Source organism: Methanobacterium sp., from assembly GCA_016222945.1.
Taxonomy (GTDB): domain Archaea; phylum Methanobacteriota; class Methanobacteria; order Methanobacteriales; family Methanobacteriaceae; genus Methanobacterium_D.
On sequence record JACRPY010000004.1, the window covers coordinates 1 to 57,671 of the forward strand.

Annotated in this window: 58 protein-coding genes and 2 tRNA genes (1 of these 60 running past the window's edge); 20 read left to right on the forward strand and 40 right to left on the reverse strand. The window is 31.4% G+C overall.

Annotated features, from left to right (window positions below):
* The 3 genes from HZC47_05920 to HZC47_05930 all read right to left on the reverse strand — a co-directional run.
* Positions 1–575 (reverse strand): right-handed parallel beta-helix repeat-containing protein (locus tag HZC47_05920; GenBank protein MBI5680409.1); only part of this gene is annotated, 575 nt, incomplete at its 3' end.
* A gap of 250 nt (positions 576–825) precedes the next feature.
* Positions 826–1,443: a DUF447 family protein gene (locus tag HZC47_05925; GenBank protein MBI5680410.1), complete on the reverse strand. Its 618-nt coding sequence runs from the start codon at positions 1,441–1,443 to the stop codon at positions 826–828.
* A 10-nt stretch (positions 1,444–1,453) separates the two neighbouring features.
* On the reverse strand, positions 1,454–1,912 hold the full coding sequence (locus HZC47_05930; GenBank protein MBI5680411.1) for a DUF2124 domain-containing protein: 459 nt from the start codon (positions 1,910–1,912) through the stop codon (positions 1,454–1,456).
* Positions 1,913–2,292: 380 nt separating this feature from the next.
* Here HZC47_05930 and HZC47_05935 point away from each other — a divergent pair, with 380 nt between their 5' ends.
* A complete protein-coding gene (locus HZC47_05935; GenBank protein MBI5680412.1) occupies positions 2,293–2,862 on the forward strand; it encodes a GMP synthase subunit A in 570 nt (189 codons plus the stop codon).
* A gap of 26 nt (positions 2,863–2,888) precedes the next feature.
* Here the strand turns inward: HZC47_05935 and HZC47_05940 are convergent, their stop codons facing one another.
* The 4 genes from HZC47_05940 to HZC47_05955 form a co-directional block, all read right to left on the reverse strand.
* Complete coding sequence (locus HZC47_05940) at positions 2,889–4,556, reverse strand: hypothetical protein (protein MBI5680413.1); 1,668 nt, start codon at positions 4,554–4,556, stop codon at positions 2,889–2,891.
* A 35-nt stretch (positions 4,557–4,591) separates the two neighbouring features.
* Complete coding sequence (locus HZC47_05945) at positions 4,592–6,199, reverse strand: NAD(P)/FAD-dependent oxidoreductase (GenBank protein ID MBI5680414.1); 1,608 nt, start codon at positions 6,197–6,199, stop codon at positions 4,592–4,594.
* Between the two features lie 105 nt (positions 6,200–6,304).
* Positions 6,305–6,736 (reverse strand): GtrA family protein, encoded by a 432-nt coding sequence (locus HZC47_05950; GenBank protein MBI5680415.1) that lies wholly within the window; start codon positions 6,734–6,736, stop codon positions 6,305–6,307.
* A 214-nt stretch (positions 6,737–6,950) separates the two neighbouring features.
* Positions 6,951–8,354: a DUF2142 domain-containing protein gene (locus HZC47_05955; protein MBI5680416.1), complete on the reverse strand. Its 1,404-nt coding sequence runs from the start codon at positions 8,352–8,354 to the stop codon at positions 6,951–6,953.
* A gap of 176 nt (positions 8,355–8,530) precedes the next feature.
* Between HZC47_05955 and guaA the strand changes: the two genes are divergently transcribed.
* Complete coding sequence (gene guaA, locus HZC47_05960) at positions 8,531–9,457, forward strand: glutamine-hydrolyzing GMP synthase subunit GuaA (protein MBI5680417.1); 927 nt, start codon at positions 8,531–8,533, stop codon at positions 9,455–9,457.
* A gap of 60 nt (positions 9,458–9,517) precedes the next feature.
* Here guaA and HZC47_05965 read toward each other — a convergent pair whose 3' ends face one another.
* The gene (locus tag HZC47_05965; GenBank protein ID MBI5680418.1) at positions 9,518–10,219 is read right to left on the reverse strand and encodes a PAS domain S-box protein; all 702 of its coding nucleotides are present in this window, start codon (positions 10,217–10,219) and stop codon (positions 9,518–9,520) included.
* Positions 10,220–10,391: 172 nt separating this feature from the next.
* Between HZC47_05965 and HZC47_05970 the strand changes: the two genes are divergently transcribed.
* Together HZC47_05970 and HZC47_05975 are read left to right on the forward strand one after the other, a co-directional pair.
* Entirely contained in the window at positions 10,392–10,871 is a 480-nt protein-coding gene (locus tag HZC47_05970) for a MarR family transcriptional regulator (GenBank protein ID MBI5680419.1), read from the forward strand.
* Positions 10,872–10,931: 60 nt separating this feature from the next.
* On the forward strand, positions 10,932–11,495 hold the full coding sequence (locus HZC47_05975) for a GNAT family N-acetyltransferase (protein MBI5680420.1): 564 nt from the start codon (positions 10,932–10,934) through the stop codon (positions 11,493–11,495).
* Positions 11,496–11,506: 11 nt separating this feature from the next.
* On the opposite strand, the gene HZC47_05980 is transcribed toward HZC47_05975, so the two are convergent.
* Together HZC47_05980 and HZC47_05985 are read right to left on the reverse strand one after the other, a co-directional pair.
* Complete coding sequence (locus HZC47_05980; GenBank protein MBI5680421.1) at positions 11,507–12,358, reverse strand: MBL fold metallo-hydrolase; 852 nt, start codon at positions 12,356–12,358, stop codon at positions 11,507–11,509.
* A 143-nt stretch (positions 12,359–12,501) separates the two neighbouring features.
* Complete coding sequence (locus tag HZC47_05985) at positions 12,502–13,068, reverse strand: cysteine hydrolase (GenBank protein ID MBI5680422.1); 567 nt, start codon at positions 13,066–13,068, stop codon at positions 12,502–12,504.
* Between the two features lie 147 nt (positions 13,069–13,215).
* Here HZC47_05985 and HZC47_05990 point away from each other — a divergent pair, with 147 nt between their 5' ends.
* From HZC47_05990 to HZC47_06005, 4 genes are read left to right on the forward strand one after another with little or no spacing between them, the layout of a single operon-like run.
* A complete protein-coding gene (locus HZC47_05990; GenBank protein ID MBI5680423.1) occupies positions 13,216–13,785 on the forward strand; it encodes a PadR family transcriptional regulator in 570 nt (189 codons plus the stop codon).
* Between the two features lie 4 nt (positions 13,786–13,789).
* On the forward strand, positions 13,790–14,596 hold the full coding sequence (locus HZC47_05995; GenBank protein MBI5680424.1) for a 4Fe-4S dicluster domain-containing protein: 807 nt from the start codon (positions 13,790–13,792) through the stop codon (positions 14,594–14,596).
* A gap of 14 nt (positions 14,597–14,610) precedes the next feature.
* Complete coding sequence (locus HZC47_06000; protein MBI5680425.1) at positions 14,611–15,267, forward strand: MBL fold metallo-hydrolase; 657 nt, start codon at positions 14,611–14,613, stop codon at positions 15,265–15,267.
* The gene (locus HZC47_06005; GenBank protein ID MBI5680426.1) at positions 15,254–15,958 is read left to right on the forward strand and encodes a class I SAM-dependent methyltransferase; all 705 of its coding nucleotides are present in this window, start codon (positions 15,254–15,256) and stop codon (positions 15,956–15,958) included. Before HZC47_06000 ends, HZC47_06005 begins: the two co-directional genes overlap by 14 nt.
* Before the next feature lie 13 nt (positions 15,959–15,971).
* Here the strand turns inward: HZC47_06005 and HZC47_06010 are convergent, their stop codons facing one another.
* From HZC47_06010 to HZC47_06020, 3 genes are all read right to left on the reverse strand, one after another.
* The gene (locus tag HZC47_06010) at positions 15,972–16,793 is read right to left on the reverse strand and encodes a HEAT repeat domain-containing protein (GenBank protein MBI5680427.1); all 822 of its coding nucleotides are present in this window, start codon (positions 16,791–16,793) and stop codon (positions 15,972–15,974) included.
* Between the two features lie 213 nt (positions 16,794–17,006).
* Positions 17,007–17,573, reverse strand: a complete 567-nt coding sequence (locus tag HZC47_06015) for a GrpB family protein (protein ID MBI5680428.1) — start codon at positions 17,571–17,573, stop codon at positions 17,007–17,009.
* A gap of 172 nt (positions 17,574–17,745) precedes the next feature.
* Positions 17,746–18,633: an alpha/beta hydrolase gene (locus HZC47_06020; protein ID MBI5680429.1), complete on the reverse strand. Its 888-nt coding sequence runs from the start codon at positions 18,631–18,633 to the stop codon at positions 17,746–17,748.
* A gap of 144 nt (positions 18,634–18,777) precedes the next feature.
* Between HZC47_06020 and HZC47_06025 the strand changes: the two genes are divergently transcribed.
* Together HZC47_06025 and HZC47_06030 are read left to right on the forward strand one after the other, a co-directional pair.
* Complete coding sequence (locus HZC47_06025) at positions 18,778–19,947, forward strand: hypothetical protein (protein MBI5680430.1); 1,170 nt, start codon at positions 18,778–18,780, stop codon at positions 19,945–19,947.
* Positions 19,948–20,189: 242 nt separating this feature from the next.
* Entirely contained in the window at positions 20,190–21,518 is a 1,329-nt protein-coding gene (locus HZC47_06030) for an NAD(P)/FAD-dependent oxidoreductase (protein MBI5680431.1), read from the forward strand.
* Positions 21,519–21,583: 65 nt separating this feature from the next.
* Here HZC47_06030 and HZC47_06035 read toward each other — a convergent pair whose 3' ends face one another.
* The 6 genes from HZC47_06035 to tsaA all read right to left on the reverse strand — a co-directional run bounded on the left by HZC47_06035 (position 21,584) and on the right by tsaA (position 25,194).
* Positions 21,584–22,075 carry a hypothetical protein gene (locus HZC47_06035; protein ID MBI5680432.1) on the reverse strand — a complete coding sequence of 164 codons (492 nt, stop codon included), beginning with the start codon at positions 22,073–22,075 and terminating at the stop codon, positions 21,584–21,586.
* Positions 22,076–22,143: 68 nt separating this feature from the next.
* Positions 22,144–22,569 carry an MBL fold metallo-hydrolase gene (locus HZC47_06040; GenBank protein MBI5680433.1) on the reverse strand — a complete coding sequence of 142 codons (426 nt, stop codon included), beginning with the start codon at positions 22,567–22,569 and terminating at the stop codon, positions 22,144–22,146.
* Positions 22,548–22,769, reverse strand: coding sequence for an MBL fold metallo-hydrolase (locus HZC47_06045; GenBank protein MBI5680434.1), 222 nt, complete (start codon positions 22,767–22,769; stop codon positions 22,548–22,550). The genes HZC47_06040 and HZC47_06045 overlap by 22 nt, the downstream gene beginning before the upstream one ends.
* Before the next feature lie 60 nt (positions 22,770–22,829).
* Complete coding sequence (locus tag HZC47_06050) at positions 22,830–23,606, reverse strand: YoaP domain-containing protein (protein ID MBI5680435.1); 777 nt, start codon at positions 23,604–23,606, stop codon at positions 22,830–22,832.
* Between the two features lies 1 nt (position 23,607).
* Positions 23,608–24,153: a GyrI-like domain-containing protein gene (locus HZC47_06055; GenBank protein MBI5680436.1), complete on the reverse strand. Its 546-nt coding sequence runs from the start codon at positions 24,151–24,153 to the stop codon at positions 23,608–23,610.
* Between the two features lie 81 nt (positions 24,154–24,234).
* The gene (gene tsaA, locus HZC47_06060) at positions 24,235–25,194 is read right to left on the reverse strand and encodes a tRNA (N6-threonylcarbamoyladenosine(37)-N6)-methyltransferase TrmO (GenBank protein MBI5680437.1); all 960 of its coding nucleotides are present in this window, start codon (positions 25,192–25,194) and stop codon (positions 24,235–24,237) included.
* A gap of 163 nt (positions 25,195–25,357) precedes the next feature.
* Between tsaA and HZC47_06065 the strand changes: the two genes are divergently transcribed.
* Together HZC47_06065 and HZC47_06070 are read left to right on the forward strand one after the other, a co-directional pair.
* Positions 25,358–25,738: a winged helix-turn-helix transcriptional regulator gene (locus HZC47_06065; GenBank protein MBI5680438.1), complete on the forward strand. Its 381-nt coding sequence runs from the start codon at positions 25,358–25,360 to the stop codon at positions 25,736–25,738.
* Positions 25,739–25,769: 31 nt separating this feature from the next.
* Entirely contained in the window at positions 25,770–26,756 is a 987-nt protein-coding gene (locus tag HZC47_06070) for a DegT/DnrJ/EryC1/StrS family aminotransferase (protein MBI5680439.1), read from the forward strand.
* 34 nt (positions 26,757–26,790) lie between these two features.
* Here the strand turns inward: HZC47_06070 and HZC47_06075 are convergent, their stop codons facing one another.
* From HZC47_06075 to HZC47_06105, 7 genes are all read right to left on the reverse strand, one after another.
* Positions 26,791–27,294, reverse strand: a complete 504-nt coding sequence (locus HZC47_06075) for a hypothetical protein (protein ID MBI5680440.1) — start codon at positions 27,292–27,294, stop codon at positions 26,791–26,793.
* A 20-nt stretch (positions 27,295–27,314) separates the two neighbouring features.
* Positions 27,315–27,881, reverse strand: coding sequence for a hypothetical protein (locus tag HZC47_06080; protein ID MBI5680441.1), 567 nt, complete (start codon positions 27,879–27,881; stop codon positions 27,315–27,317).
* 70 nt (positions 27,882–27,951) lie between these two features.
* Positions 27,952–29,454: a 2-isopropylmalate synthase gene (locus HZC47_06085; protein MBI5680442.1), complete on the reverse strand. Its 1,503-nt coding sequence runs from the start codon at positions 29,452–29,454 to the stop codon at positions 27,952–27,954.
* 57 nt (positions 29,455–29,511) lie between these two features.
* Positions 29,512–30,546, reverse strand: a complete 1,035-nt coding sequence (locus HZC47_06090; GenBank protein ID MBI5680443.1) for a TIGR01177 family methyltransferase — start codon at positions 30,544–30,546, stop codon at positions 29,512–29,514.
* A gap of 86 nt (positions 30,547–30,632) precedes the next feature.
* Positions 30,633–31,802, reverse strand: a complete 1,170-nt coding sequence (locus HZC47_06095; GenBank protein ID MBI5680444.1) for a geranylgeranyl reductase family protein — start codon at positions 31,800–31,802, stop codon at positions 30,633–30,635.
* Between the two features lie 215 nt (positions 31,803–32,017).
* Positions 32,018–32,491 (reverse strand): response regulator, encoded by a 474-nt coding sequence (locus HZC47_06100; GenBank protein ID MBI5680445.1) that lies wholly within the window; start codon positions 32,489–32,491, stop codon positions 32,018–32,020.
* Positions 32,492–32,697: 206 nt separating this feature from the next.
* A complete protein-coding gene (locus HZC47_06105; protein ID MBI5680446.1) occupies positions 32,698–33,297 on the reverse strand; it encodes a PH domain-containing protein in 600 nt (199 codons plus the stop codon).
* A gap of 80 nt (positions 33,298–33,377) precedes the next feature.
* Here HZC47_06105 and HZC47_06110 point away from each other — a divergent pair, with 80 nt between their 5' ends.
* The 3 genes from HZC47_06110 to HZC47_06120 all read left to right on the forward strand — a co-directional run bounded on the left by HZC47_06110 (position 33,378) and on the right by HZC47_06120 (position 36,338).
* On the forward strand, positions 33,378–34,106 hold the full coding sequence (locus tag HZC47_06110; GenBank protein MBI5680447.1) for a UPF0280 family protein: 729 nt from the start codon (positions 33,378–33,380) through the stop codon (positions 34,104–34,106).
* A gap of 282 nt (positions 34,107–34,388) precedes the next feature.
* Positions 34,389–35,687 (forward strand): hypothetical protein, encoded by a 1,299-nt coding sequence (locus HZC47_06115; protein MBI5680448.1) that lies wholly within the window; start codon positions 34,389–34,391, stop codon positions 35,685–35,687.
* Between the two features lie 99 nt (positions 35,688–35,786).
* The gene (locus HZC47_06120) at positions 35,787–36,338 is read left to right on the forward strand and encodes a manganese efflux pump (protein MBI5680449.1); all 552 of its coding nucleotides are present in this window, start codon (positions 35,787–35,789) and stop codon (positions 36,336–36,338) included.
* A 354-nt stretch (positions 36,339–36,692) separates the two neighbouring features.
* Here HZC47_06120 and HZC47_06125 read toward each other — a convergent pair whose 3' ends face one another.
* Positions 36,693–37,925 carry a proteasome-activating nucleotidase gene (locus HZC47_06125; protein MBI5680450.1) on the reverse strand — a complete coding sequence of 411 codons (1,233 nt, stop codon included), beginning with the start codon at positions 37,923–37,925 and terminating at the stop codon, positions 36,693–36,695.
* Positions 37,926–38,258: 333 nt separating this feature from the next.
* Between HZC47_06125 and HZC47_06130 the strand changes: the two genes are divergently transcribed.
* Positions 38,259–38,717, forward strand: coding sequence for a TIGR00270 family protein (locus HZC47_06130; GenBank protein MBI5680451.1), 459 nt, complete (start codon positions 38,259–38,261; stop codon positions 38,715–38,717).
* A gap of 47 nt (positions 38,718–38,764) precedes the next feature.
* On the opposite strand, the gene HZC47_06135 is transcribed toward HZC47_06130, so the two are convergent.
* The 9 genes from HZC47_06135 to nikR all read right to left on the reverse strand — a co-directional run bounded on the left by HZC47_06135 (position 38,765) and on the right by nikR (position 46,754).
* A complete protein-coding gene (locus HZC47_06135; GenBank protein MBI5680452.1) occupies positions 38,765–39,112 on the reverse strand; it encodes a DUF356 domain-containing protein in 348 nt (115 codons plus the stop codon).
* A 101-nt stretch (positions 39,113–39,213) separates the two neighbouring features.
* Positions 39,214–40,455, reverse strand: coding sequence for a hypothetical protein (locus HZC47_06140; protein MBI5680453.1), 1,242 nt, complete (start codon positions 40,453–40,455; stop codon positions 39,214–39,216).
* Positions 40,452–40,895 (reverse strand): hypothetical protein, encoded by a 444-nt coding sequence (locus HZC47_06145; GenBank protein ID MBI5680454.1) that lies wholly within the window; start codon positions 40,893–40,895, stop codon positions 40,452–40,454. The genes HZC47_06140 and HZC47_06145 overlap by 4 nt, the downstream gene beginning before the upstream one ends.
* A gap of 39 nt (positions 40,896–40,934) precedes the next feature.
* Positions 40,935–42,377, reverse strand: coding sequence for a Mur ligase family protein (locus HZC47_06150; protein ID MBI5680455.1), 1,443 nt, complete (start codon positions 42,375–42,377; stop codon positions 40,935–40,937).
* 12 nt (positions 42,378–42,389) lie between these two features.
* The gene (locus tag HZC47_06155; GenBank protein ID MBI5680456.1) at positions 42,390–43,469 is read right to left on the reverse strand and encodes a glycosyltransferase family 4 protein; all 1,080 of its coding nucleotides are present in this window, start codon (positions 43,467–43,469) and stop codon (positions 42,390–42,392) included.
* Positions 43,470–43,565: 96 nt separating this feature from the next.
* Complete coding sequence (locus HZC47_06160; GenBank protein MBI5680457.1) at positions 43,566–44,681, reverse strand: ATP-grasp domain-containing protein; 1,116 nt, start codon at positions 44,679–44,681, stop codon at positions 43,566–43,568.
* A gap of 253 nt (positions 44,682–44,934) precedes the next feature.
* Complete coding sequence (gene hycI, locus HZC47_06165; GenBank protein MBI5680458.1) at positions 44,935–45,396, reverse strand: hydrogenase maturation peptidase HycI; 462 nt, start codon at positions 45,394–45,396, stop codon at positions 44,935–44,937.
* Positions 45,377–46,162 carry a 50S ribosomal protein L11 methyltransferase gene (locus HZC47_06170; protein ID MBI5680459.1) on the reverse strand — a complete coding sequence of 262 codons (786 nt, stop codon included), beginning with the start codon at positions 46,160–46,162 and terminating at the stop codon, positions 45,377–45,379. The genes hycI and HZC47_06170 overlap by 20 nt, the downstream gene beginning before the upstream one ends.
* 145 nt (positions 46,163–46,307) lie before the next feature.
* Positions 46,308–46,754 carry a nickel-responsive transcriptional regulator NikR gene (nikR, locus tag HZC47_06175; protein MBI5680460.1) on the reverse strand — a complete coding sequence of 149 codons (447 nt, stop codon included), beginning with the start codon at positions 46,752–46,754 and terminating at the stop codon, positions 46,308–46,310.
* Between the two features lie 328 nt (positions 46,755–47,082).
* Between nikR and HZC47_06180 the strand changes: the two genes are divergently transcribed.
* Positions 47,083–47,484 carry a CBS domain-containing protein gene (locus HZC47_06180; protein MBI5680461.1) on the forward strand — a complete coding sequence of 134 codons (402 nt, stop codon included), beginning with the start codon at positions 47,083–47,085 and terminating at the stop codon, positions 47,482–47,484.
* 180 nt (positions 47,485–47,664) lie between these two features.
* Here HZC47_06180 and HZC47_06185 read toward each other — a convergent pair.
* Together HZC47_06185 and HZC47_06190 are read right to left on the reverse strand one after the other, a co-directional pair.
* Positions 47,665–47,738, reverse strand: a tRNA-Gly gene (locus tag HZC47_06185).
* A gap of 2 nt (positions 47,739–47,740) precedes the next feature.
* Positions 47,741–47,814: transfer RNA gene (locus tag HZC47_06190), tRNA-Gly, on the reverse strand.
* 286 nt (positions 47,815–48,100) lie between these two features.
* Here HZC47_06190 and HZC47_06195 point away from each other — a divergent pair.
* Positions 48,101–49,468 carry a DASS family sodium-coupled anion symporter gene (locus tag HZC47_06195; GenBank protein ID MBI5680462.1) on the forward strand — a complete coding sequence of 456 codons (1,368 nt, stop codon included), beginning with the start codon at positions 48,101–48,103 and terminating at the stop codon, positions 49,466–49,468.
* 59 nt (positions 49,469–49,527) lie between these two features.
* On the opposite strand, the gene cobQ is transcribed toward HZC47_06195, so the two are convergent.
* Positions 49,528–51,030, reverse strand: coding sequence for a cobyric acid synthase CobQ (cobQ, locus tag HZC47_06200; GenBank protein MBI5680463.1), 1,503 nt, complete (start codon positions 51,028–51,030; stop codon positions 49,528–49,530).
* Between the two features lie 434 nt (positions 51,031–51,464).
* Here cobQ and lonB point away from each other — a divergent pair, with 434 nt between their 5' ends.
* Positions 51,465–53,357, forward strand: coding sequence for an ATP-dependent protease LonB (lonB, locus tag HZC47_06205; GenBank protein MBI5680464.1), 1,893 nt, complete (start codon positions 51,465–51,467; stop codon positions 53,355–53,357).
* Positions 53,358–53,617: 260 nt separating this feature from the next.
* Complete coding sequence (locus HZC47_06210; GenBank protein MBI5680465.1) at positions 53,618–55,198, forward strand: DEAD/DEAH box helicase; 1,581 nt, start codon at positions 53,618–53,620, stop codon at positions 55,196–55,198.
* Between the two features lie 122 nt (positions 55,199–55,320).
* Here HZC47_06210 and HZC47_06215 read toward each other — a convergent pair whose 3' ends face one another.
* A protein-coding gene (locus HZC47_06215) for a GAF domain-containing protein (GenBank protein ID MBI5680466.1) crosses the window boundary here: on the reverse strand, positions 55,321–57,671 show its 3' portion. The gene runs 298 nt beyond the window's last position; the window shows 2,351 of its 2,649 coding nt (coding positions 299–2,649); the start codon falls outside the window, past its right edge; it ends in the stop codon at positions 55,321–55,323.

Below are 57,671 nucleotides of genomic sequence, written 5' to 3' on the forward strand. Positions count from 1 at the left end.
GAATTATAAAGATAAATACCCGTATAACCAGAACCAACCACCTGATTACCACTTAAAGTAGATGTAGGACTATCCAATAAACCTATTCCTATTTCACCATTATTTGCCACATAATTATTGGAGAAAACGGAGTTGGTGTTGGTTAAAAGAACACCAAACCGTTTATTATTAATAATAGTATTACCATTGAAATTACCATTAATTGCATAATGACCCTCATAATTACCATGAATACCATAATTAGAAAGACCATTACCATCCAAAACCAAACCAGAAACAACCACATCACTACTCCACACATCAACCAAAGTATGAATACTACGTGTAGCCCTTAAAACTGCACCACCAGGATTAGCTGCAAACAATTTCCACGACTCTAAAACCTCAATAGGTTCATCCACACTATAAACACCATCCCTAAAAATAATAGTATCACTATAACCCGCAACACCCAAAACAGACTTATAATTACCAGGATTAACATAATGAACATCAGCAAAAACCACACCACTACAAAAAGAAAACACCAACACAAAAAACAAAAAACCTTTTATAAACACTAAAAAACGCTTCATACCCACCAAACCATCCCATTACTAAACATTCATATTATAATCATAAATACTAACATTACACAATAAATACTTAACGGTAATGACTTTATATAACATTACAAAAATGAGCTGATCTGAATTTCGTTTTAACAAATTATAAATAATAATAGGGTAATGGGCATTAAAAGAAACAAAAAAGATGATTTATTATATAATGTCAACAAAATAAAGATGAAATAAATTCAAGGAATATAAAATATTAAATTCGCGATTACTTCTCTTGAACATGTTTTAAAATCTTTTTCATGGCTTCTTTATCATTTAATCCGCCAACACGGTTTACAAGCCGCGACATTTCATTGATCCTATTTAAATATAATTTAGAAGTGTCTTCATTAACCTTATCTATTCGGGTTAAATAAACTAAAGATTCAATAATAGCAAAAATAGCCCTGTTTAAGGGTTTTACACATTCATTTTTAGTTATAATTTCAGTTACTTGGGCTGTTATTATATTGAGCTTGGATTTACCAATTTTATCTTCTTTTTGAACTTCTTTAATGTCTTTTACTTCAGCATTAAAGAAAGCATCAGTATTTTCAATATAGAAACCATTCTCATGGAGTTTGAATTTATCAGAAGATAGGTCTCCAATAGTACATTCTACAAAAATAAGGGGGTCTTTTAAGATATTTACAGTAAATATCTTATTTGACTTAATGTTTTCTACAGTTTGGGTTCCCTCATAAAGATATAACACAATTTCGTTTTTATCTTTACAAATAACACCAATAGGTGCAGCATTGGGAGTTTTATCAGGATTTTCAGTACTTAGCACTGTTTCATAAAGTAATCCTTTTTTCATTCCAATAGATGTGAGATCATGCATATAATCGCCTTTATTTTGCAACATAACCGGTTAAAGTCCCGTTTATTATGCAATCAAAATTAATTTCTTTATCCCATCCAGCTGCTTTAAACATTTCCATATAACTTAAACCGATCACTTTACCTTCTTTTTTTAGAATTTTAGCGATAAGATCATTAACATCTTCTACTTTAAGGTTTGATTTAGGCATTGAAAGACCTCCGAGAAGAGCTACAACATCTGCTTGAGGATCAGCATCTTCTGAAAGTTGCATTCCATGTGGTGTGAGTTCTATTTTCTTTGCACTTGTAATATCTAATCCCGTAATGAAAACAGATTCTTTATCTCGTACAGCATAAGCGAAAAGCTCAGCAAAGGGCGTACAAACACCAGGCATTCCTACAAATGTTATTTTTTCGGCATTTTTTACCTCTTCTTTGAATGCAACGATATTCCCATTTAAACCTTTAAATTTACTAACATTTTCCATAATCTCACCAGTTTAAGTTATTGTTTAAATTATTATAAATTTAATTACATTACTAATTTCAAAATAAAAAAATTAATTAATAGGTCATTTAAATAATGCTTTCTACATTATTCATACTGAAAAAGGGAGATACATGTTAAATCATCCGTATCGGTCGCTACCTCTTAGGAAAATATATATAACGTAAGCAATAATGAGCACGATGATTACTGGCAGCAGCCAAATGAACAAATTGAATGCAATCACTGCGAGTATAATAGCTATTATTATATATACTATGTCTTTAATATCCATACAATTAAGTTAGAGTTTAATATATTTATATATTTCTAATCGTAATAACGTAGTTTACTAAAAAAATATGAGTTTGAGGATATAACATGAAAATACTGGTTGTAAACAATCATGGACAATATAATCATAGAATTCACAGGACATTGCACTATTTAAAAATTCCTTCAGAGATAATTCCTAATTCCACTGCAATTACAAAAATAGAAGAAAAAGAACCTGCAGGAATTATACTTGGAGGCGGTCCATCAATAGAAAGAACAGGAAATTGCTTTAAATATGTGAAAGAATTGGATTATCCAATTTTAGGAATATGTCTTGGTCATCAAATCATTGCAGAAGCTTATGGCGGCGAAATAGGAGCTGCAGGAATAGAAAGCTATGCAAAAATAGAAATAGACATAAAAGAAGAAAATGACATTTTCAAAGGCTTTGGAGATAAAATGAAGGTGTGGGCATCACACAAAGATGAAGTTATAAGTTTACCTCAAGATTTTAAATTACTTGCAAGTTCTCCCATATGTGAAATTGAAGCCATGAAACATGAAACCAATCCATTATATGGAATACAGTTCCATCCGGAGGTTTATCACACTGAAAACGGCCCTAAATTATTTGAAAACTTTTATGAAGCTTGTAAAAATTATTCAAAAAAATAACCTCAATTTGAAATAGAATTAATTCATTATTTTAGATATTTAAGGTCTAAAACGTAATAATAATGATTTCCATCTTTAATCAACATAGATTTATCAATTATTTCATTCCATCCTGTTTTATTTTCAAATAAAATTACAATTTCGTATTTTTCATTGGTTACAGGTAATTTTGATTTTATTTCTTCTAAAGAATTTGCTTTATAAACTCTTTTTGTAGAATATGAAAGTAATTCTGGAGGATTTTCAGGTATTTGCAAATCTGGAGAGAAAACTATGTCATTATAACCAGTATTTCTTTCTATTGACGTGCCAATATCTTTACAGTAACCATCTACCTGCTGAAAAACATTTTTATATTGGGAATGTTCCTGGGCAATTAAGACTCCAGAAACAGATGAACTAACTAAAAAGATAAATAAGAAAATAATCTTAACCTTTTTAGCTGTCTGGTCTGTTATTGTACATATATTCTTTAAAATAAAATATATTAATATTGGTAAAAGAATAAATGGCACTGTGGCAATGAAAGGAGATAATTTAAGTATGGAAAATTGATGAAGAGCGGAATGATTTTTAAAAACAAATATTTGTAAGATACAGGGAATTATTAACATCCCAATTAAATAAAGAATCTTTTTAACATCGTCATCTACTTTTTCCCCCTTTAAATAAATAAAGACTAAAAATATTAAAATTCCTGATAAAACAAATATGCTAATGATAAATGCATATTCCACTGAATTTCCATATGCATAATTAATATTTTTTAAAATAACATCCATAAATGGCCATGAACCAGTTGAAGTGCCAGTATATTCTCCACTTCGTTCTAAAAATTTTGATATAGTTTTATTTACAGAATTAAGCATGTAAACTTGTAATATAAAAAGAAAAACAGCGATTATAGGCATTAACCAGTATTTTAAGCTTTCAATAATAAAATTTAATTTGCCATTGTTCCATTTTATCTGGGATGCAATTAAACGTTTTATATAAACAACAAAAACAACAAAAACAAAGAACCAATCTGTTAATACTCCATAAAACGTTAAAAACGCCTGAAATATAGTTATAATGGTTAATGATCTACTATCTTTTTCAACACTGGATCTTATCACTTCTAAAAATATAAAAAGGACAAAGGGAAGAATAATGGCTTGATCAGAGAAAAATTCATTTTGATGCCAGTATAAAGTTCCAGGCAGTAAAAGTTCAATCATTATGGGAATTATAGAAAATAGAAACGCGTTTAAATGGCCAATCCTAAGCTGTAATAAAAAGAAAAAGATAATAAGGGCCAGAATAAAAGCAATAAAGAAATGGTTAGTTCTATTATATTTCATAACCAGTGCATGTGACGGTTCTTCTTGATTTATTTTACTAATTATATATATTGGTATAATTGTGCCTGGAGGATAAGAAGTGTAGGGATCTCTGCTTTCTAATGTGGGGAATTCAATAGAACGGGGATTTTCAAGCATTGCAAACTTTAAACTAACTGGATTTTCCCTATACCAGTTTTTAGTGAATTTTACTGTGCTGCTTGTGAGCCATTCATTTGAGTTGTAGGAAACGTCCCCAAAATAAGGTTCTCTTATTTTTATAGTGTATTCAAAAACAGTGGTGGTAATAGCTAGAAGAAGGAGAACACATAAAAATGATTTAAATAAGTTTGATTTATAATTAAATCCCATAAACTTACTTAAAATTTAAATGTATTTATTATTAACTATTTTTCTTCATGGTATTCTTCTTCAGCGTTAATACTCCAAAGATTATCCTTTGAATTTACATTATTCATAATATTTTCAACTGCAGTCATTGCAGTAAGCATAGAATGGTCCATATTGTTGTAACGATGCATTCCATTCCTTCCAATTAAAAACAGATTTTCAAACTTGTCAGTAAATTCTCTAACGTCATTGAATTGTTCATAAGCTCCAAAATAGGCAGGATAAGTCTTAGGAACTCTGATAACCACACTGTCCAGTACATTTTCTTTATTGATTATATCTATTTTTGCTAGTTCATCTATTGCAAATTTGGTGAAATCATCATCTGCCATTTTCCATAATTCATCTCCTTCATTACAGAAATATTCAAGCCCAATCCATGATTTACTATCGTCTTCTAATAAATATGGGCTCCAATTATTAAATATTTGAAGTCTACCTAGTTTTACGTCACGTTCCTGTATGTAGATCCAGTTATCAGGAACAATATTGTTCATGGTCTTTTGTTTAGTCGTATTTTTAATTTTAAGTTCATTTAAAAGTAAACCAACAGTAATAAAGTCACGGTACATTAAACCAGAGGCAATATTTTTAATATTCGATGGTGCTTCCATAGACTGGATTAAATCTTTAACTGGCATTGTTGAGAAGTAATAATCTCCTTTTTCAGTCTTTATTTCACCAGTTTGGACGTCTTTTATTTTTATTCCAGTTATTTCGTTATCTTCATGTTCAATTCCAATAACATGGCGATTATGGTGTATTTCACCACCATTTTCTCTAATTATTCTTGCAACTTCTTCCCACATCTGCCCGGGTCCAAATTTAGGGTACATAAATTGTTCAATCAAGCTTGTTTCCACTTTTTTCTGTTCTATTGAGGAATCCCTTGAAAATTTGCTTTTTACTGCGTGAACAATGGCTTTTGTTATGGATAATCCTTTTATTCTTTGAGCACCCCAATCTGGGTTAATTTCATCGCAATTTATTCCCCATACTTTCTCTGTGTAATCCTTAAAGAAGGTTAAATAAAGTTCTCTTCCAAATCTGTTTATAAAAAAGTCTTCAAGAGATTTTTCTTCTTTAATTGGAGATAATGAAATTTTAATATAACTTAAACCAATTTTAAGGGTTCTAATTAATCCAAGATTAGAAAAAGTGTTTAAATTAAGTGAAATAGGGTAATCAAAGAAGTTTCTGAGGAAAAAAATCCTGGAAAGACGTCCACGGTTTAACATTACCTTATCCTCTTTTTCAGGATCAGGGGCAGCAACTTTAATAGTTTCAGAAGTTCCTATTTCTCTTTTTACACATTCTTTAGAGATAGGAATGGCTCTTCCAATTTGGGCATCGTCTTTTGCTGGAGCGCCCTGTAATGGCATTATATTTTGCCACCATTCCATAACTCTGTCATTTTTTGAAAAAAACCTGTGACCACCAATATCTATCCTGTTACCTTTGTATCTAACAGTTTTTGAAATTCCTCCAATGTCTTCGGTCATTTCATAGATAATTGGTTTAATATCAGTTTTATCCAGTAATTCGTAGGCTGCAGTTAATCCTGCAGGTCCCGCACCGATTATAATCGCTGTTTTTTGGTTCATATTGATAATCCCACCTAATTGTTGTCATTGAACTAATGATTTATCACCAGCAAAATGATGTCAAATTAAAATATTGTGTAGCTGAATTCTCCTAATTTCATAATTTTATCTAAACAATGTAATTTTTCTTGCAGAGAAATTCCAGAATAAGACTAAACTTGCCGTAATAATTTTAGAAAACAGATAATAAAGAGTTATATATTCTGTAAAAAACCACATAAACAGTACAGTTAGGCCAAGTCCTATTACTCCAATAACTGTAAAAATTGTAAATTCAGACCAGATATTATTAAGGGTACGTTTATTGAAAACCCATTTGATACTCAGGGCATAATTTGCTATTAATCCTAAAATAAACGCTATAGCAGCAGAGAAGAGATAATAAATACCAAAGTACTGGGTTAATATAAATAATGAGCCAAAATCTACTATAAATGCAATTCCGCCTACAAATATGTAGCGGAAAAATTGGATATGAGTGTTATCAGTTTGATTTTTTATCAATTTATCAATTGTACTTTCTTTTGTATCATTCATGTAATAATCACCTTATGAATATGTAATAATAAAACAAGTAACTGTTTCAAACATTACCAGATTGAAATTAAATCAATTTATAGATTTGTTATCTGTTAATATATAAATATATAATTCATGGGAGCTACTTTAAAAATAGCTTTTTGGACATAAACAATTAGAAATCTGTAATATGATTTAAACTATTGAAAAAATCAATTTTTTAAGGCTTTAGTTAAGTAAAATAGCTTATTATAAATATTAAAAGCGTAATAAGCAGGAAAATTACTGCATAAGTTATTATTATCAGATTTAGGTTTTCACGAACAGCATTTAAAACTTTATTATCAATATCATCAAAATTTCTTATTTTAAATAACATTAGAAACAGTAAAGGGAATATAGGGATGAAATACCTTCCTTGAATACCATCTATTATAGTTTGCCCAACTACAGTCCATGAAATATATACAAATGCACATACAAGGAGGAAAATTATAATGGCTGTTGCTAATGAAATTAATTTCTGTTTTTGTGTTACAATCACCTTGCTTTTATCTAACAATGCTACAGGAATTATTGTAAGTGCATAAAATCCTAACCACCATAGAGGTAATGGAATATCAAGCCAGAAATTACCTACAAATAATAATTGATAAGAGAGACCCCTGTAAAAGAATGTTTTTACAAGTATGTAGGGAAATCTCAATGGATCTCCTAAAATATAAGCTATTTGGCCAGATATGGAAACCTGGGGCACAATTGGAACATAAAGATTTTTAACAAGGAGATTCCAGGCACCACTTATTATAACTATAGATAGAAATAGAAATCCTGCCATTAAAAACATTTTTTTTCTACTCCCGAACTTTTCTGAAGGAATAAGGAATATCAAGAGCAATAAAACAAAATATATTTGTTTAGATAATGCCAGGAGCAAAAGAAGTATAAATAGAATATAAATGTCTTTTATATTTATTTTCTTTTTATTTTCTTCAAATGCATATTTAAAGAAGATTGCAACAATTAAAAAGGATAATCCCAGTATAAAACTGTCTGCTGAAAGTGATGCAGCCTCATAAAGTGTCATGGGGATTAATGCTACCATGAAAAAGACCCATTTTTGAACAGGAGTGATTCTAATTGCAAGATAAGTAAGAAAAATCCATACAAGTAAATTAGCCAGCCTTCCAAGATACATCAAGATTAATGGGGATAAATTAAACAATTTTCCAAGAGTTATGGCAAATGCAGAGATTAAATATGGAATTGGAGGATAGGTGATAACTGCAATTCTTGAAATATCCTCAAAAACTCTATCTTTGCTATTAAATGGGATATAAAGAAGAGATGTTATGTTAAATTTGTCGTCTCGATCCAGAATAAAGGAATTCCATTCGTTTGCTACTTTTTGGGAGGTAATCTGCACACTTTCAGGAACGTAAACACCAGATTTATCTCCTAATTTTTCAGGAAGTACATGTCCTTCGCTTACGTATAAAGCCCTGTAAAAATGTTCATATTCATCTGGAACCTGAAAAGCAGGTGTTGCAACGAGAAAACCAAGTCCATATATTAATGCAATTATAAGAAATGCAGTTTGGGGTTTGATATCTCTGAATTTACCCATCATTGACATAGATTTTACATTTATTTTTTACTTATATAAAAACTGATGTTTTGAGAAGTTGAAAGTTATTTCATTTATTTAAAATAGAAATACTAAAAGATTATAAACATCAATAATGATATTTTTAAAATAAAAACATTTTATTATTAATAATTATATTTTAACAATCTAATTAAGGTGAAAATATGCTTGATCCATCTGATTTTATAAAGGAGTCAATTGAAAAAATTAAAAAAGAAATAGGGGATGAAAAGGCAATAATTGCTCTTTCTGGTGGTGTTGACAGTTCAGTTGCATCTGTATTGGTTTCAGAAGCAATTGGAGATAATCTTGCTGCAGTATTTGTTGATCATGGACTTTTACGCCAGGGAGAAGCAGAATACGTACAGAGAACCTTTGAATCTAGACTTAATTTTCATTGCATCGATGCAAAAGAAGAATTTTTAAAAAAGCTTGAAGGAGTAGAAGACCCTGAAGATAAACGTAAAATAATAGGCGAAGTGTTTATACGAGTTTTTGAAAGAGAAGCAGAAAAAGAAGGGGCTAAATTTTTAGTTCAAGGCACCATAGCTCCGGATTGGATTGAAAGTGAAGGTAAAATTAAATCTCATCACAATGTTGCTTTACCTCATGGATTGGTTTTAGAACTGGTAGAGCCAATAAGAGAACTTTATAAGGATGAAGTGAGAATTATTGGAAGTGAATTGGGCCTTCCAGATGAAATGGTTAATAGGCAACCGTTTCCAGGGCCAGGGCTCGCTGTACGTGTTGTAGGTAAATTGAGTGAAGAAAAGATAGAAATCTGCAGAAAAGCAAATGCTATTGTTGAAGAAGAAGTTAAAAAAGAGGGGCTTGACGCTACATTATGGCAGTATTTTGCAGTCTTAACTGATACTAAGGTTACAGGGGTTAAAGGGGATATAAGGGACTATGGATACCTTGTTGTGCTTAGAATGGTTGAATCATGGGATGCTATGACAGCTAATGTTCCTGAACTTCCATGGGAAATGATAAGAACAATTTCAGCACGAATTACAGCTGAAATTCCAGAAGTAACTCATGTTTCGCTTTCAGTTAGTGATAAACCTCCAAGCACAATTGAATTTGCATAAAAAAAGAGTATTCACTACTATTTTTTTTTTTTGATGTAGGAATATATTTAAAATGGCGGTTTAAGCCCATTTTGAGGGGCTTGTCAAGTTTTTGGCCTGATCACGTTCTTTAATTTTGTGTATTGCATCGAACATGTTTAGAAGTATCAGTTTTATATCATGTTCTTTTTCAACAACTGCGTTCATTAACGCTTTTTCAGCCCCTTTACGTGCATTTATATCAGTAATAATTGCAACAGACCCTATATATTGCTTTTTATGGTTTAATAAGGGATTTGCAGATATGAGCACCCATATGTCAGAACCGTTTTTATGTGTAAGTTTTAATTCATATACTTCTTTAATTCCTTTTTCACGTCTTTTTAAGTGTTTATATAATTTTTTTCGTGATTTTTCACTTACAAATTCTGATAAATTATGGTTAATTACTTCTTTTGTTTTATAGCCTAACATAGCTATCATCTGGTGGTTAACATAGTGTATTGTACCTTTTGAATCTATAGATAAGACTCCAGAATAAGCGTATTCAATTATATTTCTATATTTCTCTAAATTTTTTAGGAGAGGGCCTCCTGCATTTTTTAGAGTATTTAGCTCGTTTTTAAGCTTTTTATTTTCTAATATTAAATTTTCATGCTCTGATTTAAGTATTTCGATCAATTTATCCTTTTCATGAGATGAAAACTGTTTAATGCCGATATTTTTATATTCTTCGTTATTTTGAGGCTTTTTTGGATATATTTTTTCTTTATTTGTGCTCATTAATTATTAGATAGTTATTACATTATATAAAAATGTTTATTTTAATTTTTCCAAGTCTAATTTAAACAGAGTGAAAAACTAATTTAAGCTATGATATGAATAAATTCATTTGATGATCAAATTGTTTTATTAATAAAAAAATAGTATTTAAATCACGGATTAAGGGAATTAAATGAAAAATGATGAAAATTCTCATGAAACTCTTTTTAGAATATTTATTAGCCTTGTTAGGATTTCTAAGAAGTTTAATGAATTGGAAAAGAGCTGTATAGATGTGGGTAATGGAGAAAAACTTTACCCTTCTCAAATTCATCTTATAGAGGCTATTGGAAATAATAGGGGCAAAAATGTCACTGAAATAAGTAAAAAATTTCAAATTACTAAAGGGGCTGTTTCACAAGTAGTAAATAAGCTTCATAATGATGGATTTATCAATAAAAAAAGAAATAAAGAGAGTGGAAAGGAAATAATCTTATCTTTAACTGAAAAAGGGCAAATGGTATTTGAAATTCAGAATAAATTACATAATAAGGTGGAATTGGAATTTATAGATTATTTAGAAAATTTCACGCCGGAACAAGTTGACTCTTTTCTTCAAATGTTAAGTAAAATTGAAGATTTTATCGATATCTTTTTAAATAATGAGTTTTAATATTTTACACTATAGTTTAGTAGCTAAACTATGGTAAAAATATTTGAGGTTATGATAATTATGTCTTTAAAATCTTCAGTTAAAGCACATTTTACTTATAGTTCATTTTCACCCCATCTAAATAAGTTTCATTCCCATATATTGGGTATAAATGACTTAAATTTGCATAATGATACTAATGAATTAAAAATAAGAAAATTCACCTTAAGAGACACTGATAAATGCGCAGAACTATTCAAAAACGTTTTTTCAGCATATCCATGGTATGATGAATGGACGTCTCTGGATCAATCCCGGAAATATCTAATGGAATTAATTAAAAATCCTGTTTTTGAAGGTTTTGTTGCCTGCGAAGGTCAAGAAATAGCGGCTGTTTGTTTTGGGCATAGAAGATCATGGTGGATGGGGAAAGAATTCTTCATTGATGAATTTTATGTGCAAAATGAAGTACAGGGAAATGGAATTGGAACTCAGCTATTGGATTATGTAAAAAATAACCTTAAAACTGAAAATTACACCCGATTAGTCCTTTTAACAAATAAGGGGATACCTGCTGAGGAATTTTACATTAAAAATGGATTTAATAACAATCAAAAAAGAATAGTTATGGTTAAAGAGATTTAAACAGATTTAACCTATTTTTCCAAAACATTTAAATTTGACTGGAATGATTTAGCAACTATGGGATTTGCAGCTACAGCAGGTAACCCTAAATCTTCTAAAACTTTCATACAAAGTTCAATTTCATTTAAACCATCATTATTGCTGTTTATTTTATAAACTGATTCATTAATATTTTGAAGATAATCTAAACCTTCATCCATGCTATCGTATGCATGAATACCTTCTTGGGGATCATCCCAAGAAGCTAATAATACATTTATTCCCTCTATTCTTTTTAATTTATCCACAGATCGGATCGATTCGTTGAAATCGTCGTAAATTGGTAGATCGCCTTTAATCGGAACTGCATCTCCTGTAAATAAAACACATTCTTCTTCAATAAAAATAGAAATTGAACCTTTAGAATGGCCAGGCGTATGAATTACTTTTAATGTTATATCGCCACCTAAATCTATTAAATCTCCATCTGCAAGATTCATATTAACATTAACTGATCCTTCAACAAGTGAATGAAAATTAGGTACTGGACGCTCTTTTTCCTGTAATTCTACATCTTCGATCCATGGGATTTCACCTTGATGAGCTGCAATTTCACAATTTGATTTTTCCTGTATAGATTTCGCTGATCCAATATGATCTGGATGTGAATGTGTTAAAATCATTAAAGAGATATCATCAGGGCGCAATCCAATTTTATCCATATAATTAAAAATTATTTCTTTTGAAGAGGAAACTCCACTATCAATTAGGCATATTTCATTTCCATTTATTAGATATGAATAAACAAATCTTTCAAGTATCCCTGCATCTGTTTTTACTTGAAAAGGAATCTTTATTGCATGAACATGTTTTGTAATTTCCATAATTTTAACTCCAATGACATATTTTTACTAATTAATGATATTTAGAAGAAATAATCCTTTTATAAATCACCATATTTATTCTTTCACTCAAAAATCAGAGCATTCGAAAATCTACGATTTTCGATGCCCTAAAATCATTTATTTTAGGGCCCCAAACACTTGTGTTTGAGGTTCTCAATCCATTCATATGTTTTCATAACTTTACTGAATCTCATAGCTTGAGTAATTAAAACTGCTTTATGAAGTTCTTTTGCCTTTATTTCTCCAGCGTAGTTTGATATATCCAGTGTACCAGTTGCATCACTTAAAAATTCAACATTATAGCCCATGTGCATTGCTTGGCGTGCGGTTGTATCGCAGCACATCTGTGTCATGTAACCACAAACTGTAACTGTTTCTATTTCATTTTCTTTAAGCCATGACTCCAATTCGGTTCCTGTGAAACTTCCAGGTAGATTTTTTTCAATTATTTCATCATAATCTCTTTTTAAAATTTCTTCATGAATTTCATGTTCATATGTTCCATTTTTAAAAGTAAGAACATCTTTTCCAGTGTTTGCATGTTGAACAAGAATCACTGGAATTCCATTTTCATTAGCTGAATACATTGCTTTAAGAATATTTTTAAAACTATCTTGTGGATAGCTTATTGGTAATTTACCATTAAAATATTCGTTTTGAACATCAATTATTAATAAAGCTCTTTTCATAATGCTCCTACCTGATGATTATATTTGTTTATTAATTTATTTTTTTTAAATTGTAAAGTTTCTTTTATATATAACATATACTATATTATGCAATAAGTTATATATAACATATTATATATTATGCCTATGTTTCAGGGAGGAAATTAGATGTCACTATCATATGCAATGTTAGGCATTTTAACTTATGGCCCCATGACAGGTTACAGTTTAAAGAAAATATTTGATAAATCCATATCTCAAGTATGGGCTGCTAGTTTAAGCCAGATTTACAGAGAACTAGCTGTTCTTGAAAAAAAAGGATATTTATCTTCAAATATTCAAAAACAGGAAAATAGACCAGATAAAAGGATATACAACATAACGGAAGAAGGAAAAAACGCATTTCAAGAGTGGCTAAGTGATTTTCCAGAAAAATTGTCATTTCCAAAAAGGGATGAATTTATGCTCCGCATCTTTTTTGCTTCAAGATTAGAAAAAGAAGATGTTATAAATGAATTGGAACGTTTTATTTTACAAAAACGTGCATATTTAGAGACTTTAAATGAATTAGAAAAAAAATTCGATGTTTGCAGCAGCGGATTTCAAGTAGAATCTGCAAAAAAAGAAGAATTGTTTTGGCATTTCACAATTAAAAGGGGTAAAATGACCTTGGAAACAGTTATAAAATGGGCAGAAGAATGTATTAAAGAATTAAAAGAGCAAAAAATGGATTCATGATATTATGACTACTAAATCAAAATATTCCTCAACAATATATTATTTTACAGGGACTGGTAACTCACTGGCTGTTGCCAGAGATATTGCCAATGAAATAGGTGAAACAGAACTAATATCAATCCCTGCAGTTATAAACGGGAAAATCATGGCAGATACTCCTTCTATTGGTCTGATTTTTCCAGTATATATGTGGGGAATGCCTAATATGGTCGTTAATTTTGTTGATAAGTTAAATATAATGAAAGATCAGTATGTTTTTGCTGTAGCTACTTGTGCTGGTCAGCCTGGCGAAACTCTGGTTCAATTGCAAAAATTACTCCAGGGTAAGGGTTCTGATCTCCATGCAGGGTTTGCAGTGAAAGAAGCCCCCAATACAATCCAGAGTGACATTATTTTCATCAAAATAGCCAGATTAATTGAAAGAAATGAGAGAATTTCAAAATCTGGAATTGAAAGATTGGAAGAAATTGTTGACATGATAAAAAATAAAAAGGAACACAAACCAGAAACAAGCTCAAAACTTCTTAATAAATATGGAAACTTGATTTATAAAGGAGGCATGAGCAGAATTAATACAATGGGCAAATTCTGGGCTGACGAAAAATGTAATCTGTGTTTAAACTGTCAGAAAATTTGTCCAAGCAACAATATTGAGATAATAAATGATAAAATTCATTGGAATCAAAAATGTGAATTCTGCCAGGCATGTGTCCAGTGGTGCCCTAAAGAAGCAATCCACATTGAAAGAGAGGATTTAAACAGGCGCTATCATAATCCGGCAATAAAAATGAAAGATATAATTTTGAGGTAAAGGGGGATTAACTTTTGAAAATTACTGAAGATGTGTACAAATTAGATTCAACAAGCTGGAACTATGCATATCTAATTTTAGGAGATGAAATAGTTTTAATTGACACTGGACGACTAGGGCAAGGAAAAAATATTTTAAAAGAGATTAAGTCCATGAATATTAGACCAGAGGAACTTAAACACATTTTGATTACCCATCATGATGTGGATCATGTGGGGAACCTTGCCTTGCTTGAAAAAGCAACTGGGGCTGAAATATGGGCTCCAAAGGAAGATATTCCTTACATCTATAGTGAAAAAAATCGTCCAGGGATTAAAAGGATAATATCACTTTTTATGAAGGTTAAAAAGCCTCAAAATATAAATGTATATGGTGAAAACCAAAAAATAGGGGCTATTCATGTCATACCAACCCCAGGCCATACTCCTGGACACGTATGTCTGCTTTATAAAGATGTTCTGTTTGTGGGAGATTTGGTTAGAACTTCTAAAGGTAAGTTAGGCACTATGCGTTCATCATCGACCTGGGATGAGACTCTTTTAAAGGAATCTATTAAAAAAATTAGTGATTATGATTTTGAATGGATATGCACTGCTCATGGAGAGCCTATAAGAAGAGATGAACAATGGGAAGAATTTATCAAGGATTTAGGTAAAAATGAGCATTCATGATCAGGAAAAATACTGGGACAATGTAGCCGAAGAAAAAGAATTTCCAACTCCTTTTCAAATAGAAGAGTTCGAAAAATGCGTTTCAAATGAAATGAAAACACTCGAAAATTCTATGAATTTTCGGTGTCCCGAAAATCGACGATTTTCGAGGATTTTAGATGTTGGCTGTGGTTATGGGAGGACTTTAAATGAGCTATATAATCATGGATTTAAGAATTTAACTGGAATTGATTATTCGCAGGGCATGATAAACAGAGGATTAAGACTTTATCCAGATTTAAACCTAATAAAGACTGATGGTGAGTTAATTCCTTTTCCAGATAATAAATTTGATGCTGTAATTCTTCTCGCTGTTTTGACTTCAAGTTACAAAGATGAAGAGCAGGAAAATCTAATTTCTGAAATTTCAAGGGTTCTAAAGGACAATGGAATTTTATACATCAACGATTATTTAATAAACCAAGACAAAAGAAATCTTAAACGTTACAACGATTATAAAAATAAATATGGAATATTTGGTGTTTTTCAACTTCCAGAAGGCGCTGTTTTTAGGCATCACACCAAAAATCATATTTTAAAAATAACTGAAGGTTTTAAAGAATTAATATTCCAAAAAACTGTTTATGATACGATGAATGGTAATAAATCAAATGGATTTTATTATATCGGAGAATTAAACAAAAAATATTGACAATAATAATATGTTATACTGAAAGATTGATCAATGCATTTTCACATGATTTTTTAATTTCAGGATGCGAACTATTTTTAAAATTCGAGAGTAACTCATTTATCTTTGAAGAGACAATTCCAATTTGCCCTAAACTTCTTATGGCCTCCCAAATAATCGGAGGAGTTTGATCATCCATTAAAACTTTTACTAATGTTTCACTTGCGCATTTACAATTATTAAACCCACTTAAAGCTCGAACAATCTTCCAATAAGTGATTTGATTATGATGGTCCTGGCCATTCATTTTTTCAATAAACTTGATTAATGGAATTAAAGCTCTTTGATCTCCAGTTTTAGCTGCAATCCCTCCCAAAGCGTCAATAGCCTGTTGAACTTTGAAATTGTTTTCAATTTCCAATGTTTTTATTAGGTAAGGAGTGGCTGGGTTTCCAATATTAACCAATGTCCTGGCTGCCATATCACGAGCTAAGGGAAAACTCTTCTTATTAAAATATTTTTTAGGAAGCTCTTTTTCCTGATTGTTACCAATTTCACCAAGTAAATTTATTAAATAAGGAACAGCAGGTTCACCTATTTTAGACAATGTCTCTGACATGGCTATGCGAGAATAAAGTGCTTTTTCTTTTTTCAAAGAGGTGCATAAAGGCAATATTGCGTTTTCATCTCCTCTATTCCCCAATATAGTTGCTGCAATTGTTCTTTTTTGAGGATTATCTGTACTTAACATTTCAATTAGATGTTCTGTTTGGAATTTAACATATGCATCAAGTTCTTCTGGTAAAATTTGTCCTCTTCTTTCTCTGTTCAATTTCTTTTTGTCATCAGGGGTTATCATTATAATTCGCCCATTATTTCATATCATTAGCAACTTCAACAATTTTCCATTCAAATGCTTTAAAATTTTGATAATTATAAAGAATGGGACTGGAATAATTTCTGATTCGATTTTTGCTCCATATTTAAAGATTATTAATTTTAAAAGTAAGTAGTATGATACGATTGAATTAACCTATAGAATTTAATTGATTTAAAAAGTGATTAAACCTTATTTTTTTGCTTTTTCTAATACTCTTGTGATAAATTCTGATTTAGCCATAGCATAGTCATTTAAACTATCCCATTCCTTTTTTGCAAGGGATTTTTTTATATTTTCATATTCTTTTTTTATTTTAGGATTATTTCTAAGGTAATCTCGAAACAAAAGCTGGTTTATCCAGAAATCAGAATTAATTTTAACCAGATGAATATGGAACTTGTCTTCATGATTTCCTTTATCAATATCTTCGTCATTAAATCCTATTATTTTTGGTAATTGCACTTCTGGATCCTTCAACTTGAAAAAGTATCTTCGAAAAGGCATATAAATTTCATATTTATGCATATAGGTATATCCGAGGGATATTATTTTAGTTATGTATTTATCTAATTGTTTTTCTTCTTTAACACCAACCATTATGTCAATCACTGGTTTTGAGTAGATATCAGGGATAGATGTACTTCCAATATGTTCAATTTTAATTTCTTTAGAATTTATAACCTTAAAGAGTTTTATTTTTTCAATTTCAAAAAGTGATTTCCATTCAGGGTCATATTCTTCAAGTCTGACTTTCATTTAAGGCCCCAATGTTTCTAAAATAGTCATTACATGATTCGTTCCTTTAAACGCCAGGCCATGTTTTATCATGATTCAAACGTTCACCTGTCGATGGGTTATATCCTCATGTATAGAATTACCGTAGCTAAAATTTTCATATAAATACTTTTAAAGATAAATTTTTTAAGTTCTATGGCAAAACATTTTTAATATAACTCCCTATATTTTCAATGGCTTGCTGACCTTCTATAATTTGGGATGAAAAAATCTGAAAACAGTGGAACATGTCTTTCCAAAGTTCAAAGGTTACTTCAACTTCTGCATCTTTTGCTTTTTTGTGAAACTTAATAATATCATCTAAAAGCAATTCATGACTACCTACTTGAATCATAAGTGGGGGTAATCCATGTAAATCTGCATAAATTGGCGATACAAAAGGATTTTGAGCTTTATGATTTTTTAAATACATTTTTGTCAAAACATTAAGTCTGTGAGGAGTTATCCAATCTTTTCCACGATTTGTAACTACAGAATGCCCTTGAAACAACATATCTACTACAGGTGACATGCAAACTCCTCCTGCAGGGAGTTTAACTCCATTATCCTTCAAAGATAAAAGTGTAGACAAAACAAGGGTTCCTCCTGAAGATATTCCCGCTAAAATAATTTTAGATGGATCAATTCCTTGCTTTAAAAGACATAAATAGGATTTAAGGCAATCTTGCACTGCTGCTGGGAATTTATACTCTGGAGAAAGCCTGTAATCAATACTAAAAACACATGCGCCTGATGCTTTCGATATTTTGCCACATAAATCAAGATGGTCCTTAGTGGAGCCTATTGTAAATCCTCCGCCATGGAAAAAGAGTATGATGTGATCATCACTAGCATTTTCAGCATAAATTTTAAAGCCATTTATCTCACCTATTTTTTCTTCTTCCACTTTAAGCGCATGATTTGAGCTGAATTGGAGATATAATTGCTCAAAATCTTTCCTAAGCTGAAAAATATTACCTTGACTTGATGAAATCTTTTTATTAATGATTTCAAGCAATTCTTCATTGGTGAAATTATCCATAACATCCCATTTTTTCTATTTTTTAAAGCTGGCTTTATTTTTGTTTATTATTAAATCTAATATAAAATTATTATGAAGATTAAAAAAATTACTTTTCAAGAGCTCTCATTAGTTTTTTATTAAAGCATGAGGATATATAAAAACATGTTAAAAGGCAAGCGAGCTTACCTTAAAAAGCTTACATCTAACCTCAATGTTAAATCTGTGGATGTAGGCAAGGAGCTTGAAGGAACTACTCCTCCATCAGTGTTTATTGGAAGCTGGAATTACCCTAAAGTTTATGCTGGCCCGATGATAGCACCTATGCAAGGTGATATATCTATTATGGACATGCCTGAATCATGGATTAGGGAAAAAAAGACTCAAGAAGATATTATTGGTTATCGGCTGAGTCTTGTAAGGGGAAAACAGACAGTAGGTATACAGGACTTTGATAATTCGTTTGTGGGGAAATTACAGGAAATATCTCTTGCATCTAATTCTATTGAAAGCGAAGCTGAATTCGGTAGCCGTCCAAGAGGACTTTCATTCAGTGATGAAACCGCTCCACATGGCCCCAGTGCGTTAATTGAAAAATTTGACATTGAAAGCGTTAAATGGGATCGTGCACTGGAAAAAGTGTATTATGACTCTGATTTTAAAGCTGCTGAGGCCACAATTGACTTACATAGTAAAGGAATTCCTTTTTCAAACATACAAAAGGCGTTTTCTGTTGGAACGATGGGAATTGAAAAAAACAGGAAGCTTGTTCCTACAAGATGGTCAATTACAGCCTGTGACACGATATTAGCTGATAATTTACTTAAAGAAGTTAGAAATTATGATATAATGGATTCTTACAGAGTATACGAGTTTAGCAGTTTAAATAATTATTATGCAGTGCTTTTAATCCCTACAGAATGGCAATACGAGTGGATGGAGGCATTTTTGCAGGTTCTTAGAAAGGAAGAGCTTATATTCGCTGATCATGAACTTAATGGTGGTAAAAAGGAGTATTCAAAGGTGGGTGGGTGTTATTACACATGTAAAATGGCTGTTCTTGAAGCTCTTGCCCGTGAAAAGAAACAGGCAGGTGCAATAGTATTAAGAGAAGCATACAATGGATATGTGCCTCTTGGAGTTTTTAATGTCCGTGAAAATGTTAGAAGTGCAATGAATGAAATTCCCCGTGAATTTGAAGATATGAAAACAGCTTTAAATTATATTGATACTAAATTAAAGCTTCCACTGGATAAATTTAAAAATGAAAGCACTCTTCTTCAGGATTTAATCAGATCCAGACAAACAACATTGGATGGGTTTTTTAAAGTTTAAGATGTATTCATGTTTTTATATTGCATTACTTTAATAAAATGACATTAATATTCTATTTTTTATTAAATAACCTAACTAAAATAGGTATTTAACTTAACTAACCATTTTTAGGGTAAATTCAAAATTAAAAAATTGGAATTGCACAACATTAAATGAAGCAAAAACCAACAAGGTATAATTGAAATAATAATTTTGATATTTACTATTTTAACATTTTTATTGGACATAATAGAGTGATATTTATGAGTTATGATGCAATTGTTATAGGTGCAGGGATAAGCGGTTTACTAACGGCCTTAGCACTTTCTAAAGAAGGTAAATCAGTATTAATTTTGGAAAAAGAGAAATATATTGGCGGTGTTTGCAGGTCTTATGAGGTTGATGGCTATCGGCTTGATACAGGACCTCATGCAATAACTAGACTTAAAAATGGGCCTTTTAAAGAATTAATGAACCAATATTTTGATGTTGTTCCTCAGTTTGTTCCTTTCGGGAAATATTATGTAAGAATTGGCAATGAAACAAAACCATTCCCTTGGAGTGTTAATTCATGGCTACAATTCAACTTAATACCTAAAACTGACAGATTACTCTTAATGAAATCATTATTTAACATGTTATATATGCTGAATAATGGTAAAGATCTTTCAACTATGCCCATATCTGAGATTTTACCTCAAAATGTTTCAGATAGAAGTAAAAGGTTTATGAACTGGCTTTGTTATTTTACAGTGGGTACATCCATAGAGAACACGCCGGTTTCAAGGTTTATAGATAATAAAACAAATAAAAGAGATTCATTTCATTATATTGGAAAATTTTATGATTTACTTATATCTGAAGGAGCTACAGATCAAGGCTATCCTAAAGGCGGACTTCAATCAATAGTTAATTCCATTTTGGCATCATTTCCTAAAAATAAAGTGGAAATAAAAACCAATGAAGGAGTAATGAAAATTGAATGTGGTAGTAAAGTTGGGAGAGTAATTACCAAAAAAAACAGTTATGTGGGCGATAAAGTAATTTATTCTGGGTTTGCATCAGATTTGCCTAATATGGTCGATAATTTACCCTTAGAATATGCTCAAAAATTGGCTACTATTCAAAAAATAAACTCATTAACTGTATGGGTGGGTCTGGATAAAAAGATATTCAAACATCAGGGTTCTCAGATGTGGATTGACTCTGATCCCTTTGCATGGGTTGTTCCTACATCAAACTATGATCCTGCATTAGCACCTGACGGAAAACAGCTTGTAGGTTTTGCATTCACATTACCTGATGAATATAACACAGAAAAAATAAAAAAGAAGACATTGGACACCATATTAAAAATTCAACCTGATATTGAAAAACATATAGATATGATACATTACCAGGAGTTAATACCAGAAAAAGCTGCATGGAGTGTTAATGCAGGGTTTGGGGATGTAAAGACACCAATAAAGAATTTATACTGTGTAGGGACAGATACTGAAAAAAGGAGTGCAGGGGTTAGTAGAGCAGCATATTCAGTGCTCAGCTGTTTAGATGCAATAAAAAAGGACGATGTTTTAGTTAGTCACTATTAACTCTTTAATTGCTTAAGATAAATGTTTCAAGTACCAGGAGAGTTGATATGGACTTAACTTTTTGTTTAGTTATATATTGGGTTGTTTCGCATGGTGCTAATGATTAATTCTACTGTTTTATCAACTTTATTTTTAAAATATTTTGATTTTGTGTAGTCATAGACAGTTATAAGATAATATTTACCATTTTTTTGGAAATAATAGTATTCAAATGTATTATAACTTATAGTGTCATTAAATAAGATATAATTTACATCAACACCCTTAATTTTCTTATTTTCTATTTTTACAATAGAAACATTGTTTTGACTTAAAACTGCTTTGTAATTTGAATTGTAACTATCTTTATTAGGAAATTGATCTACTGTTAAATTCACATCATGTTTATACTCAAATCTTAAGGTGTCTGATGAAGATGTATCATTAAGATCCCATGTAAGTGGGGTCATGTTAAAAAGAGAATCATTAATAGGATACTGGTAATCTGTAGTGCAACCCATAGAAAATACAATTAAAATGCAAATAAAAATTGTAAATATAATTGTTTTAAGTTTCATACTATCAAATATTTAATTGAAGTTAAGAGAGATATTTAATATCTTGAATTCCAATTTAATGGGATTTATCACTTTAAATTGAAGTTTTCACCAATTTGAAGAGGTATAACTTTAATATCTGAGTTTTTCTCAACTTTTATTTTGAATTCCATTGGATCAACATCTCTAATATGCATGGGAATCACAAATTCAGTTTTAATGGCTGAAACTGCTTTAAAAGCTTCTTCTATGTCCATGGTGAATATCCCTCCATTAGGAACTAAAGCTACATCTATTTTATCAAAATCTTTCATTTCATGTATAAAATCTGTGTCTCCGGCATGATATATAGTTTTACCATCTAATTTAATTATATAGCCAACACCATCTACTTTATGATGTAACTTTCTTGTGGAATTACCTTCAGAGGTATTATAAGCGTCAACAACATTTATTTCAATATTTTCAATCTTTAAATTATCTCCAGGTTTAATTATTTTAAAATTACCTTCAATTCTCTCGGTGCATTTTTTGGAGCTAAAACAATAGTTTTTTGTCCACGAATTTTAGCCAGGGCTTCAGGCTGCAAATGATCTTTATGGAAATGAGTTACCATTATTAAATCTGCATTTTTCTTTAATTCGTTTTTAGGAATTCCTTGGTTTTCAAAATAGCCAATATAACCTGGATCGATGTGTATGACTTTGTTTCTGATGTAATTTTAAACCATGAGTATCGAGACAATCTTTTTATTGATACTGTCATGCAATCTCCTCTATGTTTTTTTCATTATCTTATTTAAAAGTTTATCGAATTTCTTTTCACTCATAACTTCGTGAGATAGGAATTCTCCATTGTAGAAAACACTAAAAATCCCAAAGGGTGTTGGTAAGTTTTTAGCTTGTTCTAAACTTTCTACTTTAATTTTTTCAGTAGGGATATTATATTTAGCTGCAGTATTTATCATTATATCTACGTAATCTGCATTAAATGGGCATAAATCTGAGTAATAAAATGTAAGGCCTTTTTTACCTTCTAATTTTGCTCCTTTAGCATTATCTGAAAACTTAGGATCTTCTGCATCTCCATTAAACTTTTTAACCAGCATTTCAAAATATGGAGGTGCAGTATCACAAACTTCAAATCCTTTTTTTAAATAAAACCTTTTATCAACTGTAAATGGAAGTTTTTTACGTCCTGTGACAACTACAAGCCCGTTAGTATCTTTGCAATCCTTTTCACATTCTTCTAAAAGTTTTGATCCAAAACCTTTTCCTTTGTAACGTCCTGATGCCCATAAACATTGAATAAAAACGTAACCTGGAGCTTCAATCGGAAACCATGCATATTCTGCAGGAACATATTCAATAAAAACTTTACCTCTTACGTTGAATTTTTTGAAGGTATGTCCTTCAGTAAATCTTTCTTTTAACCATGCTTTTTTGGTATTGGCTCTTTTAACATTTGTTGCATCGTTACCTATTGCACAGCAAATATGTTCGGATTCAACATTATCTGTATTTAATGTAATGATTTCAAGTTCTTCACTCATTTTATTCACCTTTATCCTTTGATTTTACTGGAACATAAAAATCAATTTCTGATTCTTTATTATCTAATCCTAAGAATCTGTTCTTATCATAAGCTAATGCCATGTAAGGGAAAGCTTCTTCATAATTAGAGTTTGGAAGCCACTCATTCCAGATGTATTCGCCCCCTCGAAACATATCTTCTCCTTTAAATGTAAAAATTGCATACTTTGTTGCTGGAAACGTTTTACAAAACATTTCAAGAGGCATTTCTTTCATTTTCTTTACTTCAACGCCTACATAAACATAAAATTTTCCTGTTTCTTTATAATCTTCTGGTTGAAGATGAACTTCATAGGCTAAATCATTTATAACTTCTTTTTGAAGTAAATCTGCATTTTCATAGCATAATTTAAGGAAACGGTTCCATAGAGATCCAATTTCGTTTTCGGTATTCCATTCTTCTTTTGAATGAAATGGATCACCATAAAATACGCATCCAATTAATTTAAATGATTTTTCATCAATAATTTTTATTTTTAAGGGTTTTAAAGATTTATTCTGTGCCATCTACATCCTTCCAAAAAGGAAATGAAAAATATTAATTTATTCTTTAGATGACATCATATTAATTATTGATGCTTTTTATCATCACTGCTCATGCATCCATTCTGGCCAAAGGAAAGAAAGCCATTTAGGGAGTTTTGGTTCTTTAACTCTATCAAATGAGGGAATGTATGGCTTTAAATCTATGATAGGAGTTCCATCAAAAGCATCCATTCCCATTACATTTATAACTCCAGTTTTCGCATCGATATCTTTAATTTTACATGTGGTCACGGATATAGGGTTCGGACGGTACTCTGCACGGGTTGCAAAAACACCTGTTTGTCTATCTAATGAATATGGGGGATAAGTCTGGAGCATATTTTGATATTCAGTGTTTTCTATTTTATCTGCCCACCAAAATACCATTACATGACTAAAATTATTTAATTCTTTTAATCCAGGGATATATTTGTCATTAATTTCAAGATATGTGCCCATATCGTTTCTTTTTACATATCCAATTGGTGAAATTTTATAGTAACTTCCTTCTTGAGATTCTTCAGGATTCTCTGTAATGGTGGCATTTTCGGGATTTCCACAGTCTTTTAAATCCATAACAGGGAATATGACTTCTGTGAGAAGTTCATTTTCAGGTACTTCTCCTGGATTGTTTAAGTAAGCTTCTCTTGGAGCTCCAATCATCTCATATTTACCTGCCATGATTTGCTGCATCATTTCAGCATAAATTGGACCTATTTCTGCATAAGAACCTTTGTGTAGGGTAAATAGAACTTTATGTTTAGGCATGATCTTTATTTTTACTCTTTCATCCTCATTTGCATCTCCTTCGAAGGCTATGCCTACTTCATATTCCATTTTTTGGGGAGGTACGTCCAATGGGCTTGTGTAATAAACTACAAAGGGAGGTTGGGTAATTTGAAGCCCTCTTTGCATTATCCACCCTGCTAATTCTCCTATTATTTCTCCCATATCTTCTACAGGCCCTATATGGGAAATACTGGCTACTTGATTTTCTTCCACGGTTTTTAGTTCCATTTCCATATTTGATTCTCCTTTAATTGTCTACAGATATGGATTGGATCTCATTATATTAAAAGTTTATTATTTTATGGAATAATATTCCATTATTTTATGAACTTTAGAATATGAAAGGAAATAAAAGTTATAGAAAAGATATTTATTCAATTAAAAAAACAAATTAATTATGGATAAAAAAAGTGATTTTGGCCCCTCACAAGAATTTCTAATGAATTCATCAGATGAAATTGTTTCTATTTTAAAAACAATTACTCATATTAGCAGATTTAAAATTTTAGTTCTTCTTTTAAACGGACCTTTAAGCTTTCAAACTATGCTTGAAGAGATGGACATAAAAAAATCAGCACTGGCCAATCATTTGACAGAATTAAAAAATAGCAATCTTGTGGACAAAATACAGCACGGTACATATAAAATTACTGAAAATGGTAAAAATTACATAGAATCAATTGAAAAAACATATAAAGAAAATAAAGCTAATGAAAAGAGAGTTTGGGAATCTAAACAAAGAGAACACCTTACAAGATCGTTTTTAGAACGTAAATAACAAAAAAATAAATTAAAATTGATATATTGAGATGATTGAAGTGGATTTGAACTTTAAAAAACCTTCAGAAAGAACTAGAACTATAATGCTTGAAGCTGCAATAAATACTGATTATGCATCAAAAAGAGGTACAGAATATATTAAATTGGCAGAAATTGAAATAAGCAATATTACAAGTCATGAACATGTAAAAATAGTTAATAGCGGAAATTCAGCTATTTTAGCTGCTATGAGTAATTTTAAAGGTAAAATATTAATTCCAGATCAGGGTGGATGGACTGGATTTAAAAATACAGCTGAATTTTTAGGTCTTGAAACTTTAGAGCTACCAACAGAGCTTGGTGTTATAAATCCTACAGTTTTTGCAGAATATATCCAAGAATATAATCCTGAAGCTTTTTTCATCACAAGTTTTGCAGGATACATTGCTGAACAGCCCATAAAAGAACTATTTGAAATATGCAATGATAATGGAGTTATTTTAGTTGAAGATGCATCTGGAGGAATTGGTGATGTGGAAAGAAGGCTTGGAAATGGTGATAATTCCCATATTATTGTTGCATCAACGGGTTCTCCTAAAATAGTTAATGTTGGAAATGGCGGGTTCATTTCAACCAATGATAACGAATTTTTAAAAAAATCCAAGTTTATTTTAAAGACATTAAGAGCTGATCCTGTAACATGTGCAGGAATAGCAGAAGAAATCAGAAATGCATCATATATATCTTCAAAAACAATAGAAGCATGTGATATTATAAAAAAAGAACTTCAATCAGTTATTCATCCTGATAAAAGAGGAATTAGCATTGCTTTAAAGACTGATGATCCTAAAAAAGTAGGATATTTATTAAGGCAGAGACTACAAGCAGATAGAAGAAGTATTATAACAGTCTGCCCTAGATATGAACGTGTCATGATCGATGCAATTTGTCTTGAGATTAAAAATCTTGATCCGGGATGTCTGGAAGAGGACACTATTAATGAAATTATTCAAATTGTTAAAGGTATCATTGAATAAAAAACAGTTCAATTAATTGGATAAATTTCAATTTTTAAGTTTCTAATATCAAAAGAGAAGTTCTTTCAATCATCACATTTTCAATACTGCCTGCAGTTTCTATTTCATCATCAGAAATTTTATAAATATTCTTTAAAACATTTATATCAGGTTTTAATACGTTATTATCTCTTTTATCTAATAAAACATCTAATTTAGACATTGAATCATTATTGCATCCTACAAAAACGGCACATATATTCATTTCACCCTTTTTTAATCCTAAAATATCAAGGGCTTTTGAGATTTGTCTTTGAGCTGATGCACGTACACATATTTCAAGTCCAAGGTCGTTTGCAATGTTTTCATCTCGTTTAAAGGATTTAATGGCATGAACTGTTGCATGAAGAATATGTTCTCGTCCTGCAATCCCATCAGAGTTAAGGAGTTGAATTGTGCAATCATTACTTATTTCATTTATTTTCTTCATCAAATCGCTGAAATTTCCTACATCCTGCATAAAACCGGCAATTTGGATATTATATTTACTTAACTCCATTCCAATACCTCGTTGATATATTATTTAATCTTATCCCAAATTATATTTTTTAAAATCAGATAAAAAATAGATTCTCTTAATTTTTGTGTTCTAAAAGACGCATAAATACCAACACATCCTCTAAAAAATTTTGAAAGTGCAAAGATGATTTCAAAGATAATTATAAGCTGTATTATGACAATAATTCCCGAAATAATCCCATTTAAACTTAAACTAAGGTGAATTGAAGATAAATTCAGGAAACTCCCTGTAATATTCCTCATAAAAAGGAATAAGAATAATCCAATTATAAATTGGACTGTGGACATGAAAAAAAGCTCACCAGCTTCCATAACAGATTTTTTCAATTTCTCATGAATTTCTGCACTGGCCATAATATATGTAAATGATAAAAGAGATAATGTGGCAGAAACAAGAACAAAGACTTCTATAAGATTTATAATCTCATCAAAATTTTTAATTTGAAAAGCACCTAATAACCAGGGTATTAGAAAACCTAATGTTAATATTAAGCTTAAATATGTCGATATTAACGAACCTGCGAAATTAAGAAACTTTTTAAGGTTAGATGGGTTATGTGATCTCATTAATATAAACTATGAATTTAAATATTTAAATTAGCAGGTTAAATTTACTAAAAAAAATTAAATAAAGGAGTTATAAATCGCTTTTTTTAATCTTTTTAACTCCAGAATCACTTAGTATCTTATTTACGCCGCTTAGATAAGCTTCTACACTTGCCATTATGATATCAGGTTGAGTACTTCTTGCAGTAACAATATTACCATCATGTTTGAGCTTTACAACTACATCAATTAATGCATCCGCACCGCCAGTTATAGCATCTACGTGGTACTCTTCAAGCTCAATATCGGCAAAATCTTTTACACTTTTTTTAACAGCTACTATTGCAGCGTCTACTGGGCCGATACCAATACCTGCTTCAAGGGTTTCAGTATTATTTATATTAAGTCTTATAGAAGCGGTTGGAGTAACTTTATTTCCAGATACTATGGTGAGTTCTTCAAGCTCCACAACTTTTTCAGTCATTATACCCATTACATCTTCTGCAATCGCCTGTAAATCTACATCTGTTACGCATTTACCCATATCTCCAAGGGATTTTACTCTGTTAAATATTTGATTGAATTTTTCAGGATTTACAGGTAAATCCATTTCTTCAAGCCTTTGTTTAAGTGCACTTGAACCTATATGTTTACCCATCACAAATCTACGTTTGTGTCCAACAAGTTCAGGAGTTATGGGTTCGTAAGTTTCTGCTTTTTTCATTACTCCATCTGCATGTATCCCTGATTCATGTGCAAATGCATTTTCACCAACAATTGCTTTATTAGGTTGTAAATATACTCCAGTCATCCGTGCAACCATTTTAGACATATCGTAGAGCATTCCAATATTAATATTTGTTTTTGTTTCATATAATGAGTAAAGAGCCACTACAATTTCTTCTAATGATGCATTTCCTGCTCTTTCGCCTATTCCATTAATTGTACAGTGGACCTGGCTTGCACCTGCCCTTAACCCTGCAAGAGAATTTGCAACGGCCAGACCAAAATCATTATGGCAATGGGCGCTTAAAGGCACACCTAGTTTGGAAAGATGCCCATAGAAGTCATAAGCACGTTCTGGGGTGAGCATTCCAACAGTATCACATGCACATATCCTTTTTGCTCCAGCATCTATTCCTTCTTTAAATAATTGTGTAAGAAAGTCAAGATCGCTTCTTGTTGAATCTTCTGCTGAAAGTTCTACAAGTAAACCGTGATCAAGTGCATATTCTACAGATTCAATTGCTAATTCTTTAACTTCTTCTCTTGTTTTTCTTAATTTATGTTCTATATGAAGATCAGAGGTTGGAACAACTAAATGAACACTTTCTACATCACATTCAAGGGCTGCATCAACATCAACTTTAACTGCCCTTGCAAAACTGCAAATTTCGGCTTTAAGTCCTTCTGAACTGACCTTTTTAATTCCTTCCCTTTCTCCTTCAGAAGTAATTGCAGATCCGGCTTCTATAACATCTACACCGAGCTCATCAAGTTTTATGGCTATTCTGAGTTTCTCATCTGGCGTTAGCGAAACTCCAGGAGTTTGTTCTCCATCCCTAAGTGTTGTATCCAATATTCTAGCGTTCAATGAAATTCCCCTTCCTATGATTGATAAATTAAATGAATTTTAAATTAATTTCTAAATTTAATGTTTATTTAAAACAGATACTACTCTGGTTAAACTTTTATGCATTCTTATCTCATATTGTTCTATTATTTTAAATTTTGTATGACTTGCCAGTGCATTTATATCTAAATAATGTGGCGTTGCCATACAAATATAACCATCATCCTTAATTATATTCTCCATAGATGAAAGAGTAGCTTTATATATGTTTTTACTTTCATCTCCAGCAGTTGAAGCTGAAATACCATAAGGGGGATCAGTTACAATTGCATCAACTTTGTAGGGGATGTTTATTTTCCGTGCATCGCCTTGGAAGACATCATAATCCTTTATATTGCAGTATTCCAGATTTTTTTTGGTTCCTTCTACCATCTTTTCATCAATATCTATTCCAACAATCTTTGCCCCAGAAATCCCTGCTTCTATTAATATTCCTCCTGTACCGCAAAAGGGGTCTAGGACAACGCTTCCCTGTTTAACACGTGCTAAATTATTCATTCCTCTTGCAAGCTTGGGACTCATTGATCCTGGATAAAAAAATGGCCTTTTGTGTGGTTTTATGTTATAATAATGTTTTTTATCCCTTTTAACCAATCTTTCACTTACAAGGATTTTATCATTAATTACAATGGTTCTTAAAAATGTTGCAGGATTTTCAAGATTCACACGTCCTTTGGTTCCTAATACTTTCTTTATAATGCCTCCAATTTTGATTTCCATTGACTGTGAATTAAAATTTGGATCAAAACCTATTTTTTTAACCCTTACAGCATAATCATCAGAAATAATGTTTTCCCATTGATATTTCGCAGTATCACTATCTATATTTGTTCTGTCTGATTCAAATAGAAGTTTACATATTTCATGAGTGTAAGCAATTTTTTTTCCAAGGGCATCAATGATTTTATAATCTTTTTCTGCAATTTTAAGGATTAATATTCCTTCATTATAGTATTTTGTTTTAAAAGAGATATTTTCAGCTTTTAGGCAAGCTGAAATTTCTGCTTTTGGTAAAGTTTCATGTTCTCCAGATAAAATAAAAATAATTTCCATGTATAAACGTCCTTTGGTAAATAAATTAATTAATAGTCAATATAATTTTAAAAAGAGCCACATTTTCATTTGTTTTTGTTAGAACTTTATTTCCATAGGTTAGATATCTTACGAGACAATATTTTTGGAAGAATTGAAAATAACAAACCTGTTTTAATCATTTCTTTAACCAGTGGAGATTGAGAATCTATATCTCCATATTTTGAAATCATTTCTTCAGCGTTCTTTTCTTTAAGTTTTAAAAACATAGAATCAAGATCATCATTATTCAATGATGCAAAGGTTTTCTGTACTTCATGCTGTATTTTAAGCTCATTTTTATACATTTTATGATATTGTTCCTGGTAATTTTTTAAAATTGTAATATCTTCAGAGTTAATAGCTCCGTATACTACGTCTGCCGCTATTTTTGCACAAACAAAGCCTATTATGAGTCCTCCTCCCGTTGTTGGCTTTACCTGGGAAGCTGCATCACCTATAAGTATAGATCTATCTTTTACAACATCCTGTTTGTAATTATTCACAGGAATTACACCAGGATATTTCTTTAAAATAGTAGAATCTTTTAAATATTCATTATTTGTTATAAATTCCTTTAAAATATTGCTTAATTCGTGATATTCAATATCTGCAAATAAACCTACTCTTGCTGTGGATTTTGAAAGAGGTATAATCCATAAAAATCCTGGAGATATCTTTGAATCAACATATAAATGAACATAATCTGTTTTAAATGTATCTTTACCAGTGTCTACTAAATATTGGACTGCCTGGACATTTTCTCTTGTATTATTAAATTCTTTGGATATTATTGATGAATAACCATCAGCACCTACAATTACTTCTGCAGTTATCTTTTTATTTTTAAGAAATATTTCACCATTTTTAATGTCAATGTGTTCTACACGATGATTTAAAAAGAGTTCGGCTCCTTTATCTACTGCTAATTGTGCTAAATATTTGTCGTATCCAATTCTATCTAAAACATAGCCTACAGGTTCTTTTTTATTTACATTAAGAATTGTATTTGATGGTGAATGTAAATATGCACCATGTACTTCATTTATTATGTATTCATCAGGTAATATGTTTACATCCTTTATTTTTTTACCTAGAAGCCCTGCACATTGCAAAGGAACTCCTACTTCTTTCTTTTTCTCAAATATGGCAACTTTAAGTCCTTTTTCTGCAACATATCTTGCAAAAGTTGAGCCTACAGGCCCAGCTCCAACTACGGCAACATCATATTCATTCATATTAATCTTATCCTTCTTTAACGTGCTTAATTAACTTATTATTTCTATAAATATTTATTTGTTTAATTATCAATCAAAAATGCTTTTTTACAGGGAATCTAATGTAAAAATCACATTGAAATAAAACTTTATCTCCAAAAACATTTTTATTACTCTCTAATTAAATAATTGAAAAATATTGTGAAGAATTCAGATGGAATTAAACTATTTAAAAACTACTTTTCATTAATATCATGTATTATTTCGTTAGACAACTTCAAAAATCTTTCCACAACTCTACGGTATTTTTCTTCACTTTCTCTTAGCTTTTTCTCCATTTCATGTTTGTAAAGAGATATTTCTATCATACTGTTTAGTTCTCTGTCTTCAAATGGTTTGGTTAGATATCCATAAGGAACTGTTTTTTTGGCTCTTTGAATGATTTCATCATTAGAATAAGCAGTAATAAATATAATGGGAATATCAAAAAGATCATTTATACGGGCAGCTGTTTCAATACCATCTGTATCTCCTTTTAAAACAATATCCATTAATATTATGTCTGGTTTTACTTCTAATACCTTTTGTATGGCTTCTTTACAGGTATTTGCAGTTTCGGGTACTTCATAACCCATTTTTTCCAGGCGACCCTTGATATCCATGGCCACAACATTTTCATCTTCTACGACGAGGACAACTACTTGAGACATTATAACTAAATTGGTCTTAATAACTTTAAAACTTAATCATTGAAAATGAATTTAAAATTTTTAATATAATCATTATTATAAGTGAATATGCACTGTTTAAAATCTAAAAGCTCTTTTTAACATTAATTATGTCTTAAATTTATTATTAGAATTTTTGAGGTATATATAATAGATTAAACAAGTTTTTTCAGAGATAATCATGATTTTCAGCGTTTAAACTTCTTTTTATGTTCATCCATTATAGAATATTTGGTCTTTTTAGGAGCTGTGGGTTCATCTGTGAACGTATCTCCTTCAATTAGTCTATTAATAAGATCTTCCACTTCTGCAGGTTTGGGAACATCTTTTAAAACTAGGTGGGTGTAGTCATGGCCACTAAATATTTCTATATCTCCGCTGGACGATATTCGTTCTGTTAAACTCTGTGAAATGTTAATATCTTGAATTTTATCGTAGTGGATATATGTCTTATTTTTACGTATTAATCCTTTTTTAAAGATTATTCTACTGTTTGTAAGGATATATTTGGTATATTTCCATGAAAGTAGGTTCCAAATAATGGATATAATCAAAAAAAGGACTATGAGTAGTAAAAGTATTGTAACTGACTGTACAAGAGGAATTTGGACATAATTTATTAGATTATTTTGAATATTTGCAGTAAAGAATACTATTGACCGGAATAGGTATATAATTAGGATTATTAGGATGAATTTAATTAAAGCAGATTGTAGATACATAAAAAAACGAGGTCTCGTTTCAAATATCACTTCTTCGCCATGATGCATTTCTTTTGTATTTCTCATTTAAATCACTTTTATTTCTATTTAATCTTAAGGAAATAATTATCTAAATATTTTATGTAACTTTGTACAAATTAATCACGATGATTACAGAAAGAATTCAGATTGATGAAACCAATATTCTGCTTAAAACAGATTTAATAAATCATGGACTTCAAAATTTTATTTTAAGACAACGCATGGAGCTTATAAATTATATAAGAAAAAATAAAGATTTCATGATATCTTTTGAGCCAGTTGAAGTGGAGGAAGCGCCATTAATAGTCAAAATAATGGCTGAAGCCGGTGAAATTGCTGATGTGGGACCCATGGCGGCAGTTGCAGGGACAATATCTGAGGTTTCAATGCAATTTTTAGTTAATAAAGGCGTAAAATATGCAATTGTAGAGAATGGGGGAGATATAGCTATTAAAACCAACAAAGATGTTATAATGGGGCTTTATGCAGGAACATCATCTCTTTCAGGGCAAATTGGCTTTAAAATAAAACATGATAAAACTCCAATGGGAATATGTACATCATCAGGGACAGTAGGTCCTTCTATAAGTTTGGGCAGGGCCGATTCTGTTACAGTGTTTGCAGATAGGGCCAGTACTGCAGATGCACTTGCAACAAGTATTGCAAACGAAGCAAAAGGAGAATTAGATTCTGAAGCAGTTCAAAGTTGTCTTACAAGGGCTGAAGATTTTAAAGAATATTTTAGAGGAGTAATGGTTATTGTTGGAGAATCAGCAGGAACAATAGGAAAAATTCCTAAACTCATAAAAACAGATAAAAAAGCTGTTTTAGGGGATTTTTTTGAGCTTTATTAGGAAATAAATGATGAATATACTTGTTTTTGATATTATCTATTTAGATAACTTGTAATATGCCTCTGACTTTGTTAATATATAATTTTTTGATAAAGATTAAATACATGATTGCCCTAACTAACAGTAGTCATGATAAACATTTTATTAAGTTTTCATGGCAATATTGGCATTTTAAAAAAAACATCTAAAATATATTTAAGCACGCCTTAAATTTGATGAATCAGAAAATATTCGCCAATAAGTTAAATTGAATGTATTGGGCATAAAGGAGGTGAAAATAAGTTGAAAAAACAAATTACGCTCATTATTTTACTAACATTTTTATCGGTTGCACTTTGTAGTGCTGCATCTGCAGTTGTTTCACCAGATCCAACTCCCACACCAACTCCTACACCTACTACGAATACTCAATGGCAAACTCAAGTTATAGATGGGGGCATTACTGGGGAAACTTCTTCCATTGCAGTGGATTCAAATGGAAATCCTCATATAAGTTATCAAGGGACTAATGGACAAGACGATGTTTTAAAATATGCATCTAAAGATTCTGCCGGATGGTCAACTGAAATTGTGGATAATACTCCGTATTCTGGTGCTTATAACTCGTTAGCGATTGATAAAAATAATAATCCACATATAAGTTATTTAACGATGCACGATGAAATGAATTATGATTTAAAATATGCCACTAAAACATCTTCAGGATGGCAGATACAAACAATAGACACTGGCGTAAGAAGGGAATATACTTCAATTGCAGTTGACAGTAATGGAAATCCTGGCATTGTATATACGGTTTGGGATGATGGAGATTTTAAATTGAAATATGCTTACTTTAATGGGGCATGGAACACAGAATCAGTAGCAATGCAAGGTCATGGAGCTTCATTAGCATTTGATTCAAGCAATATTCCTCATGTAAGTTCATATGAGGGAGGTTCATTACTACGTTACTGGACAAGAGGAGCATCTGGATGGACTTCTGAACCGGTAGGTAATGTAGTTGTTCCTGGTTTCAGTGAAGTTACTTCTTTAAAACTTGATTCAACAGGAACTCCACATATAAGTTTTGCAGATTATGTTCCAGCGAGTGGAGAGCATATATTAAAATATGCCACTAAAACTTCTTCAGGATGGACTACAAGCACTGTTTACAGCGAATCTGGATGGGATGTTGGAACTTACAACGCTTTAGCTATTGATTCATCTAACATACCACACATAGTCTTTGATAAAACTAATGATGCGGGTTCTGTAGTTATTTACCAAGCTTACATTAAAAATGGAGCATGGACAGTAGAAAAAATAAATGACGGTACTCAGTGGAGATATGGGCCTGTATCTATTGCAATCGATCCAAAAACAGACAATATACATGTCAGTTATTATGGAAGTATAGATTATGCGTTCCTTGCAGGTCCAGCAAGAGCAGTTAACCCATCACAAACAGCTAACGCTCAAACAACAGTAAATGCACAAAGCAACACTATTCCAATGCAGGACACAGGTTTACCACTTGCAGGCTTGTTTGTTGCAGTTTTAATGGCTTTTGGTGGTTTAGCAACATCCAGAAAAAGCTAATAACTAAAAATTCTTTTATTTTTTTCTTTATTTATTTTTAATTTGACATTATATAAATTCAATAAATTTATATTGAAGTTTTATAAAAGATAAATTTCTATGGATTATATATCAATATTTCTTTTAGCAATAGGCCTTGCGATGGATGCTTTCAGCGTTTCTATAACACGGGGCTTAACAATGAAGTTCAATGTAAAACATGCGTTTGTCATTGCACTATTCTTCGGCGGATTCCAAGCTATAATGCCCGTATTAGGATGGATTTCAGGAATACAACTACAACAGTATGTTTCCACATTAGCACCATGGATAGCATTCACTTTACTGTCCATTATAGGTATTAAGATGATTTATGAAGGATTTTCAGATGATAAAGATGAAAATAAAAGTTTTTCATTGAAAGAATTGTTAATTCTTTCCATTGCAACAAGTATCGATGCATTTGTTGTTGGAATAACTTTTGCCTTTTTAAACACAGCCATAATTGAGCCAATCATAATAATAGGGTTAGTAACATTTGTATTGTCATTTATAGGAGTTTATATTGGTAAAAATATTGGGCATCTATTTGAAAATAAAATTGAAATTTTCGGTGGCCTAATTTTAGTGGGAATAGGCTTAAAAATACTTCTAGAACACTTATTTTTCTAATTATCTTATATTTAGAAAAAAAATTTAAGTATTATAAAGACTGCAAAAACTATCGAAATTTTCAATTTCGATGCATCAAAAGTCTAGGATTTTTGAAAGCCACGTTTTTGTGGCATAAAAATCGAAGATTTTTATAGCCTCAGATCGCCCATCATTCATCATCAGTTCAGAGCTCATAGGGTTCATCATTGGCTTAAAATGGTTTTTTAATTAAAATATAAATAGTTTGTGTAAAAAGAAGAATTTAAAAAATAAAAGAGTTAAGCCCTCAAACATAATTGTTTGGAGCCTGCAAAATCTTCGATTTTGTCCTTCAACACCGAAAATCCCTCAAAATATTTGATTTTCGAGCGATTACCCGTACATTACTCCGGCTTCTCTTCTAATTTCCTCTTCATTTTCAAGTCCTACAATTTTATCGACAGCGTCCATGAAATCATTCATGGAAACAATGGATCTTTCCTCTCTTATTGCAAACATACCTGCTTCTGTACAGACAGCTTTGATATCGGCACCAGAAGCACCTTCTGTAAGTGCTGCAACAAGTTGTATATCCACATTTTCTTCTAAAGACATCTTTTTAGTGTGGATCTTAAGGATTTCCATTCTTCCATCTTCATTTGGAATTGGAACTTCTATGAACCTGTCAAATCTTCCGGGACGTAGAAGTGCAGGGTCTAATATATCTGGTCTGTTGGTAGCTGCAACAATTCCAACATTTCCTCTGCCTTCAAATCCGTCCATTTCTGCAAGTAACTGCATAAGAGTTCTTTGAACTTCACGGTCGCCGCTTGTTGAACTTTTAAGTCTTTTTGCTGCAATAGCATCTATCTCATCAATAAAGATAATACTTGGGGATTTTTCTTTTGCAAGCTCGAAAACACCTCTAACAAGTCTTGCACCTTCTCCAATATATTTTCTTACAAATTCTGATGCAACAATCTTTATAAATGTAGCATTGGTTTCATGTGCAACTGCTTTTGCAAGGAGAGTTTTACCTGTTCCAGGGGGACCGTATAATAAAACTCCTTTTGGTGGTTCAATCCCAATACTTTCAAATAATTCTGGTTTTTTGAGAGGTAGTTCTACAGTTTCTTTTACCTCGACAACTTGTTCTTCAAGTCCGCCAATTTGCCCGTAACTTACATTTGGTTTTTCTTCTACTTCCATACCAGTTACTACAGGATCTTTTTCTGATGGCAGTATATTTACAATGCTAAATGTTTGCTGGTTTAATGCAACCCTTGAACCTGGTTCAAGTGATTTTGTATCTAATAAACGTGAATATCCAATAACAAAGTGAGGTCCTGTGCTGCTTTTCACTACTAGCTTTCCATCTTCTAAAACTTCTGTTATGGTAGCTACTACTAGTGGAGGAGATCTAAATCTTTCAATTTCTCCTCTTAGAGATTTTACTTCTCTGTCGAGCCTCATTTTCTCATTTTCAACTAAAACCTTGTCTTTTTCAAGCTTTCTTACTTTCCACATTAGGTTTCTTTTGGTTTTACTATTTTCATCTTTTAGGAGTTTAATTTCCTTTTTAAGATCTTCAGTCTTTTTCATTATATTTTTGGACATGTTTTCCATGATCCCTACTCACTCCTGATGGTTTTTCAATTGAATTAATTAAAAATATTATAGATAGGTGAATATATTTTTGTTTTAATAATATTTAAATATAGAGGTTAGATAAAATAATGGGAAAAAAACTTAATTAAGATACTAATTTAAAGTGAACAGAACTAATTAATCTTAAATCCAAATTATGGATGAATTTAAGTATTAAAAAGCTTTGTTTCTAAATGTTTTCATGAACTTCATCTTGATCAAAAAGTTAGTATATAACTTAATTTAATAAAGATATAATTACTTTTTTGCAAGTGGATTTCAATTCGCGTTAAGATATTACAAAGGGATAACATGAGATGCGAGATATGTGGAAAGAAAATAATTGGAGAACCAATTAAAACAAAAATCGAAAGTTCTATTATGAGTACTTGTAATGAATGTGCTAAATTTGGGAAAGTTCAAAGAGAACCGCCAAAACCAAGAAGACAAAAACCATTTAAAAGAAGTCCCAGAATTAGAGAACCAGTAGAAGAAGTTATTGAAGAGTATAACATTATTATAAGAGAAGCAAGGGAGAAAAAGGGATGGTCTCGTGAGAATCTTGCCGAGAAAATATATGAAAAGGCTTCTGTGATAAATAGAATTGAAACTGGAAAAATGGTTCCTGATATTAGACTTGCAAAGAAATTAGAAAGACTTTTGAATATTAAACTTATCGAAAAGTCTGAAGATATTAAACTGGACGATCTGGGGCATTCATCTGGTAGAGGAGCTACTATTGGAGATATAGCTAGAATAAAAAGGAACTAAATTTTTAAAATATTAAGTTGGATAAATCCAACTAAATTTATTTTTGATTATTTATGTGAATAATAGCCCTTTAAAGGCGGTAATTTATTATACATTTTTTTTATTTCTTCAAATTCATTATATTCGTCACTTATTACTACTACATGTGCAGGAGGATGTATTTTTTTTATGTGCATTATACTCTTTGTAGTATCTTCTAAAACTTTTACAAGAGTTGATATTTCACATTTAGATCTTAAATCTTGTTTAAGAATTCCTTTAGCAATCCTATCAGCAATTTGAGGGTTAATTATCTTTGGAGATCCTGCTATTTTTAAGTTAGCATGCCTTTCTATATCTGCAAGGGCATTTAATAACTTTCCTTGATTATCTGCACGTACTAAAATTAAAGCCATATTAATCACGTTTTTTATTTTTAAATTAATTTTTATATTATATTTTAAATTACCAATAAACTCTTTGAAAAGAATGAAATAAGGGAAAATAAAGTTTCAACCTATTTAAATGATTTAAATAATCTACTTCTAAAAAGGACTAAAAGCACAAGTATAAGTCCTATTGCAGTCTGCATATTCCCAATTAAATCTAGAATGGATGAACTTATTGGAAGATTCCATGGAGGGGCAGTTCTATGGTCTGGAAGTGGTTTGAAATAAATACCCACAGCTCTTGAACTCTCCTTGACATTTACATCTTTAGGTTCTACATAATTTATACCCACTAAAAGACCATTGTCTATTGCTTTGTTAATACTGTTTGATATCTCTAAATTATTGTAACCATGTTTTTTGATGGATGCAGTTACAATTTCCTGTGTTGTTTCTTTTAGACCCATCTCGTCTGTTCCATAAACAGAAACCTGTACTGTTTGCCCAGTAACAGTAAGAGCATTTATAAGGGCGTCATATGCATAAATTGTTTTAAGTGGTGTTCCATCAATTGGACACACTTGATAAGAGTCTGCTCCTGGAAAACCAACACTCCAGCTGTCGGTTGGACAAACTTTACTGTAAGGAGTGTTCATAGGATAACCAGTTGTATTTAACTTTTCTGGAGTAAACATGTCACCAGTAGTTATTCCTGAAACAAGATTGGTTCCTCCACCACCGTATTTTTCCCCAGCATCATTGGATACTTCTTCAAATGCCTTTCCAAGTATGTATGTGGCGGAATAACCATCTCTTATGTTTTTACCCATATTTACAGCAGTCTGTTGACGTACAGTGTCGGCTGTTCCGTACATAGGATTACCTGGTGTATTTAATAAGTGAATGATAGCTCCTTTTTTTCCTGCTGGTAAAACTGCAAGTCCTCCAGAATAAGGTGTTACTGTAATTGTTCCATCAGTATCTACTATCACCACATAAGCATGGAAGTAACCTCCTACTGCAGCACCTTGTGTAGGGGTTCCAACCATGGTTCGGATTCCGGCATAATTGCTTGCAAGAGCTGCAGCCTGTGATGGTGTAGCACCAGAGTTAAGGGATTGTATAGTTGCTACAATAGCTTGTAATCTGGGTATAGATTCACCTTCACCACCAGAGAGAACAGCAAAATGTTTGTCTTTAGACAGTAAAAAAGTGGATTGAAACATATTTTGTTGAAATGACATACTGCCTGCTGCTGCTCCATTTGGATCTTTTCCTGTAGGATCTGTAATTATTATTATATTACAAGTAGCAGCAGCAGGTGTGATAAGCATTAGGCAAATTAAAATGGAAAATAGTAATCTTTTCATCCACCCACCGCCGTAGTTGTATTTACTTGCACATTGGCCCAATCTTCAATCACATTTACAGTGATAATTCCTTGTTCTCTGTCAACTTTAACATCTGCAGCTACTATTGGAGTTAATCTGGTACCAGGGATTGTTGTCAATGTAGCGAATTTCTTGGCATTCGTTATTGCCTCACTTAATGGCAATTCCCTTTTTCCCGTTACTAATGTGTCTCCTTTAATATAACTTCCTGTTCTAAAACCTGCCTCAGCTATGTTACTTCTTATAGAATCAGTTGGTACTATGTCATTTCCTTTAATTATTACTCCAGATATGGGTATTCCTTGATCTACGTTAGTAGACGTAGCATATGACATGTAAGTCATGGCTCTTCCAGATACTATCAAAATGAAGGCCAGCATTAAAATGATTAAAGTGTCTCTTCTTATTTTTATGAACATCTCATCACCAAACGTGAATAATTAGATTTTTTTAGTTATTTAATTAGTTATCAGTTTTTTTTTAGATTTTAAAATTTTCTCTAAAAGCTCATTTGCAGGATCCATGCCCTGTGCACCAATTAATAAAATTGTATCTTTATTATCTGCTAAGTTTAGAACTTCTTCTAAAGCATCATATAATCTTTTATAAAAGATATATTTTATCCCTCTATTTTCAAGTGTATCTACAAAAACTTTTTTTTCATCTTCAGTTACGATGTTTAAATTATCTACTACATCATTACTACTGGTTACAATGAGTTTATAATGGATATTTTGAAGTCCATCAGCAATAGCTTCTGCATTTACTTGATTAATAATTTCTCCTCTTGATCCACGGATAGCTGAAACCACAAAAAAGTTTCCATTACTCATTAAAGCAGCATTTTCTATTGTAGCACGTATTCCATCAGGGTTATGGGCAAAATCATCAATAATATAAGGATTGTTATTTATTATTGTAAATCTTCTTTTTAAGGGTTTGTATGTCTTAACAGCATGTTCAATAGTTTTATGATCTATATTTAAGGATATAACTGCTCCAATAGCTGCCATGATGTTTTGAATGAAGTGGTTGCCTTTAAATGGGAGATCATTCTTTTTAATTATAATATTTCCATTATATACAATTCCATTTTCATTATTGCTGATTTGTGCGTTATTTCCGAAGAATATGATATTTTTAGCAGGTGTAAGATTTTCCATTTTTTTAACAAGAGGATCATCATTATTTAAGATTAAATGGCTATTTTCTTTATTAATTGCTTTTACTGCACCTGATGTTTCATCAAAGGTTTCTTCAATTGAATTTACAAGTCCTATATGATCTAGGGCCACATTAGTTATAACCACAACGTCAGGATCAATTGCTGAGGTCATTAAGTAGGCATGATCTTTCATAATATTATCAAGCCATCCTTGAACTTCTGAAACTTCTATTACCATTGCATCTATTTTTTCTCCAAATTCGGCTATTTGTTTTGCTACCATTGGATCTATAAGTGTGTTAAATTCTGATTTTGAATCAGTGTTAGTGTAAGTACAGTAACCTGCTTCTTTTAATATATGATAAATCATATGGGCAGTTGTAGATTTACCATTAGTTCCAGTTATGACAACACGAATAGAATCATTTGCAAATTTATTAATAGCCCAGTTAATAGCGAAAGCATTGGCTAATTCTATTTTTTCTGTTATAATTATTGGTAATTCAAGTTTTTCAGCAGTTTTTATGGCATTACCTTTAGGATTTTGGGTTATTACGCATGAAATTCCTTTTCGGGCTGCAATTTCAACTCCCTTTTCATCTATCCAGTGCCTGATTACTGCATCTCCTTTTCGAGCTGCATTTAAAAAATTGAAAATACCACCTATAACTTTATCATAGCCAATGAGTGTCCCATTTATTTCTTTTGCAATATATGATGTTTTAAGTTCTTTCATTTTCTCACAGAGTTAAATTATGAAATAATGATAAAAATAAAGAGCTAATGCGCATATTAAAACGGTAATTCCCCAGTAAAGGACTACAATCTTCTTTTCAGATAATCCTTTGTAATTTAAAGTGTGATGTAATGGTTCTACTGGTAATTTTATAATATGGGCACGATGCATAAGGCTTACTACTACTGAAAGAATAGGGATGGCCAGTGCAATTAAAGCGAAATAGATAATATTTCCTAAAAATGCTGCAGTAATATAACCTGCTCCTAATGCAAAAGCACCAGTGTCACCCATGAATATACTTGCAGGATATCTGTTAAGGGCTAGAAAACCAAATGAAACTCCTGAAAGTGCTATGAATGGAACAGAACCATCAAAGTTCCCTATAGATATTGAAAAAATAGCACATGCAGATGAAGCTATTGCAACTATTCCTGCTGCTAAGCCATCCATTCCGTCAATAAGGTTTACAGCATTTATTGCACCTATTATACCAAATATTATGACAGGTATTACAAGTATACCTAAATTAAATCCGAGAACGGAAGAACTAACTGCTCCTGAACCTACTAAAAACAGGGAAATTAAAATTTGGGCGAATATTTTTTCACTTTCTTTAACTTCATTCTTTATAGGTGCCTCACCAATTATTTCAACATTATTTTCTTCTAAATGTTTTATTAGGTCCTTTTTAGCTTTAGGTGTTGCAACTCTTGCTTCTTCACCAGGTTTTAACATTAATCTGCCCATTTCTATCGGACCAGAAGAAATGTTTCTTATCTTTTTCTGGATTTCCTTTGTTTTCAGTCCAATTAAATCATCGAAAAGACCAATAATACTTGCAGTTAACATTAAAAGAGCCATTAAAACTAAATTTTTGTTTGTAAAATAAATACATGAAATAAGAAGAATCCCCAGTAATATTGCAAGCCCTCCCATTGTAGGTGTTCCTGCTTTATGGCTGTGTTCAGTTACAATTGGTTTATCTGTTATATTGGCATCTTTCAATATTTTCCGGACAAATAAGGTGAAAAATACGGTAGAAATGAATGCGATAATGAATATTATGATGTCTGTCTGTGAAATGTTCAACTTACCACCTGATATCTAAAATTTTATTTATAATTTTGTTTTTATTATTTACTTTTATATATTTAATGAGATATAATGCTCTTTTTGACTTTCAATTTAATAAAACTTTTTATAATCAATATTTAACTTATTTGCAGTATCAAAAGCTTTTTGCATACTTGTAGAACGAATTGTTATTCGTTGAAACTTTTCAGGGCCGTGGATTACAAAGCAATTTTCATCATGGAAATTTCTGAATTTGTAATTATTTTTATCTGTTTTATAGTCACCCATAGGTATTTCAAGGGCATAATACTCTTTTAACCTTTTTAAAACGTTTTTAGACTTCCACTTCCCTGTTGCCATGTCCACTAATTCATTTAGAGGATTTATATCACTTGAAGCTGCTGTTAAATATCTTGTACCGCTAGGACGGGTGTTTATTTCGATAAAATAAGAAATTTCTTCTTTTTCATCAAAAATTATATCTATATCAATAACTCCCTGAGAACCTAAGAGATCAGCGATATTTTTGGCTGTTTCTTTTATATATTCATTATTAACACTTTCAATGTTTAAAGGAGCTGTTTTAAGTTTATCCAAAGGATGAGTACAATCTAAAGTTGTTTTTCCCTTACATACGGGGACAAGAGGAACTGTTTTGTTATTCCATCTTAAAACTTCAATGGATATTTCAAAACCTTCTACAAACTTTTCTGCAAATGATTCTTCAAAATAGGGGATACATTCTTCCAGATCAGATGGAGTTAGTGCAATTTTAACGCCGCTACCACCTTGTCCTTCAAATTTTTTTAATACAACAGGTAAATCTATTTTAGAGTGATTTTTAGAAAATTTATTAAAATCAGGAGTTTTAATTTCATTTTTAATGAAAAATTCTTTGGTTTTTAGTTTATCTCCTGCAGTAATCACCGTATCTAAAGGAGAAGCAACTACTGGAATTCCATAATTATTTTCTAAGTCTTCTTTAAGCATTGAAACTTCAATAAGAGGTTTATCTATTCCAATTAAAGGTACAACTGCATCTACATCTTCTTTAAGTGCAATCTCTTTGGGTTTTTCCATTCCTCTAGGAACAACATACTGGATATCTGCAAGCTCAAGATTTTTTGAATCAGGGTTTGATTCGGTTAATACGCTCGTAATTCTCTCTTTTTTTGCATATAAAGCAATATCATCAAAAAGTCTTGCTCCAATAAATAGAATCTTCATTTTATCACTTAAACAATAATTATGGATAATAACTAAATTAAAATTATTAGTTTTAAACTAAATTAAACTGTTTTTAATTACATGAACTATGCAATGTATATTAACTTTTTGGATAATAATAAATATTGAATTATTATTGATATTAATTTTTAAAAAGCAACAATATTTGAAAAAATTTAAAATTCATAAAGCAGAGTTTTATGTCAAGTAATATGTAAATATAAACTATATATTGGTATTAATAACATTTAGATTATTCAATTAACTCAAAGAAGGTACTTAAAACTTTTTCAATACTATCTTTAACCTCTTTTGAGATATCATGAGCAAGCTCCATACTTTTAGGCTGAATCCCTAAAAGAATTATATCAGCGTCCATGGTTGATTCAAGATATTTTATCAAGAAGGATATGGGCATGGCGTGGGTTGAAATATTGTAATTAGCAATTTCCTCTTTCCTAACTGTACGAATGAAACCAGGCGATTTTGCCATATCCACAGCATCAACAAGGATAATGTGGCTGGGATTTTCCTTTCGTATTAAACCAGTATAGTTTTCAGGAACAGTTCCTCCATCAAAAACAACAACATTATCTTTATGCAGTGATTCACTTAATTTTTTAGCTATAACTGAACCAAGAGCATCGTCACCTTTTATTTCATTACCAATACCCAGAACTGCTATTTTTTTGAAATTATTCAGAAATTCTTTCAATTCTTGTTTGTATGCTATTTAATCCACCACCCATCTTGTAACTTAATTCTATCTTTATACAATCTCCTTTATTTACATTAATTTTTTCTATGGGAATAAGCAGCGGAGGATTAAGCATTGGGGTTGGTCCACAGATAATATCCTCTGTCAGTAAGGTAAATGTAGTTAGTTTAATACCAGAAATGGTGCCCTTGTGAGATATTTTAAAATTTATATCCACTTTTAAATCTTCATCAATTCTCTTTTTAAAATTAATTTCGCTGTATATAACAAAATCACTCATTATTTTATAATATGGCTGTTTATTACCACTAATATCCTCATAACAGATATGATCTCTGTCCATAGTTATAACTTCTGCACCATTTATTATTTTATGAGGAATAACTTCTCCATCCTCTTTTAGATATTTTAAAATAGAATTTAGTACAGGAACCTGTTCTTCATCAATTAAAGCAGTGTCTAACATTTCACATATTATTAAATCTGCTTTTTTAGGAAAAATAACGTCTTTTGCATCATTGTTGATTAAAATAATATTATTAAATAGCCTGAAATTGGACTCTGCAAGTTTTGCTACTTTAGGATCAATTTCAATAGAATAAATAAAATTAGAATAAGGTGCAGCTAAAATTGAGAGTATCCCACAACCTGCACCAATATCATAAACTGTTCCATTAGCCTTCTCTTCAATGGCTTCTAAGAACGCTGTTAATCTCTCTTCATCAGATAAAAGGTTAAAATGATATGTTGTTGTGCGTATCATTGATTTTAGTGATAACAAATCAGATTGGTTCATAACGCACATTTTTGACATTTATTAGTTATCATGACTCTTCTTCTTAAACTGGTCATTGTCTGATAATCTACTATATAGCTCTGATTTATTAATGTATCATTTAAAAATTTATTTAAGGTGATAGTGGACTGCTTTTACTTTTTCCTTCAAGGTCAAGTGCTTTTCCAACAGCTGTACTGGTAAGACGTACGTGTTCTACACCTTTTAGTCTCATTATTTTTTCTGAAAGTGTTCTGATGTATTTTACATCTCCTTTTACGACTACTACTTCCAGGCAATGTTTATCAGTCATGTGTACATGCATAACTGCGTTAATGAAATCTTTGTAGTCATGTTGGATTTCGGTAAGGTCTTCCATTACACCAGTGTAGTGGTGATCGTAAATTACGGCAATAATTCCGATTCTTTCTCCTTCCATCTCGTTCATCCATTGATACCTTACAATATAGTCTTTTAACGCGTCTCGAATACCTTTTGATCTTGATTGGTATCCTCTGTCTTTTAATACTCCATCAAATTCGTTTAACAATTTTTTTGGTAGAGACATACTAATTCTCATCACATTTTTCCCTCCATTAATAATATATTATATTCATACGTTTTGATAGCATTTAAATGTTGTCATTACACAACAATATTGTGCTTATTGGGCAATATTCGTACAAATTTATAATTCTATTTGAATATGTTATTACTATTTAAACTTTGTCATCAGATGACAATATTGTCTGCATTGAACAACAAATAATATTATATAAACGCCTTGTAGTAATATTAACTTATTTATATTAACATCTAAATTTAAATAAATATTATATTTTTGTGAATACTCATATACCTTTGAAAGATCAATTAATAATTGTGATGGATTAATTGGAGGAATTGGTATGAAAGTTAAAGAAGCAATGAATCAAGGTGTAATAGCAATAAAACCTGATACAAAACCATTAGACGCGTTTGAAAAAATGTATAAAGAAGGCATAAGAAGACTTTTTGTAATGGATACAGAGGAAAACCCTGTTGGTGTAATATCATACCTTGATCTTGTAGGCGTACTTGGAACTCTAAAACCCAGCACCAAAAACACTGATAGCTTAAAAATAGAAGATATCATGTCTGAAGATTTAATGACAATATCTGCTGACGATGAAATTGAAGATGCTGCTAATTTAATGTTAAGAGCTGATGTATCAGGATTATTAGTTTTAGAAGATAAAAAACCAGTGGGAGTAATTACAAAAACAGACATTTGTCGGCTGGTAGCAGCTGAAATTTTAGTACCAAGCTAATTTATGACAATTATAAGAAATTCAATTATATTATCAATTATTTTTTTTAATTAATAATTTATATTCAAATAAATAATTTTAAAAATTTGTTTTTATATCAGTTTCGAATAATACTAATTTTAAAGAATATTTAAAAATTTTATTGTTTAATTAATTCAGAAACTGTGATTAATAAAAGAGTGCGGCTGCCGGGATTTGAACCCGGGTCGTAGGCTTGGAAGGCCCAAGTCCTAACCAGACTAGACTACAGCCGCAATGCGGCGTCCGGGATTTGAACCCGGGTCACTGGCGTGGCAGGCCAGAGTCTTAACCAGACTGGACTAACGCCGCATACCATGATTTTGGGTTTATCATATATAAACCTTTAGGTTAAAGTGATAGAATAGTGAAGTAATGTTTTTTGCTATTTTTTAATCACAAAAAGTAGTTAAATTCATTTTATTCGAAACATTTATATAATCCTAAAGGTAATTGTCTTCCGGTTTAAAAAATTTAATTAAAATTTAATAAATAATAATTTTATTTCATTTTATTAAATTGAATATGTCAGAATAAAAAAATAATGAAAATTTAAAAGGAGGGATTTATTACGAATATTAGTTTGAAGAATTTAGGAATTCCTTTGGCTATAGTTGCGTTTATTGTGATTATGTTGATTCCATTGGAGAGCTGGGGTTTAAATTCTGCGGGTCATGCTGCTATTGCTCTGCTTGTATTTGCTATTATTATGTGGGCGACTGAGGCTTTGCATTTGGCCGTTACTTCTTTGATTATTTTGTTTATTCAGCCTATTGTTGGTGTTGAAAGTTTTGACGCTGCTGTAATTGGTTTTGCAAATCCTATCATTTTCTTGATGATTGGTGGTTTTATTATTGCTGAGGCAATTCGTAAAAGTGGATTGGCTACACGTTTAACTTATGCAATGCTTAGAAAATTTGGTACAACTCCCAGTAAGAGTTTATTTGTGTCTGTTTTCTCTACAGGAATTTTGTCTGCATGGATTGAAAATGTTGTGGCTTATGCAATGCTGCTGCCCATTATTAAGGAGATTATACCATTAATGGGTGTTAAGAATCCTGAAAAAGAAGATAGTAATTTTGCAAAATCCATGGTGCTTGGTGGATCTTACGGTTCTCTGGCTGGTGGATTTGGTACAGAAATAGGAACTGCACCTAACCTTATGGCTGCGGCTTATACTGGAATTCCATTTGCAAATTGGATGGTTTTTGGATTCCCATTAGCATTTATGCTAATGACTGTAATTTGGAAGTGGCTTGGATGGGTGTACAAACCAGAAATAAGTGGAATAGTCGGCGGAATGGAGACTATATCTAATAAGATGGAATCTTTAGGGTCAATAACAAAGATAGAGAAAATAACTATAGTTTTACTACTGTTTACTATTGGATTATGGGTTACTTCAAGTTTCACAGGAATAAACAGTTATTCGGTGGCTTTAATTGGTGCAGTGCTTTTCTTTGCATTCAGGGTGATTGAATGGAAGGACGCGCAAAATGGTGTGGATTGGGGTTTAATAATCTTCTTCGGAGGAGCACTATCACTAGGAGCAGCACTACTAAACACCGGAGCGGCAGCGTGGCTGATAAATGATATAATTCTGTTTTTAGGGCCAAACGCATCAACAATGCTCATAACTGTAGTGCTGATGATTATCGCGGTTTCAATTACACAGGTAATGTCAAATATTGCGCTTGCAGCAATATTAGTGCCATTATCCGTTACACTGGCAACAGCACAAGGATTACCAGTAGGAATATATGCAGTACCAGTAGCAATCGCTTGTAGTCTTTCATACATGCTACCAACAGCGGACCCAACCGTAGCAATGGCCTATGGAACAGGATATGTAAAGATCAAGGAAATATTCAAAGCAGGAGTTCCACTGATCATAATAGGAATAATAATGACCATATTAGTACTATTACCTGTAATAAGCTTTGCACCATGGCTCATAGGAGCATAAATATAACATAACAAAAAAATTGCAGATTAAAATATTTTTCTGCAATCATCATTTATTTTTTAATAAAATTTTTCAACAGATTCTTCAATTATTGTAAGATCCACGTTATCTTCAACTATTTCTGCTAATCTATCAATTGAAAACTTTTTAAGTGTTTCAAAATTGTCTTCTGTAAAACCAAGTGTTTCCAAACCATTTTCTGCCCTTAAATAATCTGTAAATACTCTTCTAAATTTAAAATTGTGGAATATACCGTGTAAATAAGTTCCAGCAGTTAATCCATTAATTGCACCGTCATAACCCGACGAAGGATGATTTCCACATCCTTGAACAACTTTAAAAAGTGGTTTAGAGTCTCCAAGAACAGTTAATCCTTCATGAAGTTCATACCCTTTAACAAAATCTCCTTTAATATCTTTAAAAAGGCGATTTCCAAGAACTTCAGCTTTACTTTGAGTAACTATCTTGTCAATCCTTTCAAATTTAGTCTTAGCATCTAAAATACCAATTCCTTCAACACTACCATACTTTGATTCCTTAAATGTTTCGTCGATGATTTTAGTTCCAAGGATTTGATATCCGCCACAAATTCCAAAAACAGGAATTTCTTGAGATAAATGAACTATTTCATCAGTAAAACCAGCATCATTTAATGCTACCATATCGTTTATGGTATTTCTGGTTCCAGGAATGATTAAGGCGTCTATATTTCCAATTTCATCTCCCATTTCAATTAATTTTATTCCTATATCTGGCTCATATTCAAGAGGATCAATATCAGTAAAATTGGAAATTCGGGGCAGTCTCATTACTCCAATATTAATCTTCTCATTTTTACTGTATTTATGCTCAGAAAGAGAAGCAGAATCCTCTTCTGGAAGTTTTAAACTTTCATCATAGGGCATAACACCAAGTACAGGAACTCCTACAATTTCTTCAATCTGGCGGATTCCTGGAATTAATATATCTAGATTACCTCTGAATTTATTGATAATTATTCCTTTTATACGATTCCTATATTTTTCTTCAAGAAGAGTAAATGTCCCTGCTATTGATGCAAAAACACCACCCCTATCAATATCTGCAACTAATAGTACATCAGCATCAGCTAATTCTGCTATTTTCATATTAGCAAGGTCTTTATCTTGCATATTAATTTCAGCAGGAGATCCAGCTCCTTCAATCACAATAATATCATAATTGTTTTTTAAAGATTCTAAAGATTCTTTTATAGCTTTTAAAGCTTTTTCTCTAAAAGAATTTTGGTATTCATAGAAATTCATATCATTAACAGGTTTTCCATGCACAATTACTTGAGATATGAAATCTTCTTTGGGTTTAAGAAGAATAGGATTCATATGATAAGAAGGCTCGACTCCAGCAGCTTCAGCTTGCAGAACCTGCGCAATTGCAATCTCTGCATTTTCATGAGTTGTGTACGAATTTAGTGACATGTTTTGAGATTTGAAAGGTGCTACTTTGTATCCTCTTTTTGAAAATATTCTACAAAGTGCAGCGACAACAACACTTTTTCCAGCGTTTGATGATGTTCCCTGTACCATTATGCATTTAGTTTTATTAGAACGCAAAGTTAAGGCCTCCTTACGTTTAAGATAATAAGTTGATTGTAATTAATTTTAGATGTATTATTGAATATGTTTTATAATATACTTCTTTTTGGTTTTATAATGTTTTATCCATGATTTCATCTTCTTTAGTAATAAAAAGCTTTTTTAAAGATATATTGTGCCATAAAAATTTATTTTGATATTAAAGTTGAAATTAATATTGAAATATTTAGTCAATTATTTAAAAGAGGTTTTTTTAATAGTAAATTGATTTAATTTAAATGAAAAATATTTTTTAGCTTCAAAGCGAAAAGTAGATATTTATATATACCAATAGTATATATTAATAAATTTAATATTAGATCAAAAATATTTACTTAAAATTGTTGATTTTAATAAAATGAATCAGTAGGAGGTTGTCATGAATCATGACAAATCTAAATTCGAACTCAAATTCATTTAAACTAAGAACTTATGAGACATCGGGGGATATAAAAGTCCCTGAAAAAATAATTGACCAGATTATAGGTCAAGAAGAAGCAGTTGAAACCGTTAAAAAAGCTGCTAAACAAAGAAGAAATGTACTTCTAATTGGAGAACCAGGTATTGGTAAGTCCATGCTTGCAAAGGGAATGGCTGAATTGCTCCCTGGAGAAGAACTTCAAGATATTTTAGTTTATCCTAACGTAGAAGATAATCATAATCCTTTAATAGGAGTCATGCCTGCAGGTGAAGGTAAAAAAGTCGTTGCAAACTATAAAGCAAAGGCAAAAAGCCAGGAAGAAAAGAAAAACTTGTTTACAATGATCATAATATCTTTCATATTGGTCATTGGATTTGTTATGCAAAGATATTTAGAGGCCATAATTGCTGCAGGAATTGTTTTACTGGTGCTTATGCAGATGAAGCCTAAAACTTCAATTATGGTCCCAAAACTCCTTGTAAACAATGAAAATCATATTGTTGCTCCTTTTGTTGATGCAACTGGTGCACATGCTGGAGCTTTATTAGGTGATGTAAGACACGATCCATACCAGTCTGGAGGATTAGGAACTCCTGCGCATGAACGTGTTGAAGCTGGAATGATTCACAAAGCCAGCAAAGGAGTTCTATACGTGGATGAAATGGGTACCATGAAAATGAAAACCCAGCAAGAGCTTTTAACAGCAATGCAGGAGAAAAAATATTCTATAACTGGGCAAAGTGAGACAAGCAGCGGAGCAATGGTTAGATCTCAAGAAGTTCCATGTGATTTTGTTCTTGTTGCATCTGGAAATCTCCAAGTGCTTGAAGGAATGCATATTGCGCTTAGATCAAGGATAAGAGGATACGGTTATGAAGTCTTTATGAAAGATTCAATGCCTGATAATCCTGAAAACAGAGATAAGTTAGTGCAGTTTGTTGCTCAGGAAGTTGAAAAAGATGGTAGAATACCTCATTTCAATATAGGGGCCGTTAAAGAAATTATAAGGGAAGCTCAAAGAAGGGCAGGTAAAAAAGATTCGTTAACATTAAGATTAAGGGATTTAGGTGGACTTATAAGGGCTGCCGGGGATATAGCCAAAGGAGAAGGTGCAGAGCAGGTTACTGTAGCGCATGTACTAAGTGCTAAGAAACTCGCCCGAACCCTTGAACAGCAAATTGCAGATCGGTACATAGGCCAAAGGAAAAAATACAAAGTATTTAAATCTGAAGGCGGTAAAGTAGGTACAGTAAACGGTCTTGCAGTAATTGGGGATAGAAGTGGTATAATCCTTCCAATAGTTGCCGAAGCTGCTCCTGCCCAAAGTAAAGAAGAGGGTAGGATCATTGCAACTGGTAAACTTGGAGAGATAGCTAAGGAAGCTGTTCAAAACGTCAGCGCTTTAATTAAAAAGCACACTGGAACAGACATATCCAGTTATGATATACACATACAGTTCCTGCAATCCTATGAAGGTGTTGAAGGAGATAGTGCAAGTGTTTCAGTAGCTACAGCTGTTGTTTCATCCCTTGAAAACATCCCTGTTGACCAATCGGTAGCATTAACTGGTTCATTAAGTGTTAGAGGAGATGTTCTTCCAGTAGGTGGAGTAACTGGTAAAATTGAAGCTGCAGCAGAATCTGGAATTAAAAAGGTTTTAATACCAAGTTCTAATATGAATGATGTTCTAATTGAAGAAAGATACAAGAATAAAATTGAAATAATTCCTGTTGATACTTTAAATGATGTACTTGAACATGCACTTATTGGAACTGGCAAAAAAGGCCTTCTTGATAAAATGAGGAAGATATCTGATATAGTTCCAGATATTGGATTGAAAAACCCAACAACCCATTAAATTCAATTTGAAAGGAAATTCCCTTTCATCTAATTATTTTTTAATTTTTGAAGGTGAAGTTTATTTGTGGCATATTCACTTGAAATAACAGATCATTATAAATGCTTTGATAAACAATATTTTATTATATTAAGAATTTGATATTCATTGAATTATATCACTAATTTTTTTAATTAGATTTTTGATTAATAATTTTACAAGTTTAATTCTAATGAAATTAGATTAAAATAAATTAGCGAATTAAAATAAAGGACGATAAAATGGAAAAATTAAGATTTTCGGATTTAGATCTCTCTGATGAGATCAAAAAAGCTATTGTAGATATGGGATTTGAAGAAGCAACTCCAATTCAATCACTTGCAATCCCCCACGTTTTAGGTGGAAAAGATGTTATAGGCCAGGCACAGACAGGTACAGGAAAAACCGCAGCATTTGGAATTCCAATTTTAGAAATGGCTAACCCTGAAGATAAGAAATTACAGGCAGTAATATTGTGTCCTACAAGAGAATTAGCGATTCAAGTAGCAGAGGAAATTAGAAATCTCTCAAAATATATGAAAAAACTCAATGTTTTACCTATATATGGTGGACAGCCTATAGAAAGACAAATTAAGGCATTGAAAAAGGGTGTTCAAATTATTATAGGGACTCCTGGACGTGTTATGGACCATATGAGACGCGGAACTTTGAAAATGAGTAATGTGAAAATGATGGTTCTTGATGAAGCAGATGAAATGCTTGACATGGGATTTAGAGAAGATATTGAATATGTATTGCAAGACATGCCTCAAGAAAGACAAACACTCCTATTTTCAGCTACAATGTCAAAACCAATCTTAAATTTGACTAAGAAGTATCAAAACAACCCTGAATTTTTGAAAGTTATTCATCAGCAGATGACCGTTCCTGAAATTCAGCAGATATACTTTGAAGTTAAAGAAAAGATGAAATTAGAGTTATTGTCACGTTTAGTAGATATATACAATCCACAATTATCTTTGGTATTCTGTAACACTAAAAGAAGAGTTGACGCGTTGGTAACACATCTTCAAGTTAGAGGGTACCTTGCAGACGGACTTCATGGAGATATGACTCAAAATCAAAGAGATCGTGTTATGGGCAAGTTTAGAAGTGGTAAAATAGAAATTCTTGTTGCAACAGATGTTGCAGCACGTGGAATTGATGTTGATGATATTGAAGCGGTCTTTAATTACGACGTGCCTAATGATGATGAATATTATGTGCACAGAATTGGTAGAACAGGACGTGCAGGTAGAACTGGACGTGCATTCACCTTTGTATCTGGAAGGGAAATTTATCAACTTAGGGATATACAAAAATTCACTAAAACAAAGATTGAACAGCATAGAATTCCATCTCTTGCTGATGTTGAAGAAATCAGGACAGATATCTTTTTAGAAAAGGTAAAATCTGTAGTAAATAATGATGATCTGAATGTGTACATTAATTTAATTGAAAGATTGATGGAAGAGGATTATACTTCAGTTGAAACTGCAGCTGCCCTTTTAAAAATGGTTATGGGCAAACAAACAGGGGAGTCATCAGATGAAGGATTTGGAGACACTGGTGCAAGTCCTGGAATGGTCAGATTCTTTATTAATGCAGGCCGTAAACAAAAAGTAAAAGCAAAAGACATAGTTAAAGGTGTTGCAGAAGAAACAGGTCTTTCAGGCCAAGTAATAGGCAAGATAGATGTTTATGAAAAGTTTTCATTTGTTGAGATTCCTGAAAATAGTGCCAAGGAATTCCTTTCTTTAATGAATAGGGGCCATATAAAGGGTAAAAAAGTGAATGTAGAACCTGCTAATAAAAGGGAATAATCATTTACTTTTGAAATTGCTTTTTTTATTTTTTTTAATTTTTATTTTTGCTCATTGATTTAATTCTATGAAAAATATTAACAAATATCCATATTCTGCAAAATATATTTTTATAAAAATATTTAGATTCGAGGTTTACTTTTTATTTCTTTGAAATTGATTATGAATGTGGCACCGTCATGTCTATCCAGTTTTATTGTGCCGTTTAACTGGTCTACTAACATTCTTATGAGTCTAAGGCCTAATGATTTTGTTTTGCTTAGATCCATATTCTTGGGGATACCAATTCCATTGTCTCTTACAACTAAATTGTAACTGTTGTCAGTAGTACCCATATAAAAGTTTATATCAATTTGAGGATCCTTTTTATTGGATTTTGAAGATTTTTCATCTATTAATCCATATTTTAAGAATGGAAATGCGTGTTTAACGGAATTGGTAATTAATTCATTTATTATAAGTCCGCAGGGAATGGCAGTATCAATTCCCAATGAAATATCATCAATATTTATATTTATTTTTATATCTGAGTGAATACCATAGGAAATATAAAGAGAGGATATCATATTATGTATATAATCTGTAAAATCAATTTTTGTGAAATCTTCTGATTGATACAAATTCTCATGAACCATTGACATGGATTTTACGCGGTTTTGACTTTCTTTAAATATTTCTAAAACTCTTTCGTCATGTATATAACGAGATTGGAGATTTAGAAGACTGGAAATAATTTGCATGTTGTTTTTAACCCGGTGATGAACTTCCTTTAAAAGCAGCTCTTTTTCATGGAGAGATTTTTTTATTATTTTCTCTGCTTTTTTTCTTTCATCAGTTTCTAATGCCATTGAAACCATGTGAGCAATGGAAGCTGCAAAATCCTGCTCTTCAAATGTCCATTTTCTTTTTTTAGATCCCACATGTTCATGACATAAAACACCTACAAGTTCTCCGTGCAGCCAGATAGGAATATCAAGCATTGAAATTATTCTTAATTCTTTTAAATAGGATTCTGCAAATTCTGCAGTACGGGAATCAGTATAAGCGTCAGTTGCAGCTATATTATGTTCATTTCGAAGCGTTTTAAAATAAAATGGATAATCTTTAGCTAAAAGAGTTTGTCCCCTTTCATGGGTTTTTTGACTTAGTTTATAAAGGTCTCTGCACTTAATCTCAGATTTATCATCATTTAAAAACCATACACTAACTCTTTCCACATCTAGAACTTTAGAATCAATTTCTGTTAATTTTTTAAGTGCCATCTCAAGTAAGGAAATATCAGTTTTTGATATTTCAAGAAGAGCTTTTTGTCTTCCTATAGTTTCTTCAGTTTTCTTTTTTAATTTTTTATCAGAGAGCTTACGCTTAGTTATGTCTCTAATAATAGTTACTACTCTTTTTACTTTGTCTTCTTCAAAAATAGGTATTTTTTTAGTTTCAGTGTGGAATAATTCACCGTTTATTCTATTGGATTCTTCAGTAAGAAGTATTTTTCCGGTTTCAAATACTTTTTTATACTCTTTTAAGGTATCTTCACCTAAAAAAGGAAAAATATCAAATAAATAGTCTCCAATAATATCTGTTTTTAATCTTAATTCTTTATTCCAAGTTACAAGTGAATCATTAAATAGAACTAATTTAAAATCAGTATCTATAACATGTAATGCATCGTCAATTGAATCTACAGTTGTGTGGTACTGCATTTCTGATTCTTTAAGTGATTTCTCTGTTTTTTCTCTTTGTAATATCTCTTTTTGTGCATTTACATATAATATTCTGTTTTCAGTAGAATTTATAAATTGCCTTAACATCACCAGGAATATGCTGAAACCCACTCCAATTTCTAAAATGATTAAATTACTCTCTGAAGTGTTTATATATGCCCAAGGGATTAAAATGTATGTGATTATGACCCAAATTATTGGGATAAATGAAAGGCTGCTTATACTATCATCTAATTCATGTTTAGGAGTGATTTTAGTATCCCTTATTACTGTTGCCTGGTATATACCAGCTAAACCTATGAGTACATAGCCCAATAACCACCCTACATCTGCTAAATCACCGGTTATGTATGTACCGATTAAATTGAAATGTGCAAACACAATATCACTAATTATTTGTGCAGTTATAGCTCCTGCAAGCAATATTAATGGGATTTCCTTTAGATTTTGAATTTTTAATAGTAAATAGAATAAAACAAAAAGAAGAACGAAATCAGCAACTATGTAATATAGATTCAAAGCAACAGACAATTCAGTTGAATGTCCTGCTTGAATTGTAGGCCATATCAAAAATATCCAGAAGATCAAAGCAAAAGAAATAGTTATAATTCCCATATCTAACAGTGTTTTGTATATTTCTCTTTTTTTTAGCTGTTTTTTAGGAAGTAAAAATATTCCAATGGCAAAAATAGGGTAATATACTACGTATAATGCATCAGCGATTGATGGAAATGGGTTTTGCTTAAATA

What these genes read in the sequence shown, in the direction of transcription:
- HZC47_06030 (MBI5680431.1), top strand. Translation starts at nt 20,190, where the DNA reads ATGAGTTATGATGCAATTGTTATAGGTGCAGGGATAAGCGGTTTACTA.
- HZC47_06135 (MBI5680452.1), bottom strand. Translation starts at nt 39,112, where the DNA reads ATGGCTTTAATTTTAGTACGTGCAGATAATCAAGGAAAGTTATTAAAT.
- HZC47_06020 (MBI5680429.1), bottom strand. Translation starts at nt 18,633, where the DNA reads ATGGATAATTTCACCAATGAAGAATTGCTTGAAATCATTAATAAAAAG.
- HZC47_06005 (MBI5680426.1), top strand. Translation starts at nt 15,254, where the DNA reads ATGAGCATTCATGATCAGGAAAAATACTGGGACAATGTAGCCGAAGAA.
- HZC47_06210 (MBI5680465.1), top strand. Translation starts at nt 53,618, where the DNA reads ATGGAAAAATTAAGATTTTCGGATTTAGATCTCTCTGATGAGATCAAA.
- HZC47_06160 (MBI5680457.1), bottom strand. Translation starts at nt 44,681, where the DNA reads ATGAAGATTCTATTTATTGGAGCAAGACTTTTTGATGATATTGCTTTA.
- nikR (MBI5680460.1), bottom strand. Translation starts at nt 46,754, where the DNA reads ATGAGAATTAGTATGTCTCTACCAAAAAAATTGTTAAACGAATTTGAT.
- HZC47_06150 (MBI5680455.1), bottom strand. Translation starts at nt 42,377, where the DNA reads ATGAAAGAACTTAAAACATCATATATTGCAAAAGAAATAAATGGGACA.
- HZC47_05975 (MBI5680420.1), top strand. Translation starts at nt 10,932, where the DNA reads ATGTCTTTAAAATCTTCAGTTAAAGCACATTTTACTTATAGTTCATTT.
- HZC47_06140 (MBI5680453.1), bottom strand. Translation starts at nt 40,455, where the DNA reads ATGAAAAGATTACTATTTTCCATTTTAATTTGCCTAATGCTTATCACA.
- HZC47_06050 (MBI5680435.1), bottom strand. Translation starts at nt 23,606, where the DNA reads ATGAGTGAAGAACTTGAAATCATTACATTAAATACAGATAATGTTGAA.
- HZC47_05940 (MBI5680413.1), bottom strand. Translation starts at nt 4,556, where the DNA reads ATGGGATTTAATTATAAATCAAACTTATTTAAATCATTTTTATGTGTT.
- HZC47_06120 (MBI5680449.1), top strand. Translation starts at nt 35,787, where the DNA reads ATGGATTATATATCAATATTTCTTTTAGCAATAGGCCTTGCGATGGAT.
- HZC47_06125 (MBI5680450.1), bottom strand. Translation starts at nt 37,925, where the DNA reads ATGGAAAACATGTCCAAAAATATAATGAAAAAGACTGAAGATCTTAAA.
- HZC47_05965 (MBI5680418.1), bottom strand. Translation starts at nt 10,219, where the DNA reads ATGAGCACAAATAAAGAAAAAATATATCCAAAAAAGCCTCAAAATAAC.
- HZC47_06170 (MBI5680459.1), bottom strand. Translation starts at nt 46,162, where the DNA reads ATGATACGCACAACAACATATCATTTTAACCTTTTATCTGATGAAGAG.
- guaA (MBI5680417.1), top strand. Translation starts at nt 8,531, where the DNA reads ATGCTTGATCCATCTGATTTTATAAAGGAGTCAATTGAAAAAATTAAA.
- HZC47_06070 (MBI5680439.1), top strand. Translation starts at nt 25,770, where the DNA reads ATGATTGAAGTGGATTTGAACTTTAAAAAACCTTCAGAAAGAACTAGA.
- HZC47_06145 (MBI5680454.1), bottom strand. Translation starts at nt 40,895, where the DNA reads ATGTTCATAAAAATAAGAAGAGACACTTTAATCATTTTAATGCTGGCC.
- HZC47_05930 (MBI5680411.1), bottom strand. Translation starts at nt 1,912, where the DNA reads ATGGAAAATGTTAGTAAATTTAAAGGTTTAAATGGGAATATCGTTGCA.
- HZC47_05970 (MBI5680419.1), top strand. Translation starts at nt 10,392, where the DNA reads ATGAAAAATGATGAAAATTCTCATGAAACTCTTTTTAGAATATTTATT.
- lonB (MBI5680464.1), top strand. Translation starts at nt 51,465, where the DNA reads ATGACAAATCTAAATTCGAACTCAAATTCATTTAAACTAAGAACTTAT.
- HZC47_06130 (MBI5680451.1), top strand. Translation starts at nt 38,259, where the DNA reads ATGAGATGCGAGATATGTGGAAAGAAAATAATTGGAGAACCAATTAAA.
- HZC47_05950 (MBI5680415.1), bottom strand. Translation starts at nt 6,736, where the DNA reads ATGAATGATACAAAAGAAAGTACAATTGATAAATTGATAAAAAATCAA.
- tsaA (MBI5680437.1), bottom strand. Translation starts at nt 25,194, where the DNA reads ATGGAAATGGAACTAAAAACCGTGGAAGAAAATCAAGTAGCCAGTATT.
- HZC47_05980 (MBI5680421.1), bottom strand. Translation starts at nt 12,358, where the DNA reads ATGGAAATTACAAAACATGTTCATGCAATAAAGATTCCTTTTCAAGTA.
- HZC47_05995 (MBI5680424.1), top strand. Translation starts at nt 13,790, where the DNA reads ATGACTACTAAATCAAAATATTCCTCAACAATATATTATTTTACAGGG.
- HZC47_05925 (MBI5680410.1), bottom strand. Translation starts at nt 1,443, where the DNA reads ATGCATGATCTCACATCTATTGGAATGAAAAAAGGATTACTTTATGAA.
- HZC47_06015 (MBI5680428.1), bottom strand. Translation starts at nt 17,573, where the DNA reads ATGAAAGTCAGACTTGAAGAATATGACCCTGAATGGAAATCACTTTTT.
- cobQ (MBI5680463.1), bottom strand. Translation starts at nt 51,030, where the DNA reads ATGGTACAGGGAACATCATCAAACGCTGGAAAAAGTGTTGTTGTCGCT.
- HZC47_06035 (MBI5680432.1), bottom strand. Translation starts at nt 22,075, where the DNA reads ATGAAACTTAAAACAATTATATTTACAATTTTTATTTGCATTTTAATT.
- HZC47_05935 (MBI5680412.1), top strand. Translation starts at nt 2,293, where the DNA reads ATGAAAATACTGGTTGTAAACAATCATGGACAATATAATCATAGAATT.
- HZC47_06090 (MBI5680443.1), bottom strand. Translation starts at nt 30,546, where the DNA reads ATGGAAATTATTTTTATTTTATCTGGAGAACATGAAACTTTACCAAAA.
- HZC47_06095 (MBI5680444.1), bottom strand. Translation starts at nt 31,802, where the DNA reads ATGAATGAATATGATGTTGCCGTAGTTGGAGCTGGGCCTGTAGGCTCA.
- HZC47_06100 (MBI5680445.1), bottom strand. Translation starts at nt 32,491, where the DNA reads ATGTCTCAAGTAGTTGTCCTCGTCGTAGAAGATGAAAATGTTGTGGCC.
- HZC47_06110 (MBI5680447.1), top strand. Translation starts at nt 33,378, where the DNA reads ATGATTACAGAAAGAATTCAGATTGATGAAACCAATATTCTGCTTAAA.
- HZC47_06080 (MBI5680441.1), bottom strand. Translation starts at nt 27,881, where the DNA reads ATGAGATCACATAACCCATCTAACCTTAAAAAGTTTCTTAATTTCGCA.
- HZC47_06105 (MBI5680446.1), bottom strand. Translation starts at nt 33,297, where the DNA reads ATGAGAAATACAAAAGAAATGCATCATGGCGAAGAAGTGATATTTGAA.
- HZC47_06025 (MBI5680430.1), top strand. Translation starts at nt 18,778, where the DNA reads ATGTTAAAAGGCAAGCGAGCTTACCTTAAAAAGCTTACATCTAACCTC.
- HZC47_06075 (MBI5680440.1), bottom strand. Translation starts at nt 27,294, where the DNA reads ATGGAGTTAAGTAAATATAATATCCAAATTGCCGGTTTTATGCAGGAT.
- HZC47_05955 (MBI5680416.1), bottom strand. Translation starts at nt 8,354, where the DNA reads ATGTCAATGATGGGTAAATTCAGAGATATCAAACCCCAAACTGCATTT.
- HZC47_06180 (MBI5680461.1), top strand. Translation starts at nt 47,083, where the DNA reads ATGAAAGTTAAAGAAGCAATGAATCAAGGTGTAATAGCAATAAAACCT.
- HZC47_06065 (MBI5680438.1), top strand. Translation starts at nt 25,358, where the DNA reads ATGGATAAAAAAAGTGATTTTGGCCCCTCACAAGAATTTCTAATGAAT.
- HZC47_05985 (MBI5680422.1), bottom strand. Translation starts at nt 13,068, where the DNA reads ATGAAAAGAGCTTTATTAATAATTGATGTTCAAAACGAATATTTTAAT.
- HZC47_05990 (MBI5680423.1), top strand. Translation starts at nt 13,216, where the DNA reads ATGTCACTATCATATGCAATGTTAGGCATTTTAACTTATGGCCCCATG.
- HZC47_06055 (MBI5680436.1), bottom strand. Translation starts at nt 24,153, where the DNA reads ATGGCACAGAATAAATCTTTAAAACCCTTAAAAATAAAAATTATTGAT.
- HZC47_05945 (MBI5680414.1), bottom strand. Translation starts at nt 6,199, where the DNA reads ATGAACCAAAAAACAGCGATTATAATCGGTGCGGGACCTGCAGGATTA.